General features: G+C 69.5%; 52 protein-coding genes. 32 read left to right on the top strand and 20 right to left on the bottom strand.

Annotated elements, in window-relative coordinates:
- Positions 1-191: 191 nt before the first annotated feature.
- Positions 192-1,064: a GNAT family N-acetyltransferase gene (locus AC6CH2_RS22335; RefSeq protein WP_498271132.1), complete on the top strand. Its 873-nt coding sequence runs from the start codon at positions 192-194 to the stop codon at positions 1,062-1,064.
- Positions 1,065-1,154: 90 nt separating this feature from the next.
- Here the strand turns inward: AC6CH2_RS22335 and AC6CH2_RS22330 are convergent, their stop codons facing one another.
- The 6 genes from AC6CH2_RS22330 to ftsY all read right to left on the bottom strand — a co-directional run bounded on the left by AC6CH2_RS22330 (position 1,155) and on the right by ftsY (position 6,042).
- Positions 1,155-1,412 (bottom strand): DUF6289 family protein, encoded by a 258-nt coding sequence (locus AC6CH2_RS22330; RefSeq protein ID WP_498271131.1) that lies wholly within the window; start codon positions 1,410-1,412, stop codon positions 1,155-1,157.
- Positions 1,413-1,514: 102 nt separating this feature from the next.
- Positions 1,515-1,769 carry a DUF6289 family protein gene (locus AC6CH2_RS22325; protein WP_498271130.1) on the bottom strand — a complete coding sequence of 85 codons (255 nt, stop codon included), beginning with the start codon at positions 1,767-1,769 and terminating at the stop codon, positions 1,515-1,517.
- Between the two features lie 129 nt (positions 1,770-1,898).
- Positions 1,899-2,168, bottom strand: coding sequence for an oxidative damage protection protein (locus AC6CH2_RS22320; protein ID WP_435396747.1), 270 nt, complete (start codon positions 2,166-2,168; stop codon positions 1,899-1,901).
- A 76-nt stretch (positions 2,169-2,244) separates the two neighbouring features.
- Positions 2,245-3,366, bottom strand: a complete 1,122-nt coding sequence (mutY, locus tag AC6CH2_RS22315; RefSeq protein ID WP_498271129.1) for an A/G-specific adenine glycosylase — start codon at positions 3,364-3,366, stop codon at positions 2,245-2,247.
- 10 nt (positions 3,367-3,376) lie between these two features.
- Positions 3,377-4,681 carry a hypothetical protein gene (locus AC6CH2_RS22310; RefSeq protein WP_498271128.1) on the bottom strand — a complete coding sequence of 435 codons (1,305 nt, stop codon included), beginning with the start codon at positions 4,679-4,681 and terminating at the stop codon, positions 3,377-3,379.
- A 14-nt stretch (positions 4,682-4,695) separates the two neighbouring features.
- On the bottom strand, positions 4,696-6,042 hold the full coding sequence (ftsY, locus tag AC6CH2_RS22305) for a signal recognition particle-docking protein FtsY (RefSeq protein ID WP_498271127.1): 1,347 nt from the start codon (positions 6,040-6,042) through the stop codon (positions 4,696-4,698).
- 77 nt (positions 6,043-6,119) lie between these two features.
- Here ftsY and rsmD point away from each other — a divergent pair, with 77 nt between their 5' ends.
- The 8 genes from rsmD (at position 6,120) to AC6CH2_RS22265 (ending at position 12,740) form a co-directional block, all read left to right on the top strand.
- Positions 6,120-6,746: a 16S rRNA (guanine(966)-N(2))-methyltransferase RsmD gene (rsmD, locus tag AC6CH2_RS22300; RefSeq protein WP_498271126.1), complete on the top strand. Its 627-nt coding sequence runs from the start codon at positions 6,120-6,122 to the stop codon at positions 6,744-6,746.
- A 91-nt stretch (positions 6,747-6,837) separates the two neighbouring features.
- Positions 6,838-7,341, top strand: coding sequence for a pantetheine-phosphate adenylyltransferase (coaD, locus tag AC6CH2_RS22295; protein ID WP_435397415.1), 504 nt, complete (start codon positions 6,838-6,840; stop codon positions 7,339-7,341).
- A gap of 28 nt (positions 7,342-7,369) precedes the next feature.
- On the top strand, positions 7,370-7,864 hold the full coding sequence (locus tag AC6CH2_RS22290; protein ID WP_408953090.1) for a hypothetical protein: 495 nt from the start codon (positions 7,370-7,372) through the stop codon (positions 7,862-7,864).
- 359 nt (positions 7,865-8,223) lie between these two features.
- Positions 8,224-8,472, top strand: coding sequence for a YfhL family 4Fe-4S dicluster ferredoxin (locus tag AC6CH2_RS22285; protein WP_498271125.1), 249 nt, complete (start codon positions 8,224-8,226; stop codon positions 8,470-8,472).
- A 56-nt stretch (positions 8,473-8,528) separates the two neighbouring features.
- On the top strand, positions 8,529-10,241 hold the full coding sequence (gene ggt, locus AC6CH2_RS22280; RefSeq protein ID WP_498271135.1) for a gamma-glutamyltransferase: 1,713 nt from the start codon (positions 8,529-8,531) through the stop codon (positions 10,239-10,241).
- 103 nt (positions 10,242-10,344) lie between these two features.
- Positions 10,345-10,926 (top strand): hypothetical protein, encoded by a 582-nt coding sequence (locus AC6CH2_RS22275; protein WP_498271124.1) that lies wholly within the window; start codon positions 10,345-10,347, stop codon positions 10,924-10,926.
- A gap of 156 nt (positions 10,927-11,082) precedes the next feature.
- Positions 11,083-11,982 (top strand): MBL fold metallo-hydrolase, encoded by a 900-nt coding sequence (locus AC6CH2_RS22270; RefSeq protein WP_498271123.1) that lies wholly within the window; start codon positions 11,083-11,085, stop codon positions 11,980-11,982.
- The gene (locus tag AC6CH2_RS22265; protein WP_498271122.1) at positions 11,979-12,740 is read left to right on the top strand and encodes a TMEM43 family protein; all 762 of its coding nucleotides are present in this window, start codon (positions 11,979-11,981) and stop codon (positions 12,738-12,740) included. The genes AC6CH2_RS22270 and AC6CH2_RS22265 overlap by 4 nt, the downstream gene beginning before the upstream one ends.
- Positions 12,741-12,872: 132 nt before the next feature.
- On the opposite strand, the gene upp is transcribed toward AC6CH2_RS22265, so the two are convergent.
- The 5 genes from upp to AC6CH2_RS22240 form a co-directional block, all read right to left on the bottom strand.
- Positions 12,873-13,508: a uracil phosphoribosyltransferase gene (upp, locus tag AC6CH2_RS22260; RefSeq protein ID WP_498271121.1), complete on the bottom strand. Its 636-nt coding sequence runs from the start codon at positions 13,506-13,508 to the stop codon at positions 12,873-12,875.
- Between the two features lie 263 nt (positions 13,509-13,771).
- On the bottom strand, positions 13,772-13,894 hold the full coding sequence (locus tag AC6CH2_RS22255; protein ID WP_498271120.1) for a hypothetical protein: 123 nt from the start codon (positions 13,892-13,894) through the stop codon (positions 13,772-13,774).
- Positions 13,879-14,082, bottom strand: coding sequence for a hypothetical protein (locus AC6CH2_RS22250; RefSeq protein ID WP_498271119.1), 204 nt, complete (start codon positions 14,080-14,082; stop codon positions 13,879-13,881). Before AC6CH2_RS22250 ends, AC6CH2_RS22255 begins: the two co-directional genes overlap by 16 nt.
- A 52-nt stretch (positions 14,083-14,134) precedes the next feature.
- Complete coding sequence (locus tag AC6CH2_RS22245) at positions 14,135-14,377, bottom strand: hypothetical protein (protein WP_057917401.1); 243 nt, start codon at positions 14,375-14,377, stop codon at positions 14,135-14,137.
- 109 nt (positions 14,378-14,486) lie between these two features.
- Positions 14,487-15,986, bottom strand: coding sequence for an aminotransferase class III-fold pyridoxal phosphate-dependent enzyme (locus AC6CH2_RS22240; RefSeq protein ID WP_498271118.1), 1,500 nt, complete (start codon positions 15,984-15,986; stop codon positions 14,487-14,489).
- Positions 15,987-16,400: 414 nt separating this feature from the next.
- Here AC6CH2_RS22240 and AC6CH2_RS22235 point away from each other — a divergent pair, with 414 nt between their 5' ends.
- The 10 genes from AC6CH2_RS22235 to AC6CH2_RS22190 all read left to right on the top strand — a co-directional run bounded on the left by AC6CH2_RS22235 (position 16,401) and on the right by AC6CH2_RS22190 (position 27,545).
- Positions 16,401-16,631: a hypothetical protein gene (locus AC6CH2_RS22235; protein WP_498271117.1), complete on the top strand. Its 231-nt coding sequence runs from the start codon at positions 16,401-16,403 to the stop codon at positions 16,629-16,631.
- A complete protein-coding gene (locus AC6CH2_RS22230) occupies positions 16,628-18,499 on the top strand; it encodes a CIA30 family protein (protein ID WP_498271116.1) in 1,872 nt (623 codons plus the stop codon). The genes AC6CH2_RS22235 and AC6CH2_RS22230 overlap by 4 nt, the downstream gene beginning before the upstream one ends.
- Positions 18,500-18,580: 81 nt before the next feature.
- On the top strand, positions 18,581-19,768 hold the full coding sequence (locus AC6CH2_RS22225; RefSeq protein WP_498271115.1) for a sensor histidine kinase: 1,188 nt from the start codon (positions 18,581-18,583) through the stop codon (positions 19,766-19,768).
- Complete coding sequence (locus AC6CH2_RS22220; protein WP_031372940.1) at positions 19,765-20,367, top strand: response regulator transcription factor; 603 nt, start codon at positions 19,765-19,767, stop codon at positions 20,365-20,367. The genes AC6CH2_RS22225 and AC6CH2_RS22220 overlap by 4 nt, the downstream gene beginning before the upstream one ends.
- A 347-nt stretch (positions 20,368-20,714) precedes the next feature.
- The gene (gene queA, locus AC6CH2_RS22215; RefSeq protein ID WP_498271114.1) at positions 20,715-21,773 is read left to right on the top strand and encodes a tRNA preQ1(34) S-adenosylmethionine ribosyltransferase-isomerase QueA; all 1,059 of its coding nucleotides are present in this window, start codon (positions 20,715-20,717) and stop codon (positions 21,771-21,773) included.
- 142 nt (positions 21,774-21,915) lie between these two features.
- Positions 21,916-23,022 (top strand): tRNA guanosine(34) transglycosylase Tgt, encoded by a 1,107-nt coding sequence (gene tgt, locus AC6CH2_RS22210; RefSeq protein ID WP_498271113.1) that lies wholly within the window; start codon positions 21,916-21,918, stop codon positions 23,020-23,022.
- 250 nt (positions 23,023-23,272) lie between these two features.
- The gene (gene yajC / locus AC6CH2_RS22205; protein ID WP_435396473.1) at positions 23,273-23,623 is read left to right on the top strand and encodes a preprotein translocase subunit YajC; all 351 of its coding nucleotides are present in this window, start codon (positions 23,273-23,275) and stop codon (positions 23,621-23,623) included.
- A gap of 63 nt (positions 23,624-23,686) precedes the next feature.
- The gene (gene secD / locus AC6CH2_RS22200) at positions 23,687-25,549 is read left to right on the top strand and encodes a protein translocase subunit SecD (protein WP_498271112.1); all 1,863 of its coding nucleotides are present in this window, start codon (positions 23,687-23,689) and stop codon (positions 25,547-25,549) included.
- Positions 25,550-25,564: 15 nt separating this feature from the next.
- A complete protein-coding gene (gene secF / locus AC6CH2_RS22195) occupies positions 25,565-26,530 on the top strand; it encodes a protein translocase subunit SecF (RefSeq protein WP_435396475.1) in 966 nt (321 codons plus the stop codon).
- Positions 26,531-26,687: 157 nt separating this feature from the next.
- Positions 26,688-27,545, top strand: coding sequence for a class I SAM-dependent methyltransferase (locus AC6CH2_RS22190; protein WP_498271111.1), 858 nt, complete (start codon positions 26,688-26,690; stop codon positions 27,543-27,545).
- An 833-nt stretch (positions 27,546-28,378) separates the two neighbouring features.
- On the opposite strand, the gene AC6CH2_RS22185 is transcribed toward AC6CH2_RS22190, so the two are convergent.
- On the bottom strand, positions 28,379-29,197 hold the full coding sequence (locus AC6CH2_RS22185; RefSeq protein WP_408953105.1) for an inositol monophosphatase family protein: 819 nt from the start codon (positions 29,195-29,197) through the stop codon (positions 28,379-28,381).
- A gap of 95 nt (positions 29,198-29,292) precedes the next feature.
- Between AC6CH2_RS22185 and AC6CH2_RS22180 the strand changes: the two genes are divergently transcribed.
- The 3 genes from AC6CH2_RS22180 (at position 29,293) to AC6CH2_RS22170 (ending at position 33,412) form a co-directional block, all read left to right on the top strand.
- Positions 29,293-30,171, top strand: coding sequence for an RNA methyltransferase (locus tag AC6CH2_RS22180; RefSeq protein WP_498271110.1), 879 nt, complete (start codon positions 29,293-29,295; stop codon positions 30,169-30,171).
- A 143-nt stretch (positions 30,172-30,314) separates the two neighbouring features.
- Positions 30,315-31,280, top strand: coding sequence for a phosphate/phosphite/phosphonate ABC transporter substrate-binding protein (locus AC6CH2_RS22175; protein ID WP_498271134.1), 966 nt, complete (start codon positions 30,315-30,317; stop codon positions 31,278-31,280).
- Positions 31,277-33,412 (top strand): putative bifunctional diguanylate cyclase/phosphodiesterase, encoded by a 2,136-nt coding sequence (locus AC6CH2_RS22170; RefSeq protein ID WP_498271109.1) that lies wholly within the window; start codon positions 31,277-31,279, stop codon positions 33,410-33,412. The genes AC6CH2_RS22175 and AC6CH2_RS22170 overlap by 4 nt, the downstream gene beginning before the upstream one ends.
- Before the next feature lie 159 nt (positions 33,413-33,571).
- On the opposite strand, the gene AC6CH2_RS22165 is transcribed toward AC6CH2_RS22170, so the two are convergent.
- Positions 33,572-34,267, bottom strand: a complete 696-nt coding sequence (locus AC6CH2_RS22165) for an exopolysaccharide biosynthesis protein (RefSeq protein ID WP_498271108.1) — start codon at positions 34,265-34,267, stop codon at positions 33,572-33,574.
- Positions 34,251-35,591, bottom strand: a complete 1,341-nt coding sequence (locus tag AC6CH2_RS22160; protein WP_498271107.1) for a hemolysin family protein — start codon at positions 35,589-35,591, stop codon at positions 34,251-34,253. Before AC6CH2_RS22160 ends, AC6CH2_RS22165 begins: the two co-directional genes overlap by 17 nt.
- A gap of 353 nt (positions 35,592-35,944) precedes the next feature.
- Between AC6CH2_RS22160 and AC6CH2_RS22155 the strand changes: the two genes are divergently transcribed.
- Positions 35,945-36,571, top strand: a complete 627-nt coding sequence (locus AC6CH2_RS22155) for a DUF47 domain-containing protein (RefSeq protein WP_435396835.1) — start codon at positions 35,945-35,947, stop codon at positions 36,569-36,571.
- Positions 36,572-36,581: 10 nt separating this feature from the next.
- Positions 36,582-37,709 (top strand): inorganic phosphate transporter, encoded by a 1,128-nt coding sequence (locus AC6CH2_RS22150; protein WP_435396834.1) that lies wholly within the window; start codon positions 36,582-36,584, stop codon positions 37,707-37,709.
- Positions 37,710-37,914: 205 nt separating this feature from the next.
- Here AC6CH2_RS22150 and AC6CH2_RS22145 read toward each other — a convergent pair whose 3' ends face one another.
- Positions 37,915-38,322: a hypothetical protein gene (locus tag AC6CH2_RS22145; protein WP_435396833.1), complete on the bottom strand. Its 408-nt coding sequence runs from the start codon at positions 38,320-38,322 to the stop codon at positions 37,915-37,917.
- Positions 38,323-38,360: 38 nt separating this feature from the next.
- Here AC6CH2_RS22145 and AC6CH2_RS22140 point away from each other — a divergent pair, with 38 nt between their 5' ends.
- Positions 38,361-38,696: an MGMT family protein gene (locus AC6CH2_RS22140; RefSeq protein WP_498271106.1), complete on the top strand. Its 336-nt coding sequence runs from the start codon at positions 38,361-38,363 to the stop codon at positions 38,694-38,696.
- Positions 38,697-38,788: 92 nt separating this feature from the next.
- Complete coding sequence (locus tag AC6CH2_RS22135; protein WP_498271105.1) at positions 38,789-39,502, top strand: rhomboid family intramembrane serine protease; 714 nt, start codon at positions 38,789-38,791, stop codon at positions 39,500-39,502.
- A gap of 18 nt (positions 39,503-39,520) precedes the next feature.
- Here AC6CH2_RS22135 and AC6CH2_RS22130 read toward each other — a convergent pair whose 3' ends face one another.
- The 3 genes from AC6CH2_RS22130 to AC6CH2_RS22120 are packed head-to-tail and all read right to left on the bottom strand — an operon-like array spanning position 39,521 to position 42,281.
- Positions 39,521-40,453: a tetratricopeptide repeat protein gene (locus tag AC6CH2_RS22130; RefSeq protein ID WP_498271104.1), complete on the bottom strand. Its 933-nt coding sequence runs from the start codon at positions 40,451-40,453 to the stop codon at positions 39,521-39,523.
- Complete coding sequence (locus AC6CH2_RS22125) at positions 40,450-40,926, bottom strand: hypothetical protein (protein ID WP_498271103.1); 477 nt, start codon at positions 40,924-40,926, stop codon at positions 40,450-40,452. Before AC6CH2_RS22125 ends, AC6CH2_RS22130 begins: the two co-directional genes overlap by 4 nt.
- Positions 40,926-42,281 carry an ATP-binding protein gene (locus AC6CH2_RS22120; protein WP_498271102.1) on the bottom strand — a complete coding sequence of 452 codons (1,356 nt, stop codon included), beginning with the start codon at positions 42,279-42,281 and terminating at the stop codon, positions 40,926-40,928. The genes AC6CH2_RS22125 and AC6CH2_RS22120 overlap by 1 nt, the downstream gene beginning before the upstream one ends.
- A gap of 248 nt (positions 42,282-42,529) precedes the next feature.
- Here AC6CH2_RS22120 and AC6CH2_RS22115 point away from each other — a divergent pair, with 248 nt between their 5' ends.
- From AC6CH2_RS22115 to AC6CH2_RS22100, 4 genes are read left to right on the top strand one after another with little or no spacing between them, the layout of a single operon-like run.
- Entirely contained in the window at positions 42,530-43,672 is a 1,143-nt protein-coding gene (locus AC6CH2_RS22115; protein ID WP_498271101.1) for an AAA family ATPase, read from the top strand.
- Entirely contained in the window at positions 43,669-44,085 is a 417-nt protein-coding gene (locus AC6CH2_RS22110) for a bpX5 domain-containing protein (protein WP_498271100.1), read from the top strand. Before AC6CH2_RS22115 ends, AC6CH2_RS22110 begins: the two co-directional genes overlap by 4 nt.
- Before the next feature lie 4 nt (positions 44,086-44,089).
- The gene (locus AC6CH2_RS22105) at positions 44,090-45,925 is read left to right on the top strand and encodes a hypothetical protein (RefSeq protein ID WP_498271099.1); all 1,836 of its coding nucleotides are present in this window, start codon (positions 44,090-44,092) and stop codon (positions 45,923-45,925) included.
- Entirely contained in the window at positions 45,918-48,668 is a 2,751-nt protein-coding gene (locus AC6CH2_RS22100) for a bpX6 domain-containing protein (protein WP_498271098.1), read from the top strand. The genes AC6CH2_RS22105 and AC6CH2_RS22100 overlap by 8 nt, the downstream gene beginning before the upstream one ends.
- Before the next feature lie 116 nt (positions 48,669-48,784).
- On the opposite strand, the gene AC6CH2_RS22095 is transcribed toward AC6CH2_RS22100, so the two are convergent.
- Together AC6CH2_RS22095 and AC6CH2_RS22090 are read right to left on the bottom strand one after the other, a co-directional pair.
- Positions 48,785-50,797, bottom strand: a complete 2,013-nt coding sequence (locus AC6CH2_RS22095; RefSeq protein ID WP_498271097.1) for a M13 family metallopeptidase — start codon at positions 50,795-50,797, stop codon at positions 48,785-48,787.
- Between the two features lie 284 nt (positions 50,798-51,081).
- Positions 51,082-53,190: a M13 family metallopeptidase gene (locus AC6CH2_RS22090; protein ID WP_498271096.1), complete on the bottom strand. Its 2,109-nt coding sequence runs from the start codon at positions 53,188-53,190 to the stop codon at positions 51,082-51,084.
- A gap of 342 nt (positions 53,191-53,532) precedes the next feature.
- Between AC6CH2_RS22090 and AC6CH2_RS22085 the strand changes: the two genes are divergently transcribed.
- The gene (locus AC6CH2_RS22085) at positions 53,533-54,906 is read left to right on the top strand and encodes an MBL fold metallo-hydrolase RNA specificity domain-containing protein (RefSeq protein ID WP_498271095.1); all 1,374 of its coding nucleotides are present in this window, start codon (positions 53,533-53,535) and stop codon (positions 54,904-54,906) included.
- A 473-nt stretch (positions 54,907-55,379) separates the two neighbouring features.
- On the top strand, positions 55,380-55,917 hold a 538-nt coding region (locus tag AC6CH2_RS22080; RefSeq protein WP_498271094.1), incomplete at its 3' end, for a hypothetical protein.

The raw sequence follows: 55,917 nt of genomic DNA, 5'->3' as shown, positions 1-55,917 counted from the left end.
GGGCGGGAGCGCGATGGTCGCAGCGCCGCGATTTGACACTCGCCGGCGTGCGCACTACGGTGCGCGTCCCCATCACCGTCATCCGGCGGGCCCAGAGGGACAACATGTCTGAGAGTGTAGCCACCCGCTAAACCTTCACTGCGTGAAGGTGGGTAGACGCGTCGAGTTCGTTCGCCATTCGCGCAAAGCGGATGCGCGCCGCCGCGTCCGTTTCGGCTGCAACCGACATCAGACATGACTATTTCGCAAAACAGGCGGCGCGCGCTGCGCGCGTCCGCCCACGGTGGGGTCGTCCACCATCGCCGCGCCATCGGCGCGCACTGCATCGCCACTCACATCGCTTGCCGCGATTCCGCCGGCACGCCCCCGACCCGCTGCAGGCCTTCGTTCTCGTCCGCACGGCCGTGGTCCCCGCACTCAATCGGCTCGCCGCCGCCGCCCGGCATCCGAAGAGGCCTGAGCCCGCGACGGCACGCACACCGGAGGCCGACATGCTGAGCCTGCTGATGTTCAGTCGCGTCCGCCCGGAACCCGCATCCGAACAGGAGAAACCCATGCGCATCGAACCTGAAAACACCGCTCACCATGCCGGCATCGACGCCGTCACGCGCGCGGCCTTCGCCGGCGACGGCGAAGCCGAGCTGGTCGAACGCCTGCGCGCGGACGGATTGGTCCGACTGTCCCTGGTCGCCGTCGACGGCGATCGAGTGGTGGGGCATGCGATGTTCACCACCCTGCATGTCGCCGTCGACGGACGCCCCGTCGACGCGCTCTGCCTCGCGCCGGTATCGGTGCAGCCGCAGCGTCAGGGACTAGGCATCGGCTCGATGTTGATCCGCGAGGGGCTCGCGCGGGCGCAGGCGCTGCGCTGCGAAGCGGTGGTGGTGCTCGGCCATGCCGCGTACTACCCGCGCTTCGGTTTCTCCGCGGCGTTGGCCGGCAAACTCGCCGCGCCGTTCGCGGGCGAGTCGTTCATGGCGCTGGAACTGGTCGAAGGCGCGCTGACCGGCGAAGCCGGCGTCGTGGTGTATCCGCCCGCCTTCGGCATCGACGGCGGGCATTGAGCGCATCGCCTAAAGACGAAGCCCACCGGATCGGGTGGGCTTCGTCGTGTCGCAGGTCAGCCCGGCGCCGATGCGCCGGACGCGCACGACTCATGGTTCCCGACCGCAAGTGCTCTTGGCGTAGGTGAAATAGCGGGTGCGTTCGCCCCACTCGAAGGGCTCGCCGCAGTGGCCGTAGCCCAGGCCGCCGACTTCGACCGTGCGGGTCGCGTCGGAGTAGTAGGTGAAGACATAGCCTTCGCCGGGGCCGGCATGCGGCAACGCGGCGGCGGCCAGCGACACCGCCATGCCGGCGGCGAGCAGCAACAACGACAACTTGTTCTTCAAGGGTTTGTTGATTGCGGACATCGCGATTCTCCTCGAGGCCGATGCGCGGCACGCAGCGAATCCGGCCCGCTCGCGGCGGGCCGGACCGGTTGGCGACTTGCGCGCTGCGGCCGAAGCGGCCGATCAGGGTCGTGGATTGCAGGTGGTCTTGTAATAGGTCGAGTACGAGGTCATGCGGCCCCACTGGAAGGGCTCGCCGCAGTAACCGTAGGAACGACCGCCGACTTCGACCGTGCGCGTCGCGTCGGAGTAGAACGTGAAGGTGTAGCTCTCGCCCGGGCCGGCGTGCGGCAGGGCCATGGCGGCCAGCGAGACGAGCATGCCGGCGGCGAGCAGGAACAGCGACTTCGTCTTGAGTTGCTTATTCGACTTGAACATCAGGACTCTCCCTTGTGCCTGTGGACTCCGGACCGGCCGGAGTCCCCCGGTTCTACACGAAACCGGCGCATCGCCGCGATGCGGGCCACGAGCTTGTGGCCAAAAACGTGACGGATATCCTGCTGCGGATCAGGCCTGCGGCACGTAACCGTCCGGCTTGGCCGCGCCGCCGCCGAACAGGAATTTCTCCATTTCGCCTTCGAGGAAGGCGCGGTGCTTGGGGTCGAGCGGCGACAGCCGGTTCTCGTTGATCAGCATGGTCTGGTGGGCCAGCCAGGCGGCCCAGGCCGGCTTGCCGACGTGGGCGAACACGCGCTTGCCCAACTCGCCGGGCCAGGGCACGAAATCCAGGCCCTCGGCCTCGCGTTGTTCGTACTCGCAGAAAACGGTGCGGCTCATGCGGATGGTCCTGGGAAGTGGCGGAAAGTGGTGGGCGTCGTCGCGGGACGTCGTTCGCTCGCGCATCGGCGCGGCGTCACGACGACTCGATCAGTTTGCGGATCGGCGCCGGGATGCCGAGGGCGGCCAGTTCGGCGCGTTCGAACCAGCGCAGGTCGTCATTGTCGCGCACGCCGTCGCGCAAGGCGACCGGGCGCCAGCGTCGCGGTTGCAGTTCGAGTTTGTAGTGGCTGAAGGCGTGGGCGATCGGCGCCAGTTCCTCGCCGTCGCTGAACTCGCCGCTGACGTGAGCGGCGAACCACTGCGCTGCGCCGTCTTCGTCGTCGCTTTGAGGCAGGGTCCACAGCGAAGCCCAGATGCCCGCCGGCGGACGGCGCTGCAACAGCACCCGGTTGTTGCGGTCGAGCAGCCACAGCACCTGCGCATGGCGTTGCGGCGCCACCTTGCCGGGCTTCGGCGTCGGCAGTTCGGTCACCCGGCCCTCGATGCGCGCGACGCAATCGTGTTGCAGCGGGCACAGGATGCAGGACGGGTCGCTGCGCGTGCACAAGGTCGCGCCGAGATCCATCTGCGCCTGGGTGTAGTCGGTCATGCGCGCATGCGGCAGATGCGATTCGGCCAGCGCCCACAACTGGCGCTCGATCGCCGGCAGGCCCGGATAGCCGGCGATGCCGTGATAGCGGCTCAGCACGCGCTTGACGTTGCCGTCGAGGATGGCGTGGCGGTCGTCCCAGGCTTGCGAAAGAATCGCCGCGGCGGTGCTGCGGCCGATGCCGGGCAGGGCGGTCAGGGCGTCGATGTCGCGCGGCAGCTCGCCGTCGTGGCGTTCGACGCAAAGCTTGGCGGTCGCGTGCAGATTGCGCGCGCGGGCGTAGTAGCCCAGCCCAGACCACAGGCCCAGCACGGTATCGAGAGAGGCCGCGGCGAGCGCAGGCAGGGTCGGCAGGGCATCGACGAAACGCTCGAAGAACGGCGCGGCGGTCTTGACCTGGGTCTGCTGCAGCATGATCTCCGACAGCCATACCCGGTACGGCGTGCGCGGATGCTGCCAGGGCAGGTCGTGACGGCCGCTGACGTCGAACCAGGCCAGCAGGCGGCTGGCGTAGGCGTCGTCGCCGGCGGCGTGGGAGGCGATCTGGCTGGCTGCGGCCACCGCGGCGGTCTTGCTTGTGGGTGGCTTCGTCGCGCGCTGCTTCATGCGGCTGTTTTCATTGGAGCGGTGGAGTCGCGGCTGGCGTGGGTGCGGCGGTCGCCGGCGTCGCGTCGTCTTCGATCTCGATCTCGACCCCTTCGAGGGTGGCGCCGGACACTTCGATCCGCGGCGTGCTCAGGCGGCCGCTCAACGGCGGCAGCAACGGGCCTTCGTTCGCGTCGACCCAGTCCAGCACCGCCGGCAGCCGGAAGCGGCCGTCGAAGCGGGTCTGGTCGCGTCGCAGGCGCAGCGCGCTGTCGCCAGAAAAATCGGCCGGACCGGCGTAGTCGAGCACGAACGGCAGCGGCGACTTCGACTGCCCCAGCGGCGGCGGCAGCGCAGGCCAGGCCTGCGGCCATTGCGCGAGCACGCCGTCCAGATGCAGTCGCAGCTCCTCGCCGAAGGCGAAGCGCCCGCTCGCGTCGAGCTGCGGTATCGCGTCCTTGCCGCGCAAGGCGGCGCCGAGCGGCGCCAGGGTCAGCGTCGCATCGCGATAGCGCAGCGGCCCGGCCAGGCCGAATACGAAGGGCAGGTCGGTGTCGCCGGCGCGGTAGCGCGCATCGGCGCCGAGGCGCAGGCGATCGAGGCCGAGGCCGTCGTCGCCGGAATGCAGCAGGGCGCCCAGGCGGATCCGCATCGGCAGGGTCCAATCCTTGGCCTGCACCTCGACCCCGCCGGACAGGCCGAGGCCGCGCGCGAGCGCCGGGCGTTGCAGGGTCGCGGCGAGGTCGAACGGAACCTGCACGCCGGCGCCGAGCACGCGTCCGCCCAGGCGCGCCCGCAGCGGCCGCTGCGGGTGCAATTCGGGCGCCGACAGCGAGAGTCGTGCGATCGACCAGCCCGCGCCGATCACCTGGCCGCTCACGATGCTCAGGCCCTTGCTCAGAGTCGGAATCCGCATGGGCCCGGCCGACGGCGGGCGTGTCGCCAGCCAGGCCTGCAAGGCGGCGACATCGAGTTGCGGCGCATCGAGTTCGACCCGCTCTACCTCAAGCAGCTCGCCGGCGGCGCGGATCGTGCGCCACGGCAGGGCGAGGTAGACGCGCTCGGCGCGCAGCAGCGGCACCGCCGCGCCGGGCTGGCGCGCGACCACGTCGCGCACCGCCAACATCGGCGTTCCGCGCAAACGGTACTCGCTGGCGCCGCTGGCGGTGATCTCCAGCCCGAGCGCCTTGCCGACCTGGCCCAGCAGGATGCCGCTGACCTGGCTGGGTTGCGACACCCAGCGCAGGGCGAGCGCGGCGGCCAGCAGCACGACCGCGGCGATCGCGATCCGCTTACCCGAGCGCCGCGCCGGAGCGGCCGTGGTGGTCGCGGGCATGGCGAGGCCGCGCCTCAGCCGCCCAGCGCTTCGGGCAGCAGGGCGTCGACGAAGGCCTCGGCATCGAATACGCGCAGATCCTCGGGGCGTTCGCCGATGCCGGCGAAACGGATCGGAATGCCGAACTCGCGCGCCAGCGCGAACACCACGCCGCCCTTGGCGGTGCCGTCGAGCTTGGTCACGACCAGACCGGTGACGCCGACCGCGGCATGGAACTGGCGCAACTGCGACAGCGCGTTCTGGCCGGTGGTGCCGTCGATGACCATCAACACCTCGTGCGGCGCGGTCGCGTCGACCTTGGACAGCACCCGGCGGATCTTGCCGAGTTCGGCCATCAACCCCTGCTGGGTGTGCAGGCGGCCGGCGGTGTCGGCGATCAGCACTTGGGTACCGCGCGCCTTGGCGGCCTGCAGGGCGTCGAACGCGACCGAGGCGGCGTCGGCGTTCTGGCCCTGGGCCACGACCGGCACGCCGTTGCGTTCGCCCCAGGCCTGCAACTGCGCGACCGCGGCGGCGCGGAAGGTGTCGCCGGCGGCGAGCATCAGCGGGCGGTTCTCGTCGCGGAAGCGCTTGGCCAACTTACCGATGGTCGTGGTCTTGCCGACGCCGTTGACGCCGACCGTCAGCACCACGAAGGGCTTGGCCTGGGTGTCGATGACCAGCGGCCTGGCGACCGGCCGCAGCATCGCAATCAGGTCGGTGCGAAGCGCCGCGAGCAGGGCGTTGGCGTCGGCGAACTCGCGCGACTTCATCCGCTTGCGCAGGCTTTCTACCAGTTGGGTGGTGGCGGCGACGCCGACGTCGGCGGTGATCAACGCGGTTTCGATCTCGTCGAGCAGGTCGTCGTCCAGGCGCGGGTTGCGCGAGAACAAGCCGCCGAAGCTGCGCGCGAACACGCTGCCGCGCAGGCGTTCGCGCCAGCCGGACTTGCCCGCGGCGGCGGCCGGCTTGTCGATGTAGTCGGCCGGCCGGGATTCGCCCGGCACCGAGATGACCGTGGCCGACGCGGCGGCCGGCGCTGCAGCCGAAGTGGTCGCCGGCATGGAAGGAGCGGCGGCCGGCGCCGCCGGCAGCGGCGGCTCGACTTCGAGCGCGGCGGCCAGGACTTCGGCCGGCACCGGCGGCTCGGGCGCGGGCTGCGGGACGGGCTGCGCGGCGGCAGGCGGCTGCGGCGCAGCCGGTTCGACCGCAACCGGTTCGACTGCGGCAGGCGCGGCCGCGGGCGTTTCGGCCGGGGGTTGTGCAGGCTCGGGCCGCGCGTTCGGAAACGCCGCGGCCAGTTCTTCGGTGGTGAAACGGCGTTCGGAAGACGGGCTTCCGCCGGCGGTTTCGGGCTTCTTGCGGCGAAAAAAACTGACCATTCGGGAGGCTGGGGGCGAGAAGGCGCGGGGATGCGCGAGAATGCGCACATGCTAGCACCGGCCTCCAGGCGCCCCCGATGAAGACTCCACAGCGCGGCCCGCGTCGCGTTTCCGCCGCCCCGACCGGCGGCGCCCCGACCGGCAAGGTCCGCATCATCGGCGGGCGTTGGCGCGGCACCCGCCTGGCCGTGGCCGATGCGCCCGGCCTGCGCCCGACCTCCGACCGCGTACGCGAGACCCTGTTCAACTGGCTGATGCCGGTGCTGCCGGGCGCGCGCGTACTCGACCTGTTCGCCGGCAGCGGCGCGCTCGGCCTGGAGGCGCTGTCGCGCGGCGCCGCCTCGGCGGTGCTGGTCGAACGCGACCCGGCCCTGGCTGCGGAGCTGCGCGCGCTGACCGGCCGGCTGCAAGGCGGCGAGGCCGCCAGCGTGGCCCAGGCCGATGCCCTGGCCTGGCTGGCGGCCCAGCCGCGCGCCGGCGAGGGCGCGCCGGGCTTCGACCTGGCCTTCGTCGACCCGCCGTTCGCGGCCGGCTTGTGGAACACGGTATGGCCGGCCTTGTTGCCGACGCTGGCGCCTTCGGCCTGGCTGTACGTCGAATCGCCGGCGCAGGTGGCGATCGATCTGCCCGGCGACTGGCTGCTGCATCGCGAAGGCGCCACCCGCGAGGTCCGCTACGCCGTGTACCGCCGCCTGGCGCCGTGACCGGGCCCGGCAGGCGGCTGCTACACTGCGCCGCATCCGGCGGGGGCGGCCTTTCCCGCTCCCCGTCATTCCAGCAGCGAACGACCATCGAATGAGCTCGGCCCGCAACCGAATCGCCGTCTATCCCGGCACGTTCGACCCGATCACCAACGGTCACATCGACCTGGTAGACCGCGCCGCCCCGTTGTTCGAACGCCTGATCATCGGCGTGGCCGAAAGCCCGGGCAAAGGACCGGCGCTGCCGCTCAAGACCCGGGTCGAACTGGCCCGCAAGGCGGTCGCCCACCAGCCCAACGTCGAGGTGCGCGGGTTCGACTCGCTGCTCGCGCATTTCGTCGCCCAGGTCGGCGGCGGGGTGCTGCTGCGCGGGCTGCGCGCAGTGTCCGACTTCGAATACGAATTCCAGCTGGCGAGCATGAACCGGCACCTGATCCCGGAGGTCGAGACCTTGTTCCTGACTCCGGCCGAGCAGTACGGCTTCATCTCGTCCTCGCTGGTGCGCGAGATCGCCCGCCTCGGCGGCGACGTCTCCGGCTTCGTGCCGCCGGCCGTGGTCGACGCGCTGCAGGCCGAATGGCAACGCAACAAACACTGATCACCAAACAAACACCAAGGGGCAAACAATGAAAACTTCCTCCCGCCTGCTGCTGATCGCCTGCCTGGCGCTGCCGTTCGTGGCCGCCTGCCAGAAAGAGGAGAAGAAGGAAGCCGCGGCCGAGACCGCCGCGCTGCCGGCGCCGAAGACCAGCGACGAAAACGCCTGGAACGCCTACCTGACCGACGTCGTCCAACGCAATCTCGACGGCGTCAGCGGCAGCACCTACGTCTACGTGCTGCCGGCGCCGGAAGCGCCGACCTTCCAGGGCGACTACGAGCGCATGCTCGAAAAGGCCCAGACCGACCTGTCGCGCGGCATCCTCGAAGGCAACCTGGTCGCATTCGGCTCGCCGAATTCGGCCAAGACCGCCGACCTGGTGGTCGCTTCGTTCGCCAAGGTCGAGCCGACCACGATGAAGGGCGTCAAATTCATCTTCATCGGCGACGCCGCCGACAACGAGCGCGTCAAGGCCGCGGTGGCCGCGTCGTCGGTCAACTACGTGTTCGTCGAAGCCAAGTGATCCATCCGCCCGGCCGCTGAGCCGGCCGGGATCGTCCGGGGCGCCTGGCGCCGGCCGGAGCTGTATCCATTCGGGCCGCATCTGCGGCCCGAATCTTTTCAAAACCCCGGCATCGGCGGCCCGAGTCTTTCCAGCCACGAGCCGCACAAGCGGTCCGGATCGTTCGTCGGCCTGGCGGTTCCGGCCGGCCTGCCGCTGTTCGCACCGCCATGCGGGCGGGCAGGGCCCTTGCATATTCACGGCCCATGCCCGCGGCACGCAGCATCCCGGCGCTCGGCTATGCCGGCGGACGCCCAAGCCCTACACTGCGAGCTCCATGCCGGCAATGCGACCCCGCGGCTCGCCGGCGACCAGTGCCCATGTCGCTCAAGATCAACGAACTCTGCGTCAACTGCGACGTCTGCGAGCCAGCCTGCCCGAACCAGGCCATCTCCCAGGGCGAAACGATCTATGTGATCGACCCGGCGCGTTGCACCGAATGCGTCGGGCACTACGACGAACCACAATGCGTGGTCGTTTGTCCGGTCGAATGCATCGACCCGGACCCCGACCACGTCGAATCCGAGCCGCAATTGCTGGACAAGCTGCGGCGTCTACAGCAGGAGTGAACACGATGCGCAAGGCGTTGCGGCTGCGGGCCGGTATGAAGTCTCCCATCTGCCTGATGGCCACGCTGCTGCTGATCGCCTCGCCCGCGCTGGGCGCCGACGGCGGCGCCCGCGCGCCGGCACGCAGCGCAGCGGCCGCCAGCGCGGCCGCGCATCCGCCGGGCACCGCGATCGCCAGCGCGCATTCGCTGTCGACCCAGGCCGGGCTGGAAATCGTCCGCGCCGGCGGCAACGCCTTCGACGCCGCGATCGCGGTGTCCTCGACCCTGTCGGTGGTCGAGCCGATCAGTTCGGGCATCGGCGGCGGCGGTTTCTTCCTGCTGCACGACGCCAAGCGCAAGCGCGACATCTTCGTCGACGCGCGCGAGACCGCGCCGGCCGCGGCCACGCCGGCGGCCTATCTCGACGCCAAGGGCGAGCTCAACCGCGACCGCGCCACCAACGGCCCCTGGTCGGCCGGCATTCCCGGTCTGCCGGCGGCGCTGGTGCACCTGGCGCAGAACTACGGAAAGCTGCCGCTGAAGACCTCGCTGGGGCCGGCGATCCGGATCGCCCGCGAAGGCTTCGAGGTGTATCCGCGCCTGGAAAAAGGCTACGGCAGCCGCCGCGAGGTGATGGAGCGCTACCGCGGCACCCGCGAGGTGTTCCTCGCCGACGGCACGCCGCCGAAGGCCGGCGAGACGCTCAAGCAGCCGGACCTGGCGCGCACCCTGGAACTGCTGGCCGAGAAGGGCTTCGACGGTTTCTACCGCGGCGACGTCGCCGCCAAGCTGCTGGCTTCGGTCAAGGAAGAAGGCGGCCAGTGGCGCGCCGAGGAACTGGCCGGCTACAAGGTGCGCGAGCGCGAGCCGCTGCGCTTGAAGTACCGCGGCTGGGACATCGTCACCGCGCCGCCGCCGTCCTCCGGCGGCGTAGCCCTGGCCGAGATCCTGCAGGTGCTGCAGGGCTGGGACCTGTCCAAGCTCGATCCCGCGCACCGCACCCACGTTCTCGCCGAGGCGATGCGCCGCGCCTATCGCGACCGCACCATCTACCTCGGCGATCCGGATTTCGTGAAGATGCCGATCCGGCGCCTGACCAGCGCCGATTACGCCGCCGGCCTGCGCGCGACCATCCATCCCGAGAAGGCCACGCCGAGCGATCTGTTGTCGGGCCAGCCGGCGCCGCTGGAAGACGACGAGACCACCCACTTCTCGATCATCGACGGCGACGGCAACCGCGTCTCGGCGACCCAGACCGTCAACCTGCTGTACGGCTCGGGCCTGGTCGCGCCGGGCACCGGCGTGCTGCTCAACAACGAGATGGACGACTTCGCCCTGCGTCCGGCCACCCCGAACGCGTTCGGGGTGATGGGCTTCGAGGCCAACGCGCCGGCGGCGGGCAAGCGCATGCTCAGCTCGATGACCCCGAGCTTCCTGGAATCGTCCGATCGCGTGGTCGCGGTCGGCGCGCCCGGCGGCAGCCGCATCATCACCCAGGTGCTGCTGGCGATCCTCGCCTACGACGCCGGCCTGCAGCCGCAGCAGGTCGCCGCGCAGCCGCGCATCCATCACCAGTGGATGCCGGACGCGATCTCGGCCGAGCCCGGCGCGCTCGACGCCGCCACCGTCGCCAAGCTCCAGGCCATGGGCCACAAGATCAACGCCGGCGAATCGACCTGGGGCAACCTGCAGACGGTGATGTGGGACAAGCGCAGCAACACCTTGTCCGGCGGCACCGACCCGCGCAATCCGGTCGGCCAGGCCGACGTGCAGCCGAACAAGCCCTGAGGCGGCGCCCGCGAAACCGCCGCCGCGATGGCGCGACGGCGGTGCGGTGCAGTAGATTTCGCGGCATGGACGGCGTCGGCAGCAAGCGACAGGGGACAGGGCAGTGAGCGACGACAAGCGTTGGTATACCCGCGTGCCCGCGATCTCGATCGCCCTGGTCGCTTTCCTGGTGGCCTTGACCACCCTGATCAACAACGTGCGCGAGATCGGCGGGCTGAAGGACAAGCCGACGACACCGGCCGCACCCTCGCAGCCGGTCGCGACCGCTCCGGTCAAGCCAGCCGCGCCGCAGGCGCCGGCCCGCTACACGGTGCTGCTGACCCTGGAGAAGATCGAGGTCGTCAACGACGGCACCAACGGCAGCACGGCGTGGTCGTTCGACGTCAGCGCCGGCGGCCAGGACCTGTTCGCGCTGCCGTCGCGCGATTACCTGGACAGCGAAGCAGAGCGCATTGTCACGCCGCGCCCGACCGACCCCTCGATGGGGCGGGTGGTGCTGGTGGCCGGGCAGGAAATGCTGATCAAGATCAGCGGCCGCTCCTCCGGGTTGATCAGCAAGGCCGCCGCCAGCGGCAGCGCGACCCTGCTGGCCGAGCGGCCCTTGGCGCCGATACGCGTGATCGCCGGCGACGGCCGCGACGGCGAATTTATTTTTCACTTCGCCGCCGTCACCACGCCGCAATGACGCTGCCGACAGCGGGCGCAGGCCGGCGATCGGCAGCGCGCCGGGTGAGCGGCGCCTGTCCGCGATCCGCGGTTCGACCGCGTTCCGGCCCGAGGCCTGCGTTTGCGCAGTAAAATCGGGCCATCCCTCGCCAGTGCCCGTACGGGCGGTGCAGACATGAAACTCTGGTCGATCCTCGGCAACTCGCAAAAACTCGATGGCGGCGCGATGTTCGGCAACGCGCCGCGCGCGATGTGGGCGAAGTGGTCGCCGCCCGACGAGCACAACCGCATCGCCCTGGCGTGCCGGGCCTTGCTCGCCAGCCCGCTCAACGGCAAGACGGTGTTGTTCGAGGCCGGCATCGGCGCGTTCTTCGAGCCCAAGCTGCGCGAACGCTACGGCGTGGTCGAGGATCGCCACGTCCTGCTCGAATCGCTGGCGCGTGCCGGTTTCGCGCCCGAGGACATCGACGCGGTGGTGCTGTCGCACCTGCACTTCGACCATGCCGGCGGCCTGCTCGCGCCCTGGGCCGAGGGCGAGGCGCCGCGTTTGCTGTTCCCGAATGCGTCTTATCTGGTCGGGCGCGAGCATTACGAGCGCGCGCGCCATCCGCACGCGCGCGACCGCGCGAGCTTCATTCCCGAGTTGCCGGGCTTGCTCGAAGCCACCGGCAAGCTCGAGCTGGTCGACGGCGCGCATTCGAAACTGCTCGGCGACAGCGTGCGTTTCCACTACAGCGACGGCCACACCCCGGGCCTGATGCTGGCCGAGATCGTCGGCCCCGACAGCGTCGACGGCGAACCGCACGGCGGCGTGGTGTTCTGCGCCGACCTGATTCCCGGGCGGCCGTGGGTGCACGTGCCGATCACCATGGGCTACGACCGCAACGCCGAGCTGCTGATCGACGAGAAGAAGAGCTTCCTCAGCGACAAGCTCGCGCGCAACGTGCATCTGTTCTTCACCCACGACCCCGAATGCGCGCTCGCCCAGGTGGTGCGCGACGAGAAGGGCAAGTTCGGCACCGCCCACGAGGTCGCCGAACTGCAGGCTCGGACCTTGGCCGCATGGGCTGCGTGAGCGGACGCCGGCGCCGGGCGACGCTGGCCGTGTACGCCATCGTCTTGCTGGCGATGAGCCTGCTCGCGGGCACCGCGTTCGCACAGGCCGAAGACCCCGGCGAACCGCTCGGCGAACCGCGCAGCGGCAAGCGCCTGCTCGACCGCGACTTCGGCGTGGAAACGCGCGAGTTCGGGCTCGACCGCCGGGTCGAGATGTACCAATGGCGCTCGGTCGGCGCGGGATACGAGCGGGTCTGGAACGCAGCGCCGATCGATTCCTCGAAGTTCTCGCCCGGGCACGTCAATCCGACCCGCCTGCCCTTGGAGAACAAACGCTGGTGGGCCGACGCGGCGACCCTCGACGGCAAGCCGATCCGCCCCGACGTGCTGCGCGCGGTCGGCGAATGGCGGGTGTTCCGTCCGAACTTCAGCCGCCTGCCGGCGAATCTCGCCGCCACCTTCCAGCCCGAAGGCGACGGCCTCGGCAGCGCCGAAAACCCGCTCGACCCGCAGATCGGCGACTTGCGGGTGAGCTGGCGCGAACTGCGGCTGCCGCCCCTGGAAGGCAAGCTGGAACTGCGCGAAGGCAGTTGGCGCCTGCGGCCCGAAGCCGCCGCCGCGGCTTTGAGCGCCGCGCCGGCGCGCGAGCCGAATGCGGCGGCCTCGCTCGATCGCGACGGCGGCGGCTGGTCGCCGGGCTGGTTCGCCACCGCGGTGGTATTCGCGCTGATCCTGCTGTATCGCTTGCGCAAGCGGCGGCAACGAAAGAGTTCCTGAGCCCCGCGCGGGCTTGGCGGCCCGGTTTGGACATTCGATGCTTTGCCGAGTGCCGCGCGCGATGCCTTCTTCGCCGTAGGCGCTGGCGCGAACCCGGCCGGGCGCCAGGCTCGGCGCCGCCTGCGGCCTTGTTCAGGTGTAGTGCTTGGTGCCGAAGATCTTGTCGCCGGCGTCGCCGAGGCCGGGCAGGATGTAGCCGACCTCGTTGAGGCGTTCGTCGACCGACGCGGTGAACACTTCGACGTCGGGATGGCGCGCTTCCAGCGCCTTCAGGCCTTCCGGCGCGGCGACCAGGAACAGCCCCTTGATGCGCTTGCAGCCCGCGGCCTTGAGCAGGTCGACGGTCGCGATCAGGCTGCCGCCGGTGGCGAGCATCGGATCGAGGATCAACGCGGTGCGCTCGTCCATGCGGCCGGTCAGTTTTTCGTAGTAGCCGACCGGCTGCAGGGTCTGCTCGTCGCGTTGCAGGCCGACCACGCCGACCTTGGCCGCCGGGATCAGCTCCAGCACGCCCGGCAGCATGCCCAGGCCGGCGCGCAGGATCGGCACCAGGGTGACCTTGGCGCCCTTGATGCGGCGGGTGACCACCGGCCCGGCCCAGCCTTCGACCACGGCCTCTTCGGTTTCCAGGTCGGCGGTGGCTTCGTAGGTCAGCAGGGTCGCGACTTCCGAGGCCAGTTCGCGAAACGACTTGGTGCTGTTGTCGGCGCGGCGCATCAGGCCGAGCTTGTGCTGCACGAGCGGGTGGCGGACTTCGACGATTTTCATGAGCGGCCTTTCTACGTTGGTCTGCCGGGCGGTCTTGTGGGCAAGCATTGATGGTTGCGGGGCAGGGCGCAAGGGCGAGCGCGTTCGGCGTTGCACGAAACCGGCGAGGGCGGTCGAGTCGTCTGCCTTCGATCCGCGGCCGGCGCCGTGGTGCTGCGCGGGGTTTGCGGGCGCTTCCTCAACGGATGAGGCGAGAGCAAATCCCCCTGGCTCCCTTGTTCAAAAGGGGAACCCGGTAGGTTGGGACGGCCTGGGCCGGCAGCTTAATCGGCGATGGTGTACAGATTGTCGCCTTCGGCAATGGCCTGCTCGACGACGCGCGAGAACTCGTGCACTTGGCTGGGATCGGTGAACTTGGCCCTGATTCGCGTCAGCTCCGCTTGCAAGCGAGGCAACTCGCCGGACGGCATCCGGTGTCGGCGTAATAATCGTGCAACTTGCGCAACAGCGGATACTCGCCGTGCGGCTGGGCCCGGGACATCCATTGCGCATGCGGCATCTGGTCGATGGCGAACAATTTGCGCGAGATGTGCATCTCGCGCTCGTGCCGGGCCTGGATCAGGTCGAGGGCCATGACGGGGCGCAGGCCGGACCGCGACGTCGCCGCGGCCGGCACGCGTTCGGCCTCAGGCCGTGCGCACGTACTGGATCTCGACGCCGTCGCTGCTGCCGATGGCCGCGCGCAGTACGGTGATCAGCGAGCCGGCGTTGAGATGATCGATCTCGATCATGTCGACGGTGGCGTGGTCGATGAAGTAGTTCTGGTCCTTGCTGTCTTCTTCCTCCAGCGCCGCGACGAGGATCTGCAATTCCTCTTCGCTGATCTCGCCGATGTCGGCGCCGGTGTCCTTATTCGACAAACGAATCATTGTGTTCTCTGGAAGTGAGTGGAGAGGGGTGAGGAGCGAGTCGGGGGCAGAGCGAGAAGCGGCTGTCGCTCGCTCCTCGCTTCTGTACGCTCGCTTCTACGCAGCAGCCTCAGGCCGCGGCCGCCTGCTGCGCGCGCGGGCCTTCCTTGAGCGCGCGGCCGACCATCGACACCAGCAGTTCGATCTCGTCGCTGCCGATGGTGAAGTTCGGGGTGAAGCGCAGCGAGTTGACGCCGCCGTGGATCACGCCGATACCGCGCTCGCGCAGCCATTCCTCGGTCGAGCCGGCGCCGTAGCACTTGAACTGCGGGGCGAGTTCGCACGAGAACAGCAGGCCGGTGCCCTGGACCTTGGTGATCAGGCCGCCGAGTTCGCTCTTGAGCTTCTCCAGCTTTTCGACCGCCTCGGCGCCGCGGTTGCGGATGTTGGCCTGCAGTTCCGGGGTGACCTGTTCCATCACGGCGACGGCGACGTCGAGCGCGCGCGGGTTGCTGGTCATGGTGTTGCCGTACAGGCCTTTGCGGTACAGCGAGGCGGCGCGTTCGCCGACCGCCAGCACCGACAGCGGGTACTGACCGGCGTTGAGCGCCTTGGAATAGGTTTCCATGTCCGGCGCTTCCAGGCCTTCGAAGCCCGGGTAGTCGACGATCGACAGCACGCCGTGCGCGCGCAGGCCGGCCTGGATCGAGTCGACCAGCAGCAGCGAACCGTGGTTGCGGGTCAGCTCGCGCGCGGCGGCATAGAACGCCGGCGGCACGCCGCGGCCCGGGTCGCCTTCGCCCATCACCGGCTCCAGGAACATCGCCTCGACGAACCAGCCGTTGCTGTCGGCGTCGGCGAACACCTTCTTCAGCGCGTCGACGTCGTAGGGCTCGACGGTGATCACCGAGTCTTCGTTGCGGAAGCTGGCCAGGTGCTGCAGGTAGGCCTTGCGCGAGGAATCCGAATACAGCGCCGGGCGCTCGGTGCGGCCGTGGAAACTGCCCTTGACCACGACGCGCTTGATCGCGCGGCCGGCGTGGCGCGCGCCGGGGTCGGTCATCAGCTTGCTGTTGACGTCGGCGATGCGCGCGGCCAGCGACACCGACTCGGAGCCGGAGTTCAGGCAGAAGAAACGCTCGTACGGGCACTCGCCGCGGGTGGTGCCGATGGCCCCGCGCAGGGCGCGCTCGAAGCGCAGCTGCGACAGCGACGGGGTCATGATGTTGGCCATCACCTGCGGCTTGGCCATCGCCGCGATCACCGCCGAGGGGGTGTGGCCGAAGCCGAGCATGCCGTAGCCGCCGGAGTCGTGCAGCACCGCGCCCTTCAGGGTGATCACCCAGGGGCCGCGCGCGGCCAGGGCGATGTAGGGATTGACGCCGTCGTCCGGATAGAAATTGACGTAGCCGGCCTGCACGGCGTGGATCTGCGCGTCCTCGTCGAGGTCGAGCAGGTCGGCGTGCAGTTCGCGGGTCAGGGCGTACTCGGCCGCGGCCGCGGCGATCGCTTCGCCGAGCTCGGGGTGGGTCAGGGCGAAGCGGGCGACGGTGTCGTCGTCCAGGCCGATGGTGCGGCGTTTGCCGGCATGAGCGCGCAGCGGCGCGAGTTGGCTGAGCAGGTTGTTCATCGTCAATCTCCACAGGCCGGCGCGTGCGCGGCCTCTCCAGTTTTCGGCCGGGGCCGAAGGCTTCATCACATGGGAGACCGGTCCGCCTTCATGGCGAGACCCTCGCAGTTGCAGCGGCCAGGCCGCCAAGCGCCATCTCTCACACTCGTACAACGTAAGCGGCAACGAAAGATCGCCTCGACGACGCGCGCAAAAATTTTGCGTGGCGCATCCGGTTCTCGATGATTTTTCGTTTCAATTCAATAATTTATGCGAGTCTACCATGTCCGGATCGCGCCGATAACCCCCACCGCCGGGCTCGGCTCGGGCGAGGCGTGACGCTTGTCACCGGCGATGAATGATCTCGCCCACTGCCCCGGCGAGCGCCCGGGTACGACAGTAAGCGCACCTTCCGGAAGTCCGTGGAACCAGCCGATGAGCGCGATCCATCCCTTCCATGGCGTCGTCGCCGCGGCTGCGAGGCGACCCGCGCGCGGCCCGGTTGCGGCCGCCGTCGTGCCCGTCGCGATGCCGAGCGGCACGCCGGCCCGGTCCTGGCTGCATTGCGTTCCTTTATTGCGATCGCCGGCGGCCCTGGCCGCGGCCGCCGCCGCATCCTCCGATGACCGCGCCGCGGCCGTCGCCACCGAATGGAGCAGAACATGAAGATGGAAAAACCGTCCGTGCACGCCCAGGCCGCCGGCCTGTTGCTCGGCGCGATGCTGGGCTCGGGCGCGGCGCTCGCCGCCAATGGCGCCAATGGGAATGACGGCGTCGGTGGCGCCAATAGCGCCGGTGCGCCGGCCGCGAGCGCTAGCGAGCAGGCGCTGCCGGCGGCCTCGTTCGCGATCCGCCAGGTCCGCGTATTCGACGGCGAGCGGGTGCTGCCGACCGCCACGGTGGTGGTGCGCGACGGCCTGATCGCCGAGGTCGGGGCGGGCGTGGCGGTGCCGGCCGGAGTGCCGGCGATCGATGGCAACGGCGCCACCTTGCTGCCCGGCCTGATCGATTCGCACGTGCACAGCTGGGGCGAAGCGCGCAGCGACGCCCTGCGCTTCGGCGTGACCACCGAGTTGGACATGTTCACCGATCATCGCGGCCTGGCGGCGGCGCGCGCCGAGCGCGAGAGCCGCGCCCCGACCCGCAAGGCCGACCTGTGGTCGGCCGGCACCCTGGTCACCGCCAAGGGGGGCCACGGCACCCAGTACGGCATGCCGATCGCGACCCTAGACGATCCGGCGCAGGCGCAGGCCTTCGTCGATGCGCGCATCGCCGAGGGTTCGGACTACATCAAGCTGGTGCTGGAGCCCTTGCCCGACGCCGGCGGCAAGGCGCGCCTGAACACTTTGTCGGAAGCCTCGCTGCGCGCGGCGATCAAGGCCGCGCATGCGCGCAAGCGCCTGGCGGTGGTGCACGTGTCGCGCGCCGCCGATGCGGCGCTGGCGATCGACGCCGGCGCCGACGGCCTGGTCCACGTCAACGGCGACGTGCTCGACGACCCGAAACTCGTCGCCGCGATCAAGCGGCGCAAGGCCTTCGTGGTGCCGACCCTGACCGTAATGGCCTCGCTCCACCGTGCCGACGGTTCCGCGCGCACGCGCATCGCCGGCGACCAGCGCCTGGCGCCGTATCTGCGCGCGCAGCAGAAGGAGGAACTGGCCGCCAGCTTCCCGAGTGGATTCCACGACGAGCAGCGCTTCGACAACAGCCTGCAGAACGTGCGCCGCCTGCACGAGGCCGGCGTGCCTGTGCTCGCCGGCACCGATGCCGGCAACCCGGGCACCACACACGGTGCCAGCGAACACGGCGAACTCGAATTGCTGGTGCAGGCCGGGTTGACCCCGCTGCAGGCCCTGAGCGCGGCGACCGCCGTGCCGGCGCGCAGCTTCGGCCTCGACGACCGCGGCCGCATCGCCCGAGGCCTGCGCGCCGACCTGGTCCTGGTCGAGGGCGATCCGACCGCCGACATCACCGCGACCCGCGCGATCCGCTCGATCTGGAAGAACGGCCATCCGGTCGACCGCGCCATCGACACCGCCTTGCCGACGCTCAAGCCCGGCAAGGTCGCCTTGTTCGCCGGCGACAAACCCGGCGCCAGTTGGATCGCGTCCAACGATATTTACGTCGGCGGCAAGTCGAGCTCGCAGCTGGCGGCGATCGCCGAGAACGGCAAGCCGGCCACGCTTGCGGCCAAGGGCGAGATCGTCGCCGGCATCGCCCAGCCATGGGGCGGGCTGATGTTCGTGCCGGGCCCGGCGCCGCTGGCCTCGGTCGATGCGCGCGAGGTCCGCGAGCTCAGCCTGCGAGTGCGCGGCGACGGCCGCAGGCTCACGGTGATGGTGTTCTCCGGCAACGACATGCGCCGGCCGCCCGCCATCCAGCCGCTTTCGGTCGGCGCGCAGTGGCAGGACGTGCGGGTGCCGCTGGCGAGCATGACCGGCGTCGACCTGGGCAATCTGCGCGGCATCGTGCTGGGCGCCGGCGGCGAGCCGGGACCGTTCGCGTTCGAGATCCAAGCGGTCGAACTCCGCTAAAGTCCGCTACGCCGATGCGTTCCGGACCGGCGCCGGAACGCATCGCCACCGAGGTCTTGCCGACCTGTAAGGAGCTCGCTCATGCGCCTGCCGCCGCCCACGATGGATGCCCAGGACAACCTGCTCGGTTGGCACCTGGCGTCGTTGCTGTATCTGAGTTTCGTATTCATCCCGTTGTTCTTCTGGCCGCGGGTGCCGTGGTGGGTGGTGACCGCGGCGGTGACCTCGGTGCTGTTGTTCCTGCCGCTGTACTGGGCGTTCTATCGCAGCGGCTCCAGGCTGCGCCTGTGGCTGCTGCTCGCGGTGGCCTGCATCGGGTACGCGGTGATCCCGTTCGGCGGCGGGGGCGGCACTTACCTGATCTTCGCCTCCGGCATGATCGCCAGCCTGCTGCCGCTGGGCCGCGGCATCGCCCTGGCGGCGCTGCTGTTCGCCTTGCTCGCCCTCGAGTTCATGCTGCTGGTGCCGAAGGAGGCGATGCCGCTGTCGACCTTCCTGATCAATCTGCTGGTCGGCGCGATCGTGTTCGCCGGCGTGGTCGCCGCGCGCAACCGCGAACGCCGTCACGCCGAACTGCGCCTGACCCAGGACGAAGTCAAGCGCCTGGCCAGCCTGGCCGAACGCGAGCGCATCGGCCGCGATCTGCACGATCTGCTCGGCCACACCCTGTCGGTGGTGGTGCTGAAATCGCAGCTGGCCTCGCGCCTGCTCGCCCACGACACCGCCGCCGCCCACGCCCAGATCAACGAAGTCGAGCGGGTCGCGCGCGAAGCCCTGACCCAGGTCCGCGAAGCCGTCGCCGGCATCCGCGCCAACGGCCTGCAGGCCGAGCTGGCGGCGGCGCGGCTGGCGCTGCTGAGCGGCGAGATCAGCCTCGACCAGAAGCTGGCGACCGTCGACATTCCGCTCAACATCGAAGCCGCGCTGGCCCTGGCCCTGCGCGAGTCGGTGACCAACGTGATGCGGCATGCGCGTGCGCGCCGGGTCGATGTCGAACTGACCCAGGACCCGCGCGGCGGCATCGTGCTGCGGATCGCCGACGACGGCCGCGGCGGGGTGTCCAGCGAAGGCCACGGCCTGACCGGCATGCGCGAGCGCCTGCGCGCGGTCGGCGGCACGGTCGAGATCGAAAGCCCGAACGGCGCCGGCACCCGCCTGAGCCTGCTGGTGCCGCGCGAGGCGCTGGCCGTCGCCCGCCGCCTGGCTGCGCCCGCCTCACATTCCGCGCCGGCGCCCGCTCCGGCCCTGCTCGAACGAGGTCTCGCATGATCCGTCTGTTGCTCGCCGAAGATCAGGCCCTGGTACGCGGCGCGCTGGCTGCGTTGTTGAACCTCGAACCCGACATCGAGGTCGTCGCCGAAGCCGGCGACGGCGCGGCGGCCTGGGAAGCGGTCAAGCGCGTCCAGCCCGACCTGATCATGACCGACATCGAAATGCCGGGCATGACCGGCATCGACCTGGCGATGCGCGTGCGCGATTCGGGCATGTCGACCCGGGTCGTCATCGTCACCACCTTCGGCCGCGCCGGTTACCTGCGCCGGGCGATGGACGCCGGCGTGCGCGGCTACCTGCTCAAGGACGCCCCGGCCGGGCAACTGGCCGAGGCCCTGCGCCAGGTGCACCGTGGCGGCCGCGCGATCGACCCGCAGCTCGCGGTCGCCGCCTGGAGCGACGAAGACCCGCTGACCGAGCGCGAGCGCCAGGTCCTGCGCCTGGCCGGCGAAGGCTTGTCGACCGCCGAAATCGGCGAGCGCCTGCACCTGAGCCAGGGCACCGTGCGCAATTACCTGTCCGAAGCGATCGGCAAGCTCGACAGCAGCAACCGCATCGAAGCCTATCGCCGAGCCCGCCAGAACGGCTGGTTGTAAGCCGGGCGCAAGCGCCTGCGAACGCCGGCGCATCGATTGCCGGCTCGATCGCACCTCCCGGCACCCTTGGTTTCCCGCCTCCCGGACATCCAGGTGCCGGGATGTCCGGATGCCTGAGTCTCCCGAAGACCGTGCTGTTCCCCCTTGGGAAAGGGGGCAGGAGAGATTCGCTCCCCGGCCGCCGGAACCTCCAAACCGCCCCTTTTGCCGATCCCGCCCCATACCCGGGATAATGGGCGCTCTCCGAAACCCCGCCCGGCCACCTCGTCGCCCGGTTTCGTCCCGTCCGTCAGCCCCACCGGTCTTCGCCGGCTACGGCGCTTCGCGCTTAACTACTTCGGTTCCCTTTGAAGAAGAACGACTTCCATTACGAACTGCCGCCCGAGCTGATCGCCCAGGCGCCCCTGGCCGAGCGCTCCGCCAGCCGCCTGCTGGTGGTGCCGCCGGCGCCGGCGCCGCGCGAGGACCGCGTGTTCCGCGAACTGCCGCAGTTGCTGCAGCCCGGCGACCTGCTGGTGTTCAACGACACCCGGGTGATCCCGGCCCGCCTGTTCGGCCAGAAGAGCACCGGCGGCCGGGTCGAGATCCTGATCGAGCGCCTGCTCGGCGGAATGGAGGCGCGCGCGCAGATCGGCGTGAGCAAATCGCCGAAGGCCGGCGCGCGCATCGCCCTCGACGCCGGCGGCGAAGCCGAGGTGCTGGACCGCGAGGGCGAGTTCTACCGCCTGCGCTTCCACGTGCCCGAGTCGCTCGAACAATGGCTGCTGCATGCCGGTCGCCTGCCCTTGCCGCCGTACATCCAGCGCGAACCCGGCAGCGACGACCAGGAGCGCTACCAGACCGTGTTCGCGCGCGAAGTCGGCGCGGTCGCCGCGCCGACCGCCGGCCTGCACTTCGACGACGCTTTGCTGGCGCAGTTGCGCGAGCGCGGCATCGAGTTCGGCCACGTTACCCTGCACGTCGGCGCAGGCACCTTCCAGCCGGTGCGCGCCGAGAATCTCGACCAGCACGTGATGCACAGCGAGTGGCTCAACGTCGGCGCCGGCCTCGTCGAACAGATCCGCCGCACCCGCGCCGCCGGCGGCCGGGTGATCGCGGTCGGCACGACCGTGGTGCGCGCGCTGGAAAGCGCGATCCGCCACCACAGCGGCGTCGAAGGCGGAGAAAGCGAGCTGCGACCGTTCGCCGGCGAGACCCGCTTGTTCATCCTGCCCGGCTATCGCATCCGCTCGGTCGACGGCCTGATCACCAACTTCCATCTGCCGGAAAGCACCTTGCTGATGTTGGTCTCGGCCTTCGCCGGCAAGGACCGCATGTTCGCCGCCTACGAGCACGCGATCCGCGAGCGCTACCGCTTCTTCTCCTACGGGGACGCCATGCTGCTGTGGCCGACCGCAGAGGTGTAGCCCCGCCGCCGCACCCCGAAACCGAGGCCCAGCCGTCTTTCCGGCCTCCGCGCACAGCCCGGCAAGCGAAGCCCGCGCGGATGCCCTCACACGAATCCCACGCATCGCCATGCGTCCCGCTACTCGATAAAGGAATACGCGCATGAGCCGCATGTCCTTCCAATTGTTCGGTCAAGACGGCGCCGCGCGCCGCGGCCGCCTGACCTTCCCGCGCGGTACGGTGGAAACGCCTGCGTTCATGCCGGTGGGCACCTACGGCTCGGTCAAGGGCATCATGCCCGAGCACGTGCGCGAGCTCGGCGCGCAGATCATCCTCGGCAATACCTTCCATCTGTATCTGCGGCCCGGCCTGGACGTGATCGGCGACCACGGCGGCCTGCACGGCTTCGCCCGCTGGAACGGCCCGATCCTGACCGACTCCGGCGGCTTCCAGGTGTTCTCGCTCGCGCACCGGCGCAAGATCACCGAGCAGGGCGTGACCTTCGCCTCGCCGGTCGACGGCAGCAAGGTCTTCCTCGGCCCGGAAGAAAGCATGCACATTCAGCGCGTGCTGGATTCGGACATCGTCATGATCTTCGACGAGTGCACGCCGTATCCGGCCACCGTGGAAGTGGCGCGCAAGTCGATGGAACTGAGCCTGCGCTGGGCCGAACGCTCCAAGAAAGCCCATGAAGGCAACGATGCGGCCTTGTTCGGCATCGTCCAGGGCGGCGTTCACCACGAACTGCGTACCCAGTCGGCGGCCGGCTTGAAGGGCCTGGGCTTCGACGGTTATGCGATCGGCGGCCTCGCCGTCGGCGAGCCCGAGGCCGAGCGCAACGAAATGCTCGAACACACCTGTCCGCAGCTGCCCGAGGACCGTCCGCGCTATTTGATGGGCGTCGGCCGCCCCGAGGACCTGGTCGAGTCGGTCGCGCGCGGGGTCGACATGTTCGATTGCGTGATGCCGACCCGCAACGCCCGCAACGGCCATTACTTCACCCCGAGCGGCACCGTGCGCGTGCGCAACGCCAAGTACGAGCGCGACCTGCGGCCGATCGAAGAGGGCTGCGACTGCTACGCCTGCAGCAACGGTTTCAGCCGCGCCTACCTGCGTCACCTGGACCGCTGCAACGAGATGCTCGGGCCGATGCTGGGCACCCTGCACAACCTGCGGTACTACCAGCGCCTGATGGCGCAGATGCGCGAGGCGATCGAGCAGGGAACCTTTACCGCCTTCCGGGAGTCTTTCTACGCCGCACGCGCCTAGGGCAGCGGGGTTCCTTCGGCACCCCTCGCTCAGCTCCCGGACCGGGAGCGCCGGACCTGCCCCCGAGCTGGATCGCCGGCTCCGGGCCGGGCGCGTGAACAGGTGGGGCCGGCGCGGAGCGGCCGGGGCAGGGCCCCGGACCTTCCGGCCCGCCCGATAAAGCGTGCGCTGCAGCTCATTTGAGCCTCGGCCTTGACTCCAACCCAGCCGTGGCATAATCCCCGGCTATTTTTCGTTCCAGGACCTTCCGATGAATCTGCTCGACCTCCTGATCGCCCCCGCTTACGCCCAGGCCGCTGGCGCGCCCGCTCCCGGCGGCTTTCTCGGCAGCGCAGGCGGCTTCGTCCTGCCGCTGATCCTGATCGGCGTCATGTACTTCCTGATCTTCCGTCCGCAGATGAAGCGCGCCAAGGAACACCGCGGCATGCTCGAGAAGCTGGCCAAGGGCGACGAGGTGCTGACCAACGGCGGCATCGCCGGCACCGTGACCGACATCGGCGAGAACTTCATCACCGTCGAAATCGCCGCCAACGTGCGCATCCGCGTGCAGAAGGGCGCGATCGCCAACGTGTTGCCCAAGGGCACCTTGAAGTCGGCCTGAGCCGACGCCACGCCTTTATTTACATAGACGCGGCGGCCGGGGAGGCTGCCGCAGGGGTTCTCGATGCTGACCTTCGCGCGCTGGAAATACTTCGCCATCCTGGTCGTACTGATCTTCAGCGTGATTTATGCGCTGCCGAACGCCTATCCGCAGGATCCGTCGGTACAGATCTCCGCGGCCCGGCCGACCGGCACCCAGGTCGACGCGACCCTGGCCAAGCGCGTCGAAGGCATCCTCGCCAAGGCGCAGATTTCCTCGAAGTCGATCCTGGTCGAGAACCAGGGCAACCTGATGGTGCGCCTGACCGACACCGATCTGCAGACCCGCGCCGCCGACCTGCTGCGTCCGCAGCTCGGCAGCGAATATGTGGTTGCCCTGAGCCTGGCCCCGACCGTGCCGGACTGGCTGCAGGCATTCGGCGCCAAGCCGATGCCGCGCGGCCTGGACTTGCAGGGCGGCGTCCACTTCACCATGCAGGTCGACCAGGACGCCGCGCTCAACAAGCGGCTTGAGGCCTACGTCGAGGACGTGCGCTCGACCCTGCGCGATAGCAGCGTCTCCTACACCTCGGTGGTGCGTCGCGGCAACGAGGCCATCGTCGCCACGCTCGCCGCCGGCGCGAACGCCGACAAGGCGCAGAAGCAGTTGCGCACCGCCTTCCCGACCCTGACCCAGAGCCTCGACGGCCAGACCCTGACCCTGGAAATCCCGCAGGCCGAACTGCAGCGCATCTCGCTCGACGCGATCGAGCAGAACCTGACCACCCTGCGCAACCGCATCAATGCTTTCGGCGTCGCCGAGCCGGTGATCCAGCGCCAGGGCACCGACCGCATCGTGATCCAGCTGCCGGGCCTGCAGGACACCGCCGAGGCCAAGCGCCGCATCGGCGCCACCGCGACCCTCGAGTTCCGCGCCGTGGTCGGCGACGAAGCCAGCGCCGCGGCCGCCGTGCGCGACCGCAACGTGCCGCCGGACGCGCGCGTCTACTACAACGAAGCCAAGCAACCGCTGCTGCTGTCCAAGCGCCTGCTGGTCTCGGGCGACCAACTGGTCAACGCGGTTCCGGGCAGCGACCAGCAGGGCCAGCCGAGCGTCAGCATCACGCTCAACGCCATCGGCGGCCAGCGCATGCTCAACCACACCCTGGAAAACGTCGGCAAGCGCCTGGGCATCGTCTACGTCGAGCAGATCCCGATCACCCAGATCGTCGACGGCAAGGAAGTGCGCACCACCCGTTCGGAAGAGCGCGTGATCAGCTCCTCGACCATCCAGGGCGTGTTCGGCAAGGACTTCCAGACCACCGGCCTGAGCCGCGAGGAAGCCAACAGCCTGGCCCGCGACCTCAAGTCCGGCGCCCTGGCCGCGCCGATGACCTTCGTCGAAGAGCGCGTGGTCGGCCCGAGCCTCGGCGCCGAGAACGTCAAGCGCGGCACCACCGCGGTGATGTTCTCCTTCATCTTCGCGCTGGCCTTCTTCCTGATCTATTACCGCATGTTCGGCCTGATCACCTGCCTGGCCCTGCTGCTCAACCTGCTGATGGTGGTCGCGGTGATGTCGCTGCCGATCGTCGGCGCGACCATGAGCCTGCCCGGCTTCGCCGGCCTGGCGCTGTCGGTCGGCATGTCGGTCGACGCCAACGTGCTGATCAACGAACGCATCCGTGAAGAGCTGCGCGCGGGCATGCCGCCGCAAACGGCGATCGCCACCGGTTACGACAAGGCCTCGGGCACGATCTTCGACTCCAACATGACCGCTTTGCTCGCGGGCCTGGCGTTGTTGATGTTCGGCACCGGTCCGCTGAAGGGTTTCGCGATCACCATGATCGTCGGCATCCTGACCTCGGTGTTCACCGCCGTGACCGTGTCGCGCGGCATCGCCACGCTGATCTACGGCAAGCGCCGCAAGCTCAAGTCCATCGCGATCTGACGGGAGAACCCAGACATGAAGATTTTCCCGCTGACCCTGCTGCCCAACGACGCCAACATCAACTTCATGAAGTTGCGCTGGGTGTCGATCGCGGTCGCCGCCCTGATCATGTTCGTCGCCATCGGCGCCATGTTCACCCGCAACTTCAACTTCGCCCTGGACTTCACCGGCGGCAACCTGGTCGAGGTGCACCTGGACAAGGCGATACCGCTGGACCAGGTGCGCGAGCGGCTGGCCGCCGACGGCTACGACAGCGCCCAGGTCCAGACCTACGGCTCGGGCACCGAGTTGTTGATCCGCCTGCAGCCGCGCGAAGGCGACGCCTCGGCGTCGGCCACCGCGCACTCCGCCGCTGCGGTGATGAAGGCGGTGTCGGGCGAGGGCAACAACCCCAAGATCCTGCGCAACGAGTTCGTCGGCCCGCAGGTCGGCAAGGAACTGGCCCTCAACGGCCTGTACGCGCTGATCTTCGTGATCGTCGGCTTCCTGATCTACATCGCGTTCCGCTTCGAATGGAAGTTCGCGGTCGCCGCGATCATCACCACCCTGCACGACGTGATCGTGGTCGCGGGCTGGTTCGCCATCAGCGGCCACGAGTTCGACCTGACCGTGCTGGCCGGCATCCTGTCGGTGATGGGCTACTCGATCAACGACACCATCGTGGTGTTCGACCGCGTGCGCGAGAACTTCCGCTCGATGCGCGCCGATCCGGAGACCATCCTCAACAAGTCGATCAACCAGACCCTGTCGCGTACCGTCATCACCTCGTTCGTCGCGTTCCTGACCGTGGTGGCCCTGTACATCTACGGCGGCGGTTCGCTGCGCGGCATGGCCGAATCGCAGATGCTCGGCATCATCATCGGCACCCTGTCGTCGATCTTCGTGGCCTGCCCGCTGTTGACCCTGGGCATCCTCAAGGTCAGCAAGCAGGACTTGCTGCCGAAGGCCAAGGACGAGGCGGCGCTGGCTCGCCGTCCGTAAGCCTCGCTGCATCGTTAAGGGAGAAAGGCTGCGCATCGCGCGGCCTTTTTCTTTGTCCGGCGCGCGCCGGAGTGTGTTGCGGGATCGTTCGAGGCGTTGAAGCCGGCCGCCGCGCAGGCGTAGCCTGTAGCGGAGCATTCGAAAACCGGAGCGAATCTTGACCGCCGCCAACCGACAACAGATCAGCGACTGGAACGGTCCGGTCGGCGCGCGCTGGCTGACCTATAACGATTGGCTCGACGAACGCACCGCGGCCTATGGGCAGGCGGCGTTCGCCGCGGCGGCGCCCAGGGCCGGCGAGGCGGTGCTGGATATCGGCTGCGGGGCGGGGGCGACGTCGTTCGAGCTCGCGCGTGCGGTCGGATGCGGCGGGCGGGTGGTCGGGGTCGACGTGTCCGAGCCTTTGGTCGGGCGCGCGCAGGCGCGTGCGCAGGCGCTGCGGTTGCCGGTCGAGTTCCGGCTCGCCGATGCCAGCCGGCCGCTGTTCGCACCGCACAGTTTCGATCTGTTGTATTCGCGGTTCGGGGTGATGTTCTTCGACGATCCGGCGGCGGCGTTCGCGCAGTTGCGCAAGACGCTCAAGCCGGGCGGCCGGCTCGCGTTCGCGTGTTGGAAGGCGCCGGCGGAGAACGATTGGTATGTGCTGCCGTTGAAGGCGATCCGCGGCATCGTCGAGCAGGACGCGGTCGATACCGATGCGCCGGGGCCGTTCGCGTTCAGCGACCCGCAGCGGGTCGCGCGCGTGCTCGGCGAAGCCGGTTTCGAGTCGGTCGAGTTGCAGCCGTTCCAGGCGCCGTTCTATTACGGCCGCGGCGACAGTCGCGAGGCGATGACCGAGGATGCGCTGTCGCAGGTGTTCCGGGTCGGGCCGGTCGCGCGCTTGCTGGCGGCGCAGAGCGACGAGGTGCGCGAGCGCGCGACGCTGGCGATCCGCGAGGCGTTGTCGGAGATCGCGACCGGGCAGGGCATTGCGGTCGGCGGCGCGACCTGGGTGGTGACGGCGCAGGCGCCTTGATCAGGGACCGCGTCGATGAGGGTGCAGGTGCGGGCCTGTGGCTCCCACAGGAAACTGAGTAACCAAAGGGTAGGGGTGGCGCGGGCCGCGACTGCGCCGCATCGGCCTCGCCGCGTTATGCGCCGTAGTCCCTTTGTAGGAGCGGCGTAAGCCGCGACCACGGGACGGGTAGAAACCGCATAGGCGGTGTCGCTGATCGAAACTGTGAACTGCCGCCGGGATAGGAGCGACGCAAGTCGCGACCGCGTCGTCTACGGTCGCAGCGTTACCGGCCGTGAGGCGGTGAAGCCACATCAATAGCAAAACTTCCGCCCCCTAAAGGGTGCGGGTAACTTTCTTTTGTCCAAAGCAACAAAAGAAAGTCACCAAAGAAAAGTGCTTCTTCTTGCAAGTGCACAAGCCCGCACGATCGGTGCCGACGCAGGGATGCTCCAGACAGGCCATCCATGGCCTGCTTGCGCACGGCCCGCTTCCCTGCGGGCCGCCCTCCGGGTCTTCCCTTGACCGGGAAAGCGGCAGATCAAAATCACGGCAACGGCAACGGCAACGGCAACGGCAACGGCAACGGCAACGGCCAGCGCGTCGCGGCTGCTCCTGGGTAGGAGCGGCGCAAGCCGCGACCGCGGCATTGCGATGGCGGCGCCGCGATCTGGAGGGCGCGCGGTCGCGACTTGCGTCGCTCCTACAGTGGAGGCGACGCCGCCTTCTGATTCGGACGCGGCCTTCACGTTGCGAGCAGATCGTCGACAGGCGCATGCACGACGACGCCCCCACCAATAAAAAACGCCGCGATTTCTCGCGGCGTTTTTCTTGTTGCGACGTGCGCAGCCGACTCAGTCGAACGCGGCCGCGTAGCCGGTGTTGACGATGCGGTGCTGCAGCGCGTCGGCGATCTTGAGGTTGCCGGCGATGATCTGGCGCGGGGCGAGGCCGCGGTTGTCCATCGGCCCGGTCGAGCGGCCCTTGAAGTCGGAGATCTTGCCGCCGGCTTCGCGCACCATCAGCGCGCCCGCGGCGATGTCCCAGGGCTTCACCCCGGCTTCGAAGTAGGCGTCGGCGCGGCCGCAGGCGACGTAAGCCAGGTCGAGCGCGGCCGAGCCGGTGCGGCGCACGTCCTCGGCGTCGACCAGCAGATTGTCCAGGCACTTGAGGTGGGCGCTGGTGCGCGCGCGTTCGCGCGGCGGAAAGCCGGTGATCAGCATCGCGCCGTTGAGGTCCTTGCGCTCGGCGATGCGCACGCGCTTCTCGTTGAGCTGGGTGCCGCTGCCGCGGCTGGTGGTGAACAGGTCGTTGCGCAGCGGGTCGAAGATCACGCCATGGATCGGCTCGCCGTTCTCGCACAACGCGATCGACACGCAGAAATGCGGGATGCCGTGCAGGTAGTTGCTGGTGCCGTCGAGCGGGTCGATGACCCAGGTGAAGCGGGCCTGGCCGATCGGGCCGCTTTCTTCGCCGAGGATGGCGTAGTCGGGGGTGGCGCGGCGGAATTCCTTGATGATTTCCGCTTCGGCGAGGCTGTCGACCTCGCTCGCGTAGTCCATGCGGTCCTTCTCGACGATGTTCAGCGCATCCAGCCGGTGCATGTGGCGGAGCAGCACGTTGCCGGCGGCGCGGGCGGCCTTGACCATGAGGGTGACGGCGGGTTTCTGCATGGCGTACGGCCTCGAGCGTGTGAGGTGGGGCAGGACTGACGGGGGTAAAGAGCGAACCGGCGCTTTGGCCGGGGCGGGGAGTTTACCATCTGCGGATGAACCCCGATCTCCGCAATCCGCCGGCGCCCCCCGAGGCGCCCGATCCGATCAATTCCCCGGCCCGCTCGCCCGAGGCCGCCCCGGCCGCCGCCGCCGCAGGCCGGCCCGGTCCGGGCACGGCGCAGGACCCGGCCGCCGCCCACACCCGTATCGTCCTGGTCGGCACCCAGCACCCCGGCAACATCGGCTCGGCGGCGCGGGCGATGAAGACCATGGGCCTGAGCCGGCTGATCCTGGTCGCGCCCGAGAAGGGCCTCGACCGCGATGCCTACGCGATGGCCGCCGGCGCCGACGACCTGCTCGAAGCGGCGCTGGTCGTGCCCGACCTGGCCACGGCGGTGGCCGACTGCCACCTGGTCCTGGGCTGCACCGCGCGCAGCCGCCGCATCGCCCTGGAAGAACTGGTGCCGCGCGACGCCGCGGCCCGGGTCAACGCGCTGGCCCGCGGCGGCGGCGAGGTCGCGGTGGTGTTCGGCCGCGAGCGCACCGGCCTGGACAACGACGAACTGCAGCTCTGCCACGCCGCCGTGCACATCCCCGCCAACCCCGAGTACAGCTCCTTGAACCTCGGCGCCGCGGTGCAGGTGCTGAGCTACGAACTGCGCATGGCCGCGCTGGCCGCGGCCCAAGCCGGCGGCGGCGCGGAACGGCGCGACCCGCCGGCCTCGCACGCGCAGCTGGAAGGCTTTTTCAGCCAGCTCGGCGAGGCGCTGGATGCGATCGATTTCCACAAGGGCCGTGCACCCGAGTCGGCCATGCGCAAGCTGCGCCGGCTGTTCCTGCGCGCCGATCTGGACGAGCGCGAAGTGCGGCTGTTGCGCGGCGTGCTGGCCGATGTCGAGCGCATGGCCATGCTGGCCGGGCAGCGCGGCTGAAGCCCTGGCCGGGCGCGCCGGCGACGCCGTCGGCGACGACGGTTCGGCCGTGTCGGCCACAGGGCGGTCGGCGCCGGCGCGACGAGGTATCGGTCGGCCCCGGGTTTCGATTACGCTGCGCTGGCAATCCGACCAGGTGAAGGCTGTTGATCGCTAGTACGCGGTTTCTCGGTTTGCTGTTCGGGCTCGTCCTGGCCGGGGCGGTGGCTCCCGTGGCCGCGTGGTCGGCGCCGCACGAGACCGAGAACGGCCACAAGGACGGGGCCGACGCTCACGTCCTGGTGCTGGGCCGGATCAGCGACGATCCCAAGGCCCACTACGAGCAGCTCAAGCCCTTGCTGGATTACGTGATCCCGCGCATGGCCGAGGTCGGCATCCGCGAGGGCCGCATCCTGATGGCCAAGGATGCGCAGCAGATGGGCAGCTATATGCGCCGCGGCCGGGTCGACTGGGTCACCGAGACCGCCGGCACCGCGGTGCTGCTGCGCCAGCGCGCCGATGCGCGCCTGCTGTTGTTGACCGAGCGCGACGGCGTCAGCCACTACCACAGCGTGTTCTTCGCGCGCCGCGACAGCGGCCTGCGCTCGCTCGACGACCTCAGCGGCCACAATGTCGCCTTCCAGCGCCCGTCGTCTACCAGCGCCTATTTCGTGCCGGCCGCGGCCCTGCTCGAACGCGGCCTGTCGCTGGAAATCCTGCTGTCGCCGACCGACCGCATCAACCGCGGCGCGGTCGGCTATCTGTTCGCGCGCTCGGAGCTCAACATCTCGACCTGGGTGCACAAGCGCCTGGTCGATGCCGGGGTGATGAGCAATCTGGACTGGGACAACCCGCGCCGCGTGCCCGACGCGTTCCGCCGTGACCTGGTCGTGATCGGCCGCAGCGAGCAGTACCCGCGCGCGCTCGAACTGGTGCGCGGCGATCTCGACCCGAAGGTCGCCGCCCGGCTCAGGGAGGTGTTGCTGGACGCCGCCGGCGACCCGGACGCCGGCGAGGCGCTGTTGCGGTTCTTCAAGACCACCCGCTTCATGCCGATCGACCCGGCCTCGCAGCGCGCGCTCGAGCATATCTCCGACGGCGTCGCCCGCGTGCGCGCGGAGGTCGAATGAGTCTGCGCGCCGGCCTGCAGGTCAAGTTCTTCGCGATCATGGCGGTGGCCTTCCTGGTCGTGGTGACCCTGATCCTGATGCTGCTCAACCGCCAGGAGCGGATGCAGAGCGAAGTGGTCGGGATCAGCCGCGAGGCGATGCGCGACACCATCGCCGAAAGCCTGAGCCGGCATGGCGAGGGCGAGGTCGCCCAGCTCGCCGGTTCGCTGACCAATCCGCTGTACTACTTCGATCTCGACGCGGTCGGCGAACTCGGACGCGCGGCGATGATGAATCCCGGCGTGCGCTACGTCATCGTCTACGACAACGAAGGCAACATCGTCCACGACGGCAACGAAGAGATCCCGAGCTACGGCAAGCGGATGGACGATGCGATGGCGGCGAAGATCATCACCGCCCAGGCCTTGTCCACCCAGTGGAGCGAGACCACCCTCGACGTGTCCGCGCCGATCAAGGTCGGCCAGCAGCGCCTCGGCGGCGTACGCGTGGGCTACGACCTCAAGGCGATGCGCGCCTACCAGGACACCGCCCTGGACAAGGTGCGCCAGCGCCTGGAAGAGCTCGGCCGGCGGCAGTTGTTCTGGGTCGGCGTGCTCAGCGTCGGCCTGCTCGCGCTCGGCGGCCTGATGCTGTGGCTGATCCAGCGCTGGCTGGTCAACCCGATCCGCGAACTCGCCGACGCTGCCCACACCATCGAGAACGGCCAGTTCGACAGCGCGCCGCCGATCGCCCACAGCAACGACGAGGTCGGCGACCTGATGCAGGCCTTCGGCCGGATGAGCCAGAGCCTGGCCCGGCACGACCGCGACATCCGCCGCATGGCCTATACCGATGCGCTGACCGGGCTGGCCAACCGGCTGGCCTTCCGCGAGGTGCTGGACCAGCGCCTGCTGCACCTGCGCGGCGACAGCGGCCAGCTCGGCCTGCTGTTCGCCGACATCGACGATTTCAAGCGCGTCAACGACACCCTCGGTCACGACGCCGGCGACGAGGTGCTGCTGCAGTTCGCCAACCGCATCCAGGAAACCGTGCAGCGCATCGGCGGCGACCGCGCCCTGCTGGCGCGTTTCGGCGGCGACGAGTTCGTGATCCTGGTCGAAGGCAGCCGCGAGCGCAACGGCGAGGCGCGCACCATCGCGACCCACCTGGCCGAGGTGCTGGTCGGCGAGCTCGGCCAGCCGATCGTGGTGCACGACCGCCAGGTGTTCCTGGGCACCTCGATCGGCGTGACCCTGTATCCCGAGGACGCTTCCGGCGCGACCGCGCTGATGAAGAACGGCGACATCGCCATGTACCAGGCCAAGGTCGCCGGCAAGAACTGCTACCGCTTCTACAGCCGGGCGATGGACCAGGCGGTGGAGCGCCGCGTGCATCTGGAGCACGAGCTGCGCGGCGCCTGGGACCGCGGCGAGTTGAGTCTGGTCTACCAGCCGGTGTTCCGCCTCGCCGACGGCGCCATGGTCGGCGCCGAGGCGCTGCTGCGCTGGAAACATCCCGAGCAAGGCTTGATCGCACCGTCGGTGTTCATCGACGTGGCCGAACAGAGCGGGCTGATCGAGACGCTCGGCCCGCAGGTGCTGCGCGCGGCCTGCGAGGACGCGGTCGCCTGGCAGCGTGCGCGGCCCGGCGCCGACCCGCTGTTCGTCTCGGTCAACGTCTCGCCGCGCCAGTTGCGCAGCGGCGACTTGCCGAACGTGGTCGCGGCCTGCCTGCAGGAAACCGGCCTGCCGGCCGCGCATCTGCACCTGGAGCTCACCGAGACCGCGGTGATCGGCGACGAGATCCACGCCAGCAGCCTGTTGGCGCGACTGCGCGCCAGTGGAGTCAAAGTCTGGCTCGACGACTTCGGCACCGGCTTCTCCGGCCTGAGCCATCTGCGGCGGGTACCGGTCGACGGGGTCAAGATCGACCGCAGCTTCATCGCCGACGTGCTGCGCGACCCGGACGACTTGGCGCTGACCACGGCGATCATCGCCATGGCCCATTCGCTCGGCATCACCGTGGTCGCCGAAGGCGTGGAGAAGGAAGGCCAGTACGCGGTGCTGCGCGAGCGCGGCTGCGATCTCGCCCAGGGCTATTGGCTCGGCCACCCGGTCAATACCGAGGAGTTCCTGGCGCTGTTGCTGGGCTGAGGCGGCGCGAACGGGCGATGCCGGCCAGGATTCGCCGTCGTCCTAAGCCACGCGACCGTTCGCCGCGGCGTTGTCGACGGCCTGCGCTGGGTCGGCCGGGACGCCGCGCGGCGCTTCGGCCCGAGCTTGCGCTCAGCCGCTTCGGCTCAGCCATCCGACTCAGCCAATCTTGTCCTGCGCCAGCGCGATCCATTCGGCCAGGGCCTGGGCCAGGCTGCCGGACAGAATGCCGAACACCGTTACTGCGACCGCACCGGCGCCCCAGGCCACCGCCATCAGCTTGCCGTCGCGTTCCAGCAGGGCGAACGCGAACAACAGCAGCAAGCCGCCGAACAGGAAGTTGGTGAACGGAATCGGCAGCGACAGCAGCACGCCGAGCAGCACCAGCAGCAGGCCGGTGAAGGCGTTCGCGGCGCGATGGTCGAGCAGGCCGGTCGCGCGCGGGCAGACCGCGCGTTCGAGCCGGGTCAGCCACGGCGCCAGCAGGTTGCGGAACTTGCCCATCGCCCGGCGGTGCGGGCCGCGGCGGGCGATGAAGCCCGGCAGCCACGGCTTGCGCAGGCCGATCAGCAACTGCAGGCCGACCAGCACCACCAGCGGCCCGCTGATCGCGCCGCCGACGCCCGGGATCGGGATGAAGGCGGGCAGAGTGGAGACGAACAGCAGCATGCCGAACGAGCGCTTGCCTAGGCCGGAGATCACATCGCCGAACTTCACCACCTCGTCCGGATCGCCGGCGACGATGGCGTCGAGCAGGGCGCGGGTGCCGGCTTCGTGCGGCTTGGGCCTGTGGCGCCGTCCGCGCGAGGGGCGCTCGTCTTCGCCGTCGGGGCCGTGGTCAGCCGCTGCTGTCATCGTCGCTGGACTCCGGCGGTTTCGGCAGGTGACGGTGCAGCAGCAGTTTGTCGATGCGCGGCCCGTCGAGGTCGATCACCTCGACCCGCCAGCCCAGCCAGCTGAAATGCTCGCCGACGTGCGGGATGCGGCCGAAGTGGGCGATCACCATGCCAGCGGCGGTGTGGAAATCGTGTTCGTCCTCGTCGGGCAGGCGTCCGCCGCCGATCACTTCGCGCAGTTCCTCCACCGGCAGCGCGCCGTCGATCAGGTAGGAGCCGTCCTCGCGCTGCACCACCGGGCCGGGCTGGTCGTCGGACTCGGCGGTCTGGATGCGGCCGATCACCGCGCCCATCAGGTCGTTGACCGTGACCAGGCCGGTGACGTCGCCGTATTCGTCGACCACCAGGGCCAGCGACTGCTGCTCCTCGCGGAAGATCTCCAGCAGCTTGAGGGCGTGGGTCGACTCGGAGACGAACAGGGCATCGGTAAGCCGGCCGAACAGGTCGGGCAGGTTGCCGACGCCCAGGTTGCGCAGCAGCGACTTGGCCTCGAGCACGCCGAGCACGTCCTGGTCGCTGCCGCGGTAGACCGGAAAGCGCGAGAACGGCGATTCGCGCATCGCCGCGAGGTTTTCCTCGATGGTCGCGCCGGCGTCGAGCCAGGCGATGCGGGTGCGCGGGGTCATCAGGCTTTCGGCGGTGCGGTCGCCGAGGCTGAGCACGCGGTTCATCATCTTGCGCTCGTCGGCGTCGATCACGCCCTGTTCGTGGCTTTCGCTCACCAGCAGGCGGATCTCTTCTTCGCTGATCTCGCTGCGGGCGTCGTCCTTGATTCCGAGCAGGCGCAGCACCAGGCGGTTGATTGCGCCGAGCGCGCCGACCACCGGCTTGGCGAAGCGGGCCAGCCCGGCCAGGACGATCGCCACCGAACTGGCGATCTTTTCCGGATTGGTCAGGGCCAGGCGCTTGGGGATCAGCTCGCCGAAGATGACGCTGGAAGCGGTGATCAGGGTGACCGCGGTGCCGATGCCGATGCTGCGCGCGTACTCGGCCGCGCCGGGCAGCACGCCGCTGAGCCAGCCGGCGATCGCCAGGCCGATCGACTCGCCGCCGAAGGTGCCGGTGAGTACGCCGATCGCGGTGATGCCCACCTGCACGGTCGAGAGCAGGTTGTCGGGGTGCTCGGCCAGCTGCAGGGCCATGCGCGCGCCCCGGCTGGGGTGCGCGGGGTCTTCGGCCATCTGCTTTAGGCGCAGCTTGCGCGAGGTCATCAACGCCATCTCCGACATCGCGAAGAAGGCGTTGAGGACGATCAGGGCCATGACGATCAGTAGTTCCAGCATCGGCAATGCCTCCTGTGGCCGGTGGGTTCACGGAAGGAGCGCGCAACGCGATGGGAGGGGGCCGTCGAGGCGCGGCCGGGCGGCGCTTTTGGGTCGTCGTCCATGGAAAGGCTTGGCGGGGGAACGTACTGTTGGGAACAGGGGCCCGATCTTAGCAGGCCTTCACGGCGGCCCTTCGTGAAAGCCCGGGCCGGGCGGGGCGCCCGGACCGGCGCGCGTCTTCCAGGCCTCGGGCGCCGCCGCGGGCGGCCGTCAAGGTGGGCGCGGCGTCGTCAAACCGTCATAATCGCGCCCGAAAACCCTTCGGCCCGGCGCGGCCGGCACGTATCGGCCCAGCCCAGAGGCACCCCAGCATGTTTTCCCTGCAGACCATTTTCGGCCAAGGCAACCAGTTCTACACCCTGCTGGAGGAGGCCGCCGTCGCCGCCCACGACAGCACCAAGGCCCTGCACGCCATGCTCAAGGAGGCCGACCGCCAGCCGGCGCTGGACGCGTTCAAGCTGGCTCGCCAGCGCGAGCGCGAGACCTCCGACAAGATCAGCCAGGAGTTGGTCGACAGCTTCATCACCCCGATCGAGCGCGAGGACATCGAGTCGCTGAGCTCGGCCCTGTACAAGATCCCCAAGCAGGTCGAGAAGTTCGCCGACCGCTATTCGCTGGCGACCCGCCACCTGGAGCACATCGACTTCGCCCCGCGCGCGGCGATGCTGGAACAGGCCGCCGAGGTGGTGGTGAAGATGGTCCACCAGTTGCGCCAGCTCAAGCTGGAGCCGATGAAGGCCCTCAACGACCAGCTGCGCGCGCTCGAGAACGAGGCCGACCGGCTGATGCTCGAGCTGTACCGCGACATTTATTCCGGCCAGCTCGACAACCTGCAGATGTTCCTGCTCAAGGAGTTCTTCGAGATCCTGGAAAAGGCGATCGACCGCTGCCGCGAGGCCGGCGTGGTCGCCTACCAGATCGTCCTGAAAAACTCCTGAGGCGCGCGCGATGCTGACGCTCGTCCTGGTGGTGATAGTCGCGGCTCTGGTCTTCGAGTACGTCAACGGCTTTCACGACACCGCCAACTCCATCGCGACCGTGGTCGCGACCAAGGTGCTCTCGCCGATGCAGGCGGTGATCCTGGCCGCCTCGACCAACCTGGTCGGCGCCCTGTGGGGCACCGCGGTCGCCAAGACCATCGCCTCGGGCCTGATCGACGCCGGCGTGGTCGAGGTCGGCTCGCAGCTGATCCTGTGCGCGCTGCTCGGCGGCATCATCTGGAACCTGATCACCTGGTGGCTGGGCCTGCCGTCCTCGTCCTCGCACGCCTTGATCGGCGGCCTGTGCGGCGCGGCGATCGCGGCGGCCTCGAACAACTGGCATGCGGTGGTCTGGTCGCATCCGGCCGAGCCGATCTGGAAGAGCGCCGGCGTGCTGTGGAAGGTGATCGTGCCGATGTTCACCTCGCCGGTGCTCGGCTTCACCGCCGGCTTCCTGGTGATGGGCGTGCTGTTCGCGATCATCTCGTTCATGGCGCGCAGCGGCGGGATATTGGCGCGGATCGCGCGGCCGCGCTGGGTCAACAGCTTCTTCGGCAAGGCCCAACTGGTCAGCGCCGCCGGCATGGGCTTCGCCCACGGCATGAACGACGCGCAGAAGACCATGGGCATCATCGCCCTGGCGCTGATGAGCGCGCAGCAGGCCGGCACCCTCGACAACCTGCCGGCGTGGCTGGCCTTCCTGCATCCCTCGCCGGGCGCGATCGCCCACAACGACATCGACACCTGGATCAAGCTGACCTGCGCGGTGGTGATGGCCGCCGGCACTGCCGCCGGCGGCTGGCGCATCATCAAGACCCTCGGCCACAAGCTGGTCAAGCTGCACCCGATCCACGGCTTCGCCGCCGAGACCAGCGCCGCCTCGGTGATCATGTTCGCGTCCTCGCTGGGCATTCCGGTCTCGACCACCCACAACATCTCCGCCGCGATCATGGGCGTGGGGACGGCCAAGCGTTTCAACTCGATCAAGTGGACCGTGGTCGAGAAGATGATCTGGGCCTGGATCCTGACCATTCCGGCCGCCGGCGGCATCGCCTATGCGCTGTTCGAGACGATGCGGTTCTTCGGTTGGATCTGAGCCGAACCGGCCGCGCGATGCGGCCTCTCGGCGCATAGCAAAAGGCCCGCAGCGATGCGGGCCTTTTTTGCTGCGGGGTTTGTTTATTTCGAATGCTATGCGGGTGGCGTCGCCGTCGTGATGGCGCGACTGCGGACCCCTGGCGGACGACGCAGACCCGAAGCCACGCAGACGCCGAAACGCGGCGGGCCGCTAACCGACCGCCTTACAGCAGATCGCCGTCCGCCGACAGCACGCGTTCCATGCGGTCGCCGACGCCGCCGATCTCCATCACCAGGCGCTGCAGCTCGGCGGCGTCCAGGGTTTCGGCGGGGCGGTTTTCGCACAGTTGCAGATAGGGCACGCCGTCGAGGTTGCCGATCGCCAGGTAGCCGACGTGGCTTTCCCAGTTGAAGGCCAGCGCGCGGCGCGCGTCCAGGCCGGTGGTCGGCGCGATCGCGGTGCTCACGCGCACGAACGGACGGCCGTCGTCGTCTTCCAGTTCGGACAGGAAGATCGCCTGATGGCGGGTGCCCTGTTCGAGCGAGAGCTCGATGCAGATCACGTTTTCGTCGTGGACGGTGAGGTGGAACCCGGCTCGGGTCAGATGGGTACGGATCTGTTCGAAATGCATGGGCGACTCCTGCGCGTTGCAGGGCCTATGCTACCGCGATGGACAGCGAAACTGCCGCTAAACGCATCCGGGCCGCGATCCGCGCCATTCCCAAGGGCGAAGTCGCCGGTTACGGCGAGGTCGCGCGCCGCGCCGGACTGCCCGGACGGGCCCGCCTGGTCGCGCGCCTGCTCAGCGAGAACGACGACGCCAAGCTGCCCTGGCATCGGGTGCTGCGTTCGGACGGGCGGATCGCGTTGCCGGAAGGTTCCGCCGGCTACCGCGAGCAATGCCAGCGCCTTCGCGCCGAAGGCGTGGAGGTGGTGAACGGGCGCGTGCGCGGCCAGCGCGCGGCGCCGACCCTGGACTCGCAGATCTGGGGCCCGGCCGACTGAACGCCGGCTGCGCGCGGGCGTCGCGCCCACGCGGCGCTCACGGTGCGCGGCCGGGGCAAGGGCTACCATATCGCCCGATTCGAGGAGCCGCGATGTTTTCCAGTATCCCGCCGGTCGTCAGGAAACTGCTGATCGCCAATGTCGCCGTATTCATCCTGCAAGCGCTGTTGAGCCAAGGCGAAGCGACGCGCGGTTGGGTGCTGTGGCTGGAGTTGTGGCCGTGGCTGCCCGCGCACGTTCCGGCCGACGGCAACTTCATGCCGTGGCAGTTGCTCACCTCGGGCTTCATGCACGGCGGCATCGGCCACCTCGTGTTCAACATGCTGGCGCTGGTGATGTTCGGCGCCTCGCTCGAGTACGAATGGGGCGCCAGGCGCTTCGCGATCTATTACTTCACCTGCCTGATCGGTTCGGCGCTGCTGCAGTTGCTGGTCGCCTCGGTCGCGGCGCGTCACGGCGACCTCTATCTGACCCTCGGCGCGTCCGGTGCGATCTACGGCCTGTTGCTGGCCTACGGCCTGCTGTTTCCGAACCGGCGCGTGACCTTGCTGCCGTTTCCGATCGTGCTCAAGGCGCGCACCCTGGTGATCATCTATGCGGTCGCCGCGGTGATCTACGGCGTGTTCGCCCAGGGCACCGGCGTCGCCCATTTCGCTCATCTCGGCGGCATGCTGGTCGGCTGGCTGACGATCCGCTATTGGCGCAAGCGGCCGCCGGGCGGCGGCAGCGGCGGCCCCCGCCGCGATCCGCGCGCGGAAGCGCTGCGCCAGCGCCGGCGGACCACCAAGTTGCGGGTGGTCAAGTAGCGCGGGGCCGCGCCGCGCTCAGAAACCCGGGCGCAGCCTGACCTGTTCCAGCTCGCGCTTGATCGAGCGCCAGAACAGGCTCGGCGCGATCCAGGTATAGGCGCAGAACGCCAGCCACAGATACGACAGCGGCCCGGCCCAGTGCGACAGCCCATGCTCGGGCAGAGCGATCAGGGCGATGCGGTAGAGCAGGAAGATGCTGAGCAGCAGCACCACCGCGCGGGTGCGCGAACCGGCGCTGATGTAGCTCTGGAACCGCCACCACAGCCCGAGCAGCCAGCTGCGGCGCGCTTTCACCGCCGCCATCAGGGTCAGCGCCTCGGCGTCCATCGGGTCGATCTGCAGCGCCCAGACCGCGTGGTCGCGGGCGCTGTCGGTGCGGCCGGCGGCGAGTTCGCAATGGCCGAGCACGCACAGAGCCTCGACGTGTTCGGGATGCGCGGCCAGCACCTCGCGGGCGAGCGCCTCGGCCTTCTGGCGCTCGCCGCGGCGCAGCTCCAGCGACGCCAGCAGGGCCTGGTAGTCGACGTCGCCCGGTTCGAGTTCGCAGGCGCGGCGCGCTTCCACCAGCGCCTGCGCGTCGCGGCCCCAGGCGCTGTAGAGGCGGGCGAAGGCATCGGCGATCGAGGCCGAGTCCGGTTCGAGTTCGCGCGCCGACTGCAGATGGGTTTCGGCGTCGCGGAAACGCCGGCCGGCGGTGGCGACGATCGCCGCGGCCAGATGCGCGAACGGCGAGTCGGGTTCGAGCTCGAGCGCGCGTCCGGCTTCCAGCGCGGCCGCATGCAGGCGCTTGCGCTTGACCAGGCACAAGGCGAGAAAGGCGTGCGCGCCGGCCTGGTCGGGGTCTTCGCCGAGCAGGCGCAGCAACGCATCGATGGCTTCGTCGATCTGGCCGTGAGCGTAGTAACGCTCGGCCATCTGGAACCAGTAACCGTGGCTGGCGTCGTTCATTGCAGGATCACCGAGACCAGGGCGGGCAGTTGCGCGCTCGCGAGCGCGCCGCGCCCGACCACCGCCAGCAGGATCATCAGGGGCAGGCCGTTGCGCGGCTGGCCGCCGTAGTACTCCCAGATCTCGAAGCAGCGCTGCTGCATCAGGTACACCGCATAGGCCATGCCGAGCTTGAGCAGCAGGATGCTCAGAAAGGCGTAGCGCAACTGCGCGCCCTGCAGCCAACCCTTCTGCTCGCACAGCGCCAGGGCGAACAGCAGCAGCGGGCTGCCGATCGCGCTCAGGCCGATGCAGGCCCATTCGCGCCAGCGCGTCGGGCTGCCGAGCGCCAGCGAATTGAAGCCGAACCAGGCCAGGCCGAAACCGCTGCCGGCCAGCATCACGCTGAGCAGCGGCCAGACCGGGTCGACCGCGTAGCGCGACAGGCCGGACGGCAGGGGCTCGTCGGGCAGGCGATAGACCGAGGTCGCCATCAGCCGCCCCCGTGGCGCTTGAGGAATTCCAGCACCTCGTCGTATTGGCCGCCCTGGTTGGCGTATCGGGCGTGATTGCGCGCTGTGGTCAGCCACTCCAGGGTGGTCGGACGGGTGTCCTTCAGGGCCGCGCGCAGGTGGCCCATGGTCAGCGGTATTTCCCGGCCCTGGTCGATCGAGGCCTCGATCGCTTCGTCGATCGCGGTCTCGACCAGGTTGCGCAGGTCGGCGCCGGAATAGCCCGAGCTCATGCGCGCGATTTCGGCGCCGTCGATGTCCTCGCCGAGCGGGCGCTCGCGCAGCAGCAGCTCGAGAATGGCGCGCCGCGCCGGCTCGTCCGGCGGCGGCACGAACAGCACCCGGTCGAAGCGGCCGGGGCGGCGGAACGCGGCATCGACCGCCCAGGGCACGTTGGTCGCGCCGAGGATCAGCACGCCCTGGTTGTTCTGGGCGAAGCCGTCGAGTTCGGTCAGGAACTGGCTGACCAGCTTGGCCGAGGTGGCCTCGCGCGAGTACTGCCGCTTGCCGCCGATGGCCTCGATCTCGTCGAAGAACACCACCGCCGGGGCGGTGCGCCGCGCGGTCTCGAAGATCGCATGCAGCTTGCGCTCGGACTCGCCGATGTACATGTCCAACACGTCGGTGATGGCCACGTTGTAGAAACGCGCGCCGCATTCGCCGGCGGTGGCGCGGGCGAGCAGGGTCTTGCCGCAGCCGGGCGGCCCGTACAGCAGGATGCCGCCGCCGGAGCGGCGCTTGAAGCGCTCGAACAGCGAGGGCTTGAGGAAGGGGGTGATGATGCGGCGGCGGATCTGGTGCTTGACCTCGTCCAGGCCGCCGACGTCGGCGAAACCGATCCGCGCTTCCGGCGGCTGCAACAGCCGCGACACGTCTTCGGCATCGGTGTCGTCGTTGGCGATGCTGGTCTGCAGGCTGCCGGCCTGCATGCGCCGCGCGTTGGCCAGCGAGATCACCTTGCCGGCCAGCTCGGTCGCCAGGGCGGCGTCCTCAAGCGCCGGGTTGAGGGCGATGGCCTGCTGGTACAGGCTGCGTGCGTCCTCGCGGCGGCCCTCGCCGAGCAGTTGCCGGGCGCGCGCGAACAGCGACGCCGCCGAGTTCTCCGGCGCGATCCGCAGCACCCGTTCGTCGTGGCGGTGGGCCAGCAGCAGGCGCAGCGCGGCGTCGCGCTGGGCCGGGTCGGCCAGCAGGGCGTCGCCGCCGAGTTCGAGCGCGCGGATCAGCGCGTCCGGGTCGGACTCGTTCAGGCAGGCGTTGACGACCAGCATGCCGAGCGCCGGGTTGTGCGGGCTGGCGGCGAGCGCGGCGAGCAGATCGTCGAGGGAGGTATCGGGCATGGCGGCATCCTGGCCGGGCGTGGCGGCGTATAGCGTAAAGAAAAACCGCGCGGTATAGGTTCGCGATCTCAACCGTACCGTGGCGCCGGTTGCGGTTCGACGAGCGCTGCGCCTACAGTGCGAACTGTGGCGCAGGTCCGTTTCCGGGCCGCGAGCCACGTCCCGTCAGCAAGCCCGCCGCCGCAGGACCGCGCGCCGCCAGCGCGCCGTCCGCCGATGGCGACGCCAAGGATCCAGGCCGTCCGTCGATGACTTTTTCGCCCGAACCTTCCGCCGCGGAGCAGGCCGCGGCCCGCGTCCGCGATGCCGTCCATTCCGCCACCGCCGGCCTGGTCGAGCGCGAGCAACTCGCCGAGCTGATCGTGCTGGCCGCGGTCGCCCAGGAACACCTGCTGATCGTCGGCCCGCCCGGCACCGCCAAGAGCGCGGTGGTGCGGCGCGTCGCCGCCGCGCTCGGCGGGCGGTACTTCGAATACCTGCTCGGGCGCTTCACCGAGCCGGCCGAGCTGTTCGGCCCGGTCGACCTGCGCCGGCTGCGCGAGGGCGTGGTCGAGACCGACGTCACCGGCATGCTGCCGGAGGCCGAGGTCGCTTTCCTCGACGAGGTCTTCCTCGGTTCGACCGCGATCCTCAATACCTTGCTCGGCGTGCTCAACGAGCGCCGCTTCCGTCGCGGCCACACTCAGATCGACTGCCCGCTGCGGGTCTGCGTCGGCGCGGCGAACGCTTTGCCCGACGACGAGTCGCTGGCGGCGTTCGCCGACCGCTTCCTGCTCCACCTGTTCGTCGAGCCGGTGCCGGACCATCAACTCGAAGCCCTGCTCGAAGGCGGCTGGCGGTCCGAGCGCGCCGCGGTCGAGCACCGCACCGAACTGGCCGACATCGACCTGCTGAGCCGGCGCGTGCCGCAGGTGAGCATGGGCCCGGCGCGCGGCCTGCTGGCCGACGCGATCCGCAAGCTCCGCAGCGCCGGCCTGAGCCTGTCGGACCGGCGCATCGTCAAGGTTCAGCGCCTGATTGCCGCGGCCACCGTGCTCGCCGGCCGCGATACCGCGACCGCCGCCGACCTGTGGCCGCTGTTCTACGTGATGCCGACCCGCGAGGCCCAGGCCGCGGCTCAGGACGCGTTGCGCGACTCGCTGTCGGCGGCGGCCAACCCGACCCTGCGCGCCGCGGTCGAACACGCGGTGCTGCAGCCGGTGTCGCGCGCCGCACGCCTGATCGAAGCCGCGCGCAGCTGCCTGCAGGGCGCCGCAGACGCACCCGGAGCGGCGACGATAGCGGAAGCCCTGCTGCGCGAGATCGACGCCAACTTCGACCCGCAGTCGATTCCGGCCGAGCTCGCCGCCGAACGCGCGCGGCTGGTCGAGCGGGTCGCCGCGCCGACATGAAGTGGCGCTGGCGGGCAGAGGCCGACCCGCCCGCGCCGCAAGGCGCGATCGGGATCGGCGCGGCGGCGCAGGGCTTGCTCGACGCGCTGGCGCGGATCGACGCGGGCCGGCGCGAGGCGCTGATGCTGACCGCGAACGCCGATGCGGTCATCGTCACCGGCGCCGGCGATGCGCTGCCGTGGAGCGACGGCGTGGCCTATATCGCGCCGTGCCAGGACGCGCCGGCGCTGTGGTTGCCGACCACCCAGCGCCCGGACCTGCCGCTGGACCTGTTGCTGCGCGCGATCGCGCGCCGGCATCGGCAATCGCCGTTGTTGCTGTGGCCCGAGCCGATGCAGCTCGTGCCGCTGCACCGCGCGCTGCCGGCCAGCGACGAACTGATCGCGCAGATACGCGCGCATTGGCGGAGCTGAGCCGATGCGGGTACCCGAGGCGCTCGCACCCTGGCGGCCATGGCTGGACTGGTTCGACCCCGACATCGTCGACCTGCTCGGCGATCTGCTGCTGCGCCTGCATCCGATGCTCGGTGCGTTCCGCATGCGCGCCCTGCGCGGCGTGGCCGAGCCCGAGGGCATCGACGATCTGCGCCGGCGCGGCCATTACGAACGCCTGTTGCTGAGCGAGTGGGCGCTGGCCGACGAAGTGCCGGAAGAATTCGACCGCCGCGCCGCCGGCGGCGAGCATCTGTTCCTGTCGCCGAAACTGGTCGCGCGCGAAGCCGACGCGCTGACCGTTGCGGTGTTCGACACCGGCCCGGGCCAACTCGGCGCGCCGCGCCTGGTGCATGTGGCGATGTGGATCCTGCTGGCCGCGCGCGCGCGCGCGGCCAAGGCCCGTTTCGCCTGGGGCGTGCTCGGCGCGCCCGGGGTGCTGCATCCGGCCGACGCGCCGGAACGTCTCAAGCAATTGCTGCAGGCGCGCAGCCTGGCGCCGGGCGGCGCCGCTTCCGACAGCGAGGGCAACCTACAGGCCGCGCGCGACCATCACGAACGCGAGTGGCGGCGTGCGCTCGACGAAGCCGACCCGAGCCCGGGCGAACGCTGGTCGATCGGCGCGCATGCGGCCGGCTATGGGCTGGGTCACCGCGTCGATGTTTCGCGCGCGGCCGAACAGCAGCTCGCGGTGACCATCGCCTCGCGCCAGGCGCGGCGCGAACTGCGCTTGAATCTGCCCGCGCCGGAGCGTTCCAGCGCCTTGCTGCGCGGCGAGTTCGAGCGCGTCGCGGTCGTGCGCCCGAGCGGAGTGCAGACCGGCTCGCACGGCGGCGGCAAGTTGTCGCTGAAGCAGCCGCCGTTGATCTCCTGCGGCGGCCGCTATCTCGCCGTGCCGCTCGCCGGCGAGAGCGCCGCGAACGTCTATCGTTTGCCGTCGACCGAGGCGACGCGCTTGCCGGCGCCGAAGACCACGCGCTGGGGCAAGGGCAAGTCGCTGCTCGGCGCGACCCTGACCGGGCGCCATTTCGCCGGCGTGATTCCACAGACGCAGTGGCTGGAAGGCTGGCAGTTCGATGGCATGGGCCGGCTGCCGCTGCCGCCGCCGGGCGATCTCGATGTCACCACCGGCAAGGCGCGTCTGCTGCCCTGTGTGTGGTTCAACCCCGGCAACGGCTATCGGTGTTTGTGGCTGCTCTCCAGCCAGCGCAAGTTGCTGTCGTGGGTGCGGCACAGGCACGACGACATCGCATACGAGGTCGTGGCCGATCAGGTGCTCGCAATCGCGAGCAGCGACGCCGAGCGGATGTTTTATCTGCGTCACGGCGACGGCCATCTGCATCTGCATTCGGTATCTCTCGATCAGGTTTTGGATCGGGTCGCATTTCAGGGGCAAGCCAACGCTGCGTTCCTGTGCGGGACTCAGTGCGGAATGGGCTGGCCGGGCGGTTTCTGCGTCGAACAGATCGTCGGCGGGCACGGCGGCGAACGCTCCAGCATCTGGCGGGTATTCGTGCGCCTCGCCGAGCGCCCGCCGAGCGAGTACGAAATCGTCCTGCAGGCCGACTGGAAAGTGGTCGGGCTGGGCCAGCCCGACGGCGGCGACATCGGTTTGATCGCGCTGCGCCCGGACCGCAAGGCGCTGGTGCGCATTGGCGCGCAGGGGCGTTCGGTGCTGTACGAGTCGCCGAGTCCGATCAGTACGGTCAGCGTCGCCGTCGACGCCGACCTGATCGCCTTGGTCGACCTGCAAGGCCGTTTGGTGGTGCTGCGCGACGGCGCGCGAAAGATGCTCGTCTACACAGGGGGAGACGATGGCTGAAACGAATGGCAACACGGAGGCGCAGACCGATGCGACGGTCCGCTACCCGGTCTGGCGCGGCTGGCAGCCGGTGGCGGGGCTGTGGTTCGGCGCCGACTGGCTGGCGCCGGAACAGCGCGCCGAACGCATTCTGCGCGCATGGGCGATGGGCTGCCGCGCCTGGCGCTTCGACGACGGCGACGTGCTCTGCTTCGAGCAGGCGCGGCCGATGCAGTGCAGCGACGCACCCGGCGTGCCGTTGTGCCGTATCGGTGCGCACGGCCTGTACGCGGGGCCGTTGACCGCCGACGAACTCGCCGCGCTGACGCCGGCCGATGTGCAACTGGTGGTCGGCGGGCGCCTGCAGCCGTTGTATTTCGCCCAGGCCCAGGCGCTGGACCCTTCGCTGGTCATCGACATCGACGACTACGCCTTGCACGACACTTACGACGGCCGCCTCAGCTTGCGCGCGCCGCGCCACGACCGGCTCGCCGGCAAGCGTGTGCGCGAGGTGCTGAGCGACCGCATTCCGCCGCCGAGCAAGGAGCAGGCCGAGTTCCTGCGCCGTGCGCGCGGCGGTATCGGCGTCGGTGCCGGCGGCGAGGGGGCGCCGAGCCTGCGCGAACGCATCGCCGGCAGACGCGACGGCATGGCCGATTGGCTGCTGCGGCGTTTCCCGGGCTTGTCCGGCGAGCCGGCGCCGGCGCGCAACGGCGCGCAGATGCGCGACGGCGGCGCCGGCGCGTTGCGCGCACGCGCCGCGCCGCGCGCGCCGCAGGCGTGGCGGCAGGCCCTGGTGCGTTTCGCGATGGCGAGCCGCGCCTCGAAACTGATCGGCATGCGCCAGGGCGCCTATCTGCGCCGGATGATGGCGCAGTTCGAAAAAGGCGATCTCGGCGAGGCGCTGCGCAATGCCTTGCCGATCGACGGCCGCGGCGATTCGCTGGGCCAGGCCTTCGGCACGCCGGGCCGGCGCGGCGACCTCAGTCTCGGCGGCGAGCGCCAGGCCGCCGCGGACATCGGTCTCGGCGACTACGAGCGCGAGCACCTGCGCAAACTCTATCGCCAGGCTTTCGACAAACTCGACCGCCAGGGCCGGATCGACGAGGCGGTGTTCGTGCTCGCCGAACTGCTCAACGCGCGCCAGGAAGCGCTGGATTATCTGGTCCGCCACCAGCGCCACGCGCAGGCGGCCGAACTCGCGCTGGGCTGGGACATGCCGGCGGAAACCATCATCCGCCTGCTGATGCTGGCCGGCGACAGCGAGCGCGCGATCCTGGTCGCGCGCCGCGACAATGCCTTCGCCGCGGCGATCGCGATGATGGAAAAAGACCATCCCGAGCATGCCGGCAGGCTGCGCCGCGAATGGGGCCAGTCCTTGGTCGAGCGGGGGCAGTGGCTGGCCGCGGTCGACGCGGTCTGGCCCGAGCCGGCGTTGCGCGAACAGGCCGGGCGCTGGCTGCTCGCGGCCGAAGCGGCCGGCGACGAACTGTCGGCGCGCGCGCTGGTGCAGCGCGCCAGCCTGCTGCCCGACACCATCGAGCACTACGCCGAACGCATCGCGATCTTGGCCGACCCGGCCTCGCCGCCGTTGCCGCGCGCGGCCCTGGCGGAGGCCTTGCTCGCCGGCCAGGACAAGCGCAGGGACAAGGGCACGGCGGTGCGCCTGTTGGCCACCCGGGTGTTGCCGGCGCTCGCCGCCGACCGGGCCGCCTGCGCGAACGCGCTCGACCGCCAGCAACTGGAGAGGTTGCTGAAGTTGTCCGGCGACCCTTGGCTGCGCGCCGATCTGCCCGCGTGGGACGTGCCCGCGATGGCCGGGCGCAAGTTCTGGGAGAGCCAGGACGAGCAGCGCTGGCAGGCGCCTGCGGCCGGGCTCCACCACGCGCACGACATCGCCGCGCTCGGCGAGGGCCGTTATCTCGCCGCGCTCGGCGAGGCCGGCGTCGCGGTGATCGACCGTCACGGCCGCAGCATCCGCCGTTACGCGGTGCCGGCCTACAAGCTGGCGATCGCCGACAGCCTGCAGGTCGCGCTGGCGATCGCGCCGCGCGAGGCGGTGTCGCGCATCGCCCGCCTCGACCTGGCCCATCACGAGATCGCCGACCTGGGGGTGATGCCGATCCAGTTCGCCGCCGATCGCTACGACGGCATCGCCTGGTCGCTGGTGTCGAACGACCGCCTGCTGGTGGTCGACGCGGCGCGGCCGTCGCTGGACGTGTTGTGGAGCGTCAGCGAGCCGAATACCCGGGTGATCGCGGCCGAGTATTTCGCCGCCGACGAGTTGTTCCTGATCCAGGACGCGCGCGGCGCGAGTTGTTGGCATTACCGGTTGCCGCGGCGCGCGTTGCGCTCGCGCGACGCGGTGCCCGAGAGCCTCGAGCAACGCCTGCGACTGCACCCGATCACCGGCGCGCAATTGCTGGACGTTTCGGCCGACGAGGACGGCATCGCGCTGGCGTATTCGTGGGCGAGCTACCGGCGCAGCGTCCGCTTGCCGGCGCACGGGCTGGGCAAGCTGCGCGACTGCAGCATCAAGTCGCTCGCCAACGGTTTTCTGGTCGGCCTGTACGGCGAGGAGGCGATGCGCTTCCACCTGGTCCGCTTCAACGACGCCGCCTCGCTGGCGGCGATCGATTGGCCCTACGGCGCGGCGGTGTCGGTGCGCGAGCAGGACGGCCGCCTGCTGCTGTACGACGACCAGGGCCGGGTGTTGGACATCGACACCCGACGCACGCAGGCGCAGGCGTTGTCCTTGTTGTGAGCCCTGCGACGGTCCGCAACGAAAAGCCCGGCTTGCGCCGGGCTTTTCTTCACTGCAGGTGCTGATGCGCCGTTGCGGTCGCTCGCACCGATCGACCCGAGTTCAACCCGGGCAGATCAGGGAAACACCTTGATCTGCTGGTCGGGCTTGCGTTGCATCGCGGTGCCGGCCTTGCAGCCGAAGGTCTCGCCGAACGCGGTCAGGTTCGACAGCGGCACGTTGGTGCGCCACTGGCCCGGGGCGTGGATGCCGGCGGCGGAACGTTGCGCGGCGACTTCCGGACTCAGTTGCTGCGCCCACAGCCCTGCCCAGGCGCGGAAGAAGGCCTGGTTGGCCTCCTTGGTCGCCGCCGGCGCGGCGGCGCGGTAAGCCGACCACGCCAGTTCGACGCCGGCCTGGTCGGCGATGGCGACTTCGCGGACCTGGTTGCCGTTGACCTTGACCCCGCTCAGGCCCGGGTAGGATTCGGCGCTGTACTGCGCGGCGACGCGGCCGGCGAGCGAGTCCCAGGCCGAGACTTCGGTCGGGGTCCACCAGTCGCGTACTTCCTGTTTGGCGTTGACGTAGCGGCCGCGGCTGTCGAAGCCGTGGGTCAGCTCCGCGCCGACCAGGGCGCCGTAAGAGCCGTACTGCGCGGCCTCGGGCTTGCTCAGGTCGAGCACCGGCGGCTGCAGCATCGCCGCGGTCACGATCAGGCGGTTCTGGGCGATGTCGTAGGCGAGCGACGGCTCCTGCGGCAGCACGTCCCAGCGGCGGTCGGCGTTGCCGCGGCCGATCCGCTTCATTTCCTCGCGGTGGCGCCAGGTCGAGGCGATCAGCATGTTGCTGCCGAAGCTGCCGCGGCCCATCGGCTGCACGGTGTAGTCGAGATCGCGCTTGGGCGTGCCGACTTCGATCTTGAGCTTGCCGAGCTTGGCGCGGGCCTCTTGCTTGACCGCCTCGCTGAAGCGGGTATCGGCGTCGATCGCCTTGCCCACCGCGTCGCGCAGCTGAGCGGCGATCTGTTCGGCGCGCGCATCGGTGGCGGCCGGCAGGTAACGCGCGGCGTATTCGTGGCCGACCATCGGGCCGGCGGCGAGGGTGATCGCGTCGAGCACCGCCTGCTGGCGGGGCGCCGGCGCGGCCTGGCCGCGCAGCACGCGGCCGCGGAACTCGAACTCGGCGTCGCGGAACGGCTTGGCCAGGTACGGCGCCATCGAATCGCCGACGCGCCAGCGCAGGTAGGTCTTCCACTGCTCGGGCTTGAGGCTGCCGAGCAGCTTGTCGAGTTCGGCGAACAACTGCGGGTTGGCGAGCGAGACGCTGTCGTCGGTGACGCCCTGGGCCTTGAGGAAGGCGCCCAGCTGCAGGTTCTTGTACTGCTTGGCCAGGGTCGCGACCCCGACCGGGGCGTAGTTCGCGCGCGGGTCGCGCAGGTCCGGCAGCGGTTTGGAGGCGCGGGCGATGCGGGTCTCCAGGTCGATCACGAACAGCGACTCGGCCGCCAGCTTGTCCTTCGGCGTGCCGGTCAGGGTCAGGATCTTCTGCACGTAGTTGTTGTAGTGGCCGAGCAGCTGGCGGGTATCGGCGTCGCTGCGGGTGTAATAGGCCGGGTCGGGCAAGCCCAGGCCGCCCTGGCTGAAGTAGCCGATGTGGCGCTCCAGGTCCTGCAGGTCGATGTCGGCGCCGAAGTTGAAGGCGACCGGGATGCCGACCTGGTGCAGCGCGGCGATCGAGGCCGGGATCTCCTTGCTCTTCTTGATCGCGTCGATGCGGCCCAGCAACGGGGCGATCGGCTGCGAGCCGTCGCGCTCGACCGCGGTCTCGTCCAGGCCGCTGGCCCAGAAGTCGCCGAGCAGCTTCTGCACGTTGCCCTGCGGCGCGGTCATCGCGCTGTTGAGCAGTTCCAGCTGCTGCTTGCGCGCATTGGCGGCGAGGGTTTCGAGCGCGGACACCGAGCCGGCGCCGGACAAGGGGTTGTTGCGCAGCCAGTCGGCGTTGGCGCTGGCGTAGAAGTCGCTGCAGGCCGAGGCGGCGGCGGGCGCCTTGGGTTTGGCGGCTTTCTTCTTGGCGGCATCGGCGGTCGGCGAGGCCAGGCCGGCAATCAGGCTGAGGGCGAGGGCGCAGGCAAGCGGGCGTAGTGTCGACATCGCGTATTCCATCCTGGGGATGCGGGAGTTTAACAACAGCCCCGGTGACGGCGATGAACGGGTTTGGCGGTTGGGGTCGGGACGGAAGAGACGGCAGGCTCAGTCCGAGCCGAGGGGTGCGGTCCTCATGGGTTGCTGTTGCTTCCTCCGTTCACGCCAGAAGCTCGCCGCAGGCCGGGTGAGCGCAGCCAGGTCGAGGGCAGCAAAGAGAAAGGCCCGGGAATCCCGGGCCTTTCGTTCCACACTTTGGCTGCGGCGCGACCCTCGGGCCGCGCCGCGGACGATCACCAGATCACCACCTGCTTGTCGCCCTCGCGGACCATCGGCTGGCCCGGCTTGCACGAGAACGCGGCGGCGAAGGCCGGCAGGTTCGACGGCGCGCCGATCGCGCGGAAGTTGGCCAGGGCGTGCTCGTCGGTCTGCAGACGCACCTTCATCTCTTCGGCGGTGAAGTTGCGGCGCCACACCGTCGCCCAGTTGAGGAAGAATCGCTGGTCGCGGGTGAAACCGTCGGTCTTCGGGTCCGGGGTGTCGCCGGCGGCCTTCTTCATCGCGTCGTAGGCGGTGGCCAGGCCGCCGAGGTCGGCGATGTTCTCGCCGAGGGTGTGCTTGCCGTTGACGTGCTGGCCCGGCGCGGCTTCATAAGCGTTGAACTGCTCGATCAGCTTGTCGGTCAGGCCCGAGAACGCCTTGGCGTCGCTCGGCGCCCACCACACTTCCATGTTGCCGGTCGGCCCGAAGCGCGAACCCTGGTCGTCGTAGCCGTGGGTCATCTCGTGGCCGATCACCGCGCCGATGCCGCCGTAGTTGGTGGCGTCGTCGGCCTTGGGGTCGAAGAACGGCGGCTGCAGGATCGCGGCCGGGAACACGATCTCGTTCTGCAGCGGGTTGTAGTAGGCGTTGACCATCTGCGGCGGCATGCCCCATTCGGTCTTGTCGACCGGCTTGCCGATCTTGCTCAGGTTCCACTTGTAGTTGAACTCGTTGGCCGCCTTGACGTTGGCGTAGTAGCTGTCGCGGCTGGTCGACAGGCCGCTCCAGTCGCGCCACTTGTCCGGGTAGCCGATCTTGGGCGTGAAGCTGGCCCACTTCTCGATCGCCTTCTTCTTGGTGTCGGCGCTCATCCAGGCCAGGTTCTCGATGCGGACCTTGAGCGCTTCGCTGAGGTTCTTGACCAGGGTCTGCATGCGCTCCTTGGATTCGGGAGTGAAGGCGACCTTGACGTACAACTGGCCCAGCGCTTCGCCGGCCTGGCCTTCGATGGTGTCGAGGACGCGCTTGCCGCGCTCCTTGAGTTCCTTCTGGCCGCGCAGGGTCTTGCTGTAGAAGTTGAAGTTCTCTTCGACGAAGGCGTCCGACAGGTAGGGCGAGGCGCTGTCGATGGCGTGGAAGCGCAGGTAGGCCTTCCACTGGTCGGCCGGGACTTCGCCGATCATCTTGCTGACTTCCTGGTGGAAGGCCGGCACCGCGAGCGAGAACATCTTCGGCAGGGCCACGCCCTGCGACTCGAAGAACTTGGTCCAGGAGAAGTTCGGCGTCAGCTTGTCGGCGTCGGCCGGGCTGACCGGGTTGTAGTACAGCGAGACGTCGCGCGAGAGCTGTTCGCGCGACTTCGAGACCTTGGCCAGGCGGGTCTCGAACGCGACCACGTCCTTGGCCTGCTTGGCGGCGTCGGCCGCCGGGGTGCCGCCGAGTTCGAGCACCTTGGCGATGTGGGCCTCGTACGCGGCGAGCTTGTCCTTGTGCTTGGCGTCGGAGTAGTACGGCGTGTCCGGCAGGCCCAGGCCGCCCTGCGAGGCGTAGGCGATGTTGTTGGCCGAATCCTTGAAGTCGGCTTCCGCGCCGAAGCCGAACAGCGGGTTGTCGCCGGTGGCGGCGGAAGCGCGCAGGTACTCGGCGATCTGCTCGGCGCTGTCGAGCGCGTCGATCTTGGCCAGGTCGGCCTTCAGCGGTTCCAGGCCCTGGGCGTTGATCTTGGCCGCGTCCATGCCGGTCGACCACAGGTCGCCGACGATCTTCTCCACGCCGGTGGCCTTGGCGTCCGCCGCCGCCTGTTCGGCGATCTGGCGCTGCACCGCGGTGGAGCGCTCGTCGAGCATCTCGAACGCGCCCCACGAGGTGCGGTCGCCCGGGATGGCGTTGGCGGCGAGCCACTTGCCGTTGACGTATCCGCCGAAGTCGGTGCAGGCGTCCTTGGTGGTGTCCAGGTCGGCGACGACGAAACGGTTGACCGGCGGCAGCTTGCTCTCGTCGAGCTTCAGCGCGCTGGTTTCGGCGGGCTTGTCGGCGGCGGCCGGAGCGGCCGGGGCCGGGGCTTCCTGCTTGGCGCAGGCGGCCACGGCCGTGGCGATGGCGAGGGACAACAGCAGGACTTGCGGTTTTTTGAAGGTCACAGCGGGCTCCAGCCGGAGAGGCGTTGGCGAGATACGAATCGGGAGTGTGGCGGATTTCGGAGCCGCTCGGCTCGGTCTTTCCCGGATCACGGGCGGACGATAGTCCCGTTCCCGGGCCGGGAAGGGTGTCGAAGGTCATGTGGGGTAGCGCGAATCCGTTCAGTTTTGCCCGGTTTGCGCGGCCGCTGCGCCGAGTCCAGCGGTTCGCGCGCTTCGCGCCGGACGCGTTGCCCGCGCGGCCCTCGCTGCCGCGCCGCGGTTCGGCCCGGGCGCATCGCGAAGCGGCGCCGGGCCGCGTGCTAGCGTGCGGCTTTGTCGATCCAGACCGGCGGAGTTCATTGCATGCGAGTCCATTTCCACGGCGCGGCCGGCGAGGTCACCGGTTCCCTGCACGAGGTCGAGGCCGGCGGGCATCGCATCCTGCTCGACTGCGGCATGATCCAGGGCAGTCCCGAAGCCGAGCGGCGCAACTTCGATCCCTTCGCATTCGATGCCGCCGCGCTGGACGCGCTGGTGATCAGCCACGCCCACATCGACCACATCGGCCGCGTGCCCCTGCTGCTGCGGCGCGGTTTCCGCGGGCCGATCTATGCCCAGGCCGCGACCGCCGAGCTGATGCGCATCATGCTGCTGGACTCGGCGTCGATCGCCGAGAGCGAAACCGGGCGCGGCAACCGCCGGCGCGCGCAAGGCCAGCCCGAAGCCGTGCCGCTGTACACGCGCGAAGACGTCGAGGCGACCATGCAGCGGGTCGAGCCGATGCCCTACGACAGCCCCCGCAGCATCCTGCCGGGCGTCGAGATCGAGTTCCGCGAGGCCGGCCACATCCTCGGTTCGTCCGCGGTCGAATTGCGCGCCGAGGGCAGGACCCTGGTGTTCTCCGGCGACATCGGGCCGAAGGGCACGCCGATCCTGCGCGACCCCGCGCCGATCGCGCGGGCCGACCTGGTGCTGATGGAATCGACCTACGGCGACCGCCTGCACAAGGACCGCGCCGAAACCATCCTCGAACTCGGGCGCATCCTCGAACGGGCCTGGAACGACGGCGGCAATGTCCTGATCCCGGCGTTCGCGGTCGGCCGCAGCCAGGAACTGCTGTACTGGTTCGCCAAGTACTGGGACGAGTGGAACCTGTCGCGCTGGCAGATATTTCTCGACAGCCCGATGGCGGCCAAGGTGGTCGCGGTCTACGACCGCCACGCCGACCTGTTCGACGAAGACGCCGTGCGGGTGTGGAAGGCGGCGCCGAACCCGTTCGAGTTGCCGAACCTGCGCCTGACGGCGAGCGCCGAGGAGTCGATGGCGATCAACCGCATCGAGCGCGGCGCCATCGTCATCGCCGGGTCCGGCATGGCCAACGCCGGCCGCATCCTGCATCACCTCAGGCACAACCTCGGCAAGCCGCAGACCCATGTCGTGTTCGTCGGTTACCAGGCCGAAGGCACGATCGGCCGGCGCCTGGTCGACGGCGCGCAGTGGGTGCGCATCCACGGCAAGGACGTCCGCGCCAACGCCCAGCGCCACACCATCGGCGGGCTGTCGGCGCATACCGACCAGAAGGGCCTGATCGAGTGGTACGGCCAGATCGGCGGCCGCCCGCAGTTGGCCCTGGTCCACGGCGAAGACAAGGCGCGCGAAGCGCTGGCCGGCGAGATCGGCCAGCGCTTCGGGGTGGAAGTGCAACTGGCGCGACCAGGGATGAGCCTGGAGGTTTGATCGAAAGCCCGCCGGGACATCAGGCCGCTAGTCGGGCGGTCCTCGCATTGCAGCCGCTCGTGCGGCTGCGAACGGCTGCCGGGCTGCCTGGATTCAGCTTGTTCAGGCCTTGGATCGCGGCAAATACGAAATTGCTTCGCAGCTGAGGGTTGCGCTTTGACATAGGCCCAAAGCCGATCTAAGTTCGCTGGAACTGTGGATAAAGTCTCAAAATGTTGTGCTTTATGAGGCGCGCAGCGGTCGGGCGACAGGGGAAGGGGGATGCGATGAGAAGCGAATTGCGCTTGCGCGGTGTGAGTTTGAGCGGCACGGCTCGCGGTGACCGGCGTTCCAATGGCTCCTCAGTTGCTTGCCTTCGATCCGCGGCGGCGGCCGTCATCGTCGGCCTGGCCGCAACCGGATCGGCGCGGGCGTCGGAACAGAACCCCGACGTCGATGCAGCGACAGGCACCCAAACCACCTTCATTTCGGGCTTGACCCTGACCGCGACGTCCAGCGGCGGCGTGCCGGGCACGACCTCCACTTCGGTCACCGCGGGCGGTCTGAGCTTCGGCGGCAATCCGCCGGGCGCTTACGATCCGCGCATCGATCTGCTTTCGGAGACCTTCAATTTCCTGACTCCGGGTACCACGACGATCGTGGCGGCCGGAGGGCAGGTGACTCGCGGCACCCTGACGTTCGCGTTCAGCCGGCCGGTGGTCAATCCACGCTTCCACTTCGCCCGCCTCGGCGGCACCGGCGCCGGCGCCGGTTTCACTTCGACCTTCTTCACTACGCCGGCCGGTTCGACGTGGAGCGTGATCAGCGGCACCCTGAGCACCACGCTGACCAACACCCGCTTGCGTCCTTCGTCCACCGCGCCGGCAGTCGCCTGCGCCGACCCGGCCTCCACCTCGGGCTGCGGCACCGCGCAACTCAACGGCACCTTCACTTCGATCGCGTTGGGGATCGGCATAGGCAACCCGACCGCGGGCGCCGGCGACCTGGGCGCGGACGGCTACACCGTCGCCG

The sequence above is a fragment of the Lysobacter sp. GQ73 genome (assembly GCF_059758755.1).
This window is presented reverse-complemented; position numbering and strand designations above follow the sequence as displayed.

Excerpts from the sequence above, each read along its gene's own strand:
- AC6CH2_RS22100 (WP_498271098.1), top strand. The coding sequence starts at position 45,918 with ATGGCTGAAACGAATGGCAACACGGAGGCGCAGACCGATGCGACGGTC.
- AC6CH2_RS22245 (WP_057917401.1), bottom strand. The coding sequence starts at position 14,377 with ATGATTCGTTTGTCGAATAAGGACACCGGCGCCGACATCGGCGAGATC.
- tgt (WP_498271113.1), top strand. The coding sequence starts at position 21,916 with ATGAGCCGCATGTCCTTCCAATTGTTCGGTCAAGACGGCGCCGCGCGC.
- AC6CH2_RS22220 (WP_031372940.1), top strand. The coding sequence starts at position 19,765 with ATGATCCGTCTGTTGCTCGCCGAAGATCAGGCCCTGGTACGCGGCGCG.
- AC6CH2_RS22290 (WP_408953090.1), top strand. The coding sequence starts at position 7,370 with ATGAAAACTTCCTCCCGCCTGCTGCTGATCGCCTGCCTGGCGCTGCCG.
- AC6CH2_RS22140 (WP_498271106.1), top strand. The coding sequence starts at position 38,361 with ATGGACAGCGAAACTGCCGCTAAACGCATCCGGGCCGCGATCCGCGCC.
- secD (WP_498271112.1), top strand. The coding sequence starts at position 23,687 with ATGCTGACCTTCGCGCGCTGGAAATACTTCGCCATCCTGGTCGTACTG.
- AC6CH2_RS22240 (WP_498271118.1), bottom strand. The coding sequence starts at position 15,986 with ATGAACAACCTGCTCAGCCAACTCGCGCCGCTGCGCGCTCATGCCGGC.
- AC6CH2_RS22130 (WP_498271104.1), bottom strand. The coding sequence starts at position 40,453 with ATGAACGACGCCAGCCACGGTTACTGGTTCCAGATGGCCGAGCGTTAC.
- AC6CH2_RS22180 (WP_498271110.1), top strand. The coding sequence starts at position 29,293 with ATGAACCCCGATCTCCGCAATCCGCCGGCGCCCCCCGAGGCGCCCGAT.
- AC6CH2_RS22335 (WP_498271132.1), top strand. The coding sequence starts at position 192 with ATGCGCGCCGCCGCGTCCGTTTCGGCTGCAACCGACATCAGACATGAC.
- mutY (WP_498271129.1), bottom strand. The coding sequence starts at position 3,366 with ATGAAGCAGCGCGCGACGAAGCCACCCACAAGCAAGACCGCCGCGGTG.
- AC6CH2_RS22085 (WP_498271095.1), top strand. The coding sequence starts at position 53,533 with ATGCGAGTCCATTTCCACGGCGCGGCCGGCGAGGTCACCGGTTCCCTG.
- AC6CH2_RS22115 (WP_498271101.1), top strand. The coding sequence starts at position 42,530 with ATGACTTTTTCGCCCGAACCTTCCGCCGCGGAGCAGGCCGCGGCCCGC.
- yajC (WP_435396473.1), top strand. The coding sequence starts at position 23,273 with ATGAATCTGCTCGACCTCCTGATCGCCCCCGCTTACGCCCAGGCCGCT.
- AC6CH2_RS22135 (WP_498271105.1), top strand. The coding sequence starts at position 38,789 with ATGTTTTCCAGTATCCCGCCGGTCGTCAGGAAACTGCTGATCGCCAAT.
- AC6CH2_RS22230 (WP_498271116.1), top strand. The coding sequence starts at position 16,628 with ATGAAGATGGAAAAACCGTCCGTGCACGCCCAGGCCGCCGGCCTGTTG.
- AC6CH2_RS22170 (WP_498271109.1), top strand. The coding sequence starts at position 31,277 with ATGAGTCTGCGCGCCGGCCTGCAGGTCAAGTTCTTCGCGATCATGGCG.
- rsmD (WP_498271126.1), top strand. The coding sequence starts at position 6,120 with ATGAAGACTCCACAGCGCGGCCCGCGTCGCGTTTCCGCCGCCCCGACC.
- AC6CH2_RS22095 (WP_498271097.1), bottom strand. The coding sequence starts at position 50,797 with ATGTCGACACTACGCCCGCTTGCCTGCGCCCTCGCCCTCAGCCTGATT.
- AC6CH2_RS22160 (WP_498271107.1), bottom strand. The coding sequence starts at position 35,591 with ATGCTGGAACTACTGATCGTCATGGCCCTGATCGTCCTCAACGCCTTC.
- AC6CH2_RS22150 (WP_435396834.1), top strand. The coding sequence starts at position 36,582 with ATGCTGACGCTCGTCCTGGTGGTGATAGTCGCGGCTCTGGTCTTCGAG.
- secF (WP_435396475.1), top strand. The coding sequence starts at position 25,565 with ATGAAGATTTTCCCGCTGACCCTGCTGCCCAACGACGCCAACATCAAC.
- AC6CH2_RS22235 (WP_498271117.1), top strand. The coding sequence starts at position 16,401 with ATGAGCGCGATCCATCCCTTCCATGGCGTCGTCGCCGCGGCTGCGAGG.
- AC6CH2_RS22310 (WP_498271128.1), bottom strand. The coding sequence starts at position 4,681 with ATGCCCGCGACCACCACGGCCGCTCCGGCGCGGCGCTCGGGTAAGCGG.
- AC6CH2_RS22155 (WP_435396835.1), top strand. The coding sequence starts at position 35,945 with ATGTTTTCCCTGCAGACCATTTTCGGCCAAGGCAACCAGTTCTACACC.
- AC6CH2_RS22325 (WP_498271130.1), bottom strand. The coding sequence starts at position 1,769 with ATGTTCAAGTCGAATAAGCAACTCAAGACGAAGTCGCTGTTCCTGCTC.
- AC6CH2_RS22110 (WP_498271100.1), top strand. The coding sequence starts at position 43,669 with ATGAAGTGGCGCTGGCGGGCAGAGGCCGACCCGCCCGCGCCGCAAGGC.
- AC6CH2_RS22125 (WP_498271103.1), bottom strand. The coding sequence starts at position 40,926 with ATGGCGACCTCGGTCTATCGCCTGCCCGACGAGCCCCTGCCGTCCGGC.
- AC6CH2_RS22285 (WP_498271125.1), top strand. The coding sequence starts at position 8,224 with ATGTCGCTCAAGATCAACGAACTCTGCGTCAACTGCGACGTCTGCGAG.
- AC6CH2_RS22185 (WP_408953105.1), bottom strand. The coding sequence starts at position 29,197 with ATGCAGAAACCCGCCGTCACCCTCATGGTCAAGGCCGCCCGCGCCGCC.
- AC6CH2_RS22165 (WP_498271108.1), bottom strand. The coding sequence starts at position 34,267 with ATGACAGCAGCGGCTGACCACGGCCCCGACGGCGAAGACGAGCGCCCC.
- AC6CH2_RS22105 (WP_498271099.1), top strand. The coding sequence starts at position 44,090 with ATGCGGGTACCCGAGGCGCTCGCACCCTGGCGGCCATGGCTGGACTGG.
- AC6CH2_RS22250 (WP_498271119.1), bottom strand. The coding sequence starts at position 14,082 with ATGGCCCTCGACCTGATCCAGGCCCGGCACGAGCGCGAGATGCACATC.
- AC6CH2_RS22145 (WP_435396833.1), bottom strand. The coding sequence starts at position 38,322 with ATGCATTTCGAACAGATCCGTACCCATCTGACCCGAGCCGGGTTCCAC.
- AC6CH2_RS22225 (WP_498271115.1), top strand. The coding sequence starts at position 18,581 with ATGCGCCTGCCGCCGCCCACGATGGATGCCCAGGACAACCTGCTCGGT.
- AC6CH2_RS22270 (WP_498271123.1), top strand. The coding sequence starts at position 11,083 with ATGAAACTCTGGTCGATCCTCGGCAACTCGCAAAAACTCGATGGCGGC.
- ggt (WP_498271135.1), top strand. The coding sequence starts at position 8,529 with ATGGCCACGCTGCTGCTGATCGCCTCGCCCGCGCTGGGCGCCGACGGC.
- ftsY (WP_498271127.1), bottom strand. The coding sequence starts at position 6,042 with ATGGTCAGTTTTTTTCGCCGCAAGAAGCCCGAAACCGCCGGCGGAAGC.
- AC6CH2_RS22320 (WP_435396747.1), bottom strand. The coding sequence starts at position 2,168 with ATGAGCCGCACCGTTTTCTGCGAGTACGAACAACGCGAGGCCGAGGGC.
- AC6CH2_RS22330 (WP_498271131.1), bottom strand. The coding sequence starts at position 1,412 with ATGTCCGCAATCAACAAACCCTTGAAGAACAAGTTGTCGTTGTTGCTG.
- upp (WP_498271121.1), bottom strand. The coding sequence starts at position 13,508 with ATGAAAATCGTCGAAGTCCGCCACCCGCTCGTGCAGCACAAGCTCGGC.
- AC6CH2_RS22120 (WP_498271102.1), bottom strand. The coding sequence starts at position 42,281 with ATGCCCGATACCTCCCTCGACGATCTGCTCGCCGCGCTCGCCGCCAGC.
- coaD (WP_435397415.1), top strand. The coding sequence starts at position 6,838 with ATGAGCTCGGCCCGCAACCGAATCGCCGTCTATCCCGGCACGTTCGAC.